The sequence below is a fragment of the Bradyrhizobium sp. Crot121 genome, from assembly GCF_059512385.1.
This window is the reverse complement of the sequence record NZ_JCAMOR010000008.1, coordinates 115,344-171,253: the sequence shown is the minus strand read 5'-3', so window position 1 is coordinate 171,253 and position 55,910 is coordinate 115,344. Positions and strand designations below refer to the sequence as shown.

The 55,910-nt window shown below is 63.7% G+C and carries 52 protein-coding genes and 2 pseudogenes (2 of these 54 cut by a window edge); 32 read left to right on the top strand and 22 right to left on the bottom strand.

Features of this window, described 5'->3' with window-relative positions; translation table 11 throughout:
* A protein-coding gene (locus AC5ZGW_RS10860) for a porin (RefSeq protein ID WP_130229506.1) crosses the window boundary here: on the bottom strand, positions 1-511 show its 5' end (the start). It extends 1,073 nt beyond the left edge of the window; 511 of the gene's 1,584 nt are visible here — the first part of the coding sequence; its start codon is at positions 509-511; the stop codon falls past the left edge of the window.
* Positions 466-723, bottom strand: a complete 258-nt coding sequence (locus AC5ZGW_RS10855) for a hypothetical protein (protein WP_130229507.1) — start codon at positions 721-723, stop codon at positions 466-468. The genes AC5ZGW_RS10860 and AC5ZGW_RS10855 overlap by 46 nt, the downstream gene beginning before the upstream one ends.
* A 138-nt stretch (positions 724-861) precedes the next feature.
* Here AC5ZGW_RS10855 and AC5ZGW_RS10850 point away from each other — a divergent pair.
* Positions 862-2,505, top strand: a pseudogene (locus AC5ZGW_RS10850) (thiamine pyrophosphate-requiring protein); the annotation flags it as partial.
* 130 nt (positions 2,506-2,635) lie between these two features.
* Positions 2,636-3,553 (top strand): PaaI family thioesterase, encoded by a 918-nt coding sequence (locus AC5ZGW_RS10845; protein WP_130229509.1) that lies wholly within the window; start codon positions 2,636-2,638, stop codon positions 3,551-3,553.
* 8 nt (positions 3,554-3,561) lie between these two features.
* On the opposite strand, the gene AC5ZGW_RS10840 is transcribed toward AC5ZGW_RS10845, so the two are convergent.
* The 3 genes from AC5ZGW_RS10840 to AC5ZGW_RS10830 are packed head-to-tail and all read right to left on the bottom strand — an operon-like array spanning position 3,562 to position 6,763.
* A complete protein-coding gene (locus AC5ZGW_RS10840; RefSeq protein ID WP_130229510.1) occupies positions 3,562-4,467 on the bottom strand; it encodes an efflux RND transporter periplasmic adaptor subunit in 906 nt (301 codons plus the stop codon).
* A 20-nt stretch (positions 4,468-4,487) separates the two neighbouring features.
* Positions 4,488-4,685 carry a DUF1656 domain-containing protein gene (locus tag AC5ZGW_RS10835; protein WP_130229511.1) on the bottom strand — a complete coding sequence of 66 codons (198 nt, stop codon included), beginning with the start codon at positions 4,683-4,685 and terminating at the stop codon, positions 4,488-4,490.
* On the bottom strand, positions 4,682-6,763 hold the full coding sequence (locus AC5ZGW_RS10830) for an FUSC family protein (RefSeq protein ID WP_130229512.1): 2,082 nt from the start codon (positions 6,761-6,763) through the stop codon (positions 4,682-4,684). Before AC5ZGW_RS10830 ends, AC5ZGW_RS10835 begins: the two co-directional genes overlap by 4 nt.
* A 264-nt stretch (positions 6,764-7,027) precedes the next feature.
* Between AC5ZGW_RS10830 and AC5ZGW_RS10825 the strand changes: the two genes are divergently transcribed.
* Positions 7,028-7,279 (top strand): hypothetical protein, encoded by a 252-nt coding sequence (locus AC5ZGW_RS10825; RefSeq protein ID WP_165435537.1) that lies wholly within the window; start codon positions 7,028-7,030, stop codon positions 7,277-7,279.
* Between the two features lie 390 nt (positions 7,280-7,669).
* Here the strand turns inward: AC5ZGW_RS10825 and AC5ZGW_RS10820 are convergent, their stop codons facing one another.
* The gene (locus tag AC5ZGW_RS10820) at positions 7,670-8,281 is read right to left on the bottom strand and encodes a hypothetical protein (protein ID WP_349645125.1); all 612 of its coding nucleotides are present in this window, start codon (positions 8,279-8,281) and stop codon (positions 7,670-7,672) included.
* Positions 8,282-8,785: 504 nt separating this feature from the next.
* Here AC5ZGW_RS10820 and AC5ZGW_RS10815 point away from each other — a divergent pair.
* Positions 8,786-9,343 (top strand): hypothetical protein, encoded by a 558-nt coding sequence (locus AC5ZGW_RS10815; protein WP_496113912.1) that lies wholly within the window; start codon positions 8,786-8,788, stop codon positions 9,341-9,343.
* 463 nt (positions 9,344-9,806) lie between these two features.
* On the opposite strand, the gene AC5ZGW_RS10810 is transcribed toward AC5ZGW_RS10815, so the two are convergent.
* Complete coding sequence (locus AC5ZGW_RS10810; RefSeq protein WP_130227216.1) at positions 9,807-11,387, bottom strand: MDR family MFS transporter; 1,581 nt, start codon at positions 11,385-11,387, stop codon at positions 9,807-9,809.
* Between the two features lie 159 nt (positions 11,388-11,546).
* On the bottom strand, positions 11,547-12,062 hold the full coding sequence (locus tag AC5ZGW_RS10805; RefSeq protein ID WP_028166150.1) for a YcgN family cysteine cluster protein: 516 nt from the start codon (positions 12,060-12,062) through the stop codon (positions 11,547-11,549).
* 295 nt (positions 12,063-12,357) lie between these two features.
* Between AC5ZGW_RS10805 and AC5ZGW_RS10800 the strand changes: the two genes are divergently transcribed.
* From AC5ZGW_RS10800 to AC5ZGW_RS10790, 3 genes are read left to right on the top strand one after another with little or no spacing between them, the layout of a single operon-like run.
* Positions 12,358-14,628, top strand: coding sequence for a transglycosylase domain-containing protein (locus AC5ZGW_RS10800; protein ID WP_130227217.1), 2,271 nt, complete (start codon positions 12,358-12,360; stop codon positions 14,626-14,628).
* Between the two features lie 40 nt (positions 14,629-14,668).
* The gene (locus AC5ZGW_RS10795) at positions 14,669-15,247 is read left to right on the top strand and encodes a DUF1214 domain-containing protein (RefSeq protein ID WP_028166152.1); all 579 of its coding nucleotides are present in this window, start codon (positions 14,669-14,671) and stop codon (positions 15,245-15,247) included.
* Positions 15,244-15,864, top strand: coding sequence for a DUF1254 domain-containing protein (locus tag AC5ZGW_RS10790; RefSeq protein WP_130227218.1), 621 nt, complete (start codon positions 15,244-15,246; stop codon positions 15,862-15,864). The genes AC5ZGW_RS10795 and AC5ZGW_RS10790 overlap by 4 nt, the downstream gene beginning before the upstream one ends.
* Positions 15,865-15,990: 126 nt before the next feature.
* Here the strand turns inward: AC5ZGW_RS10790 and AC5ZGW_RS10785 are convergent, their stop codons facing one another.
* Together AC5ZGW_RS10785 and AC5ZGW_RS10780 are read right to left on the bottom strand one after the other, a co-directional pair.
* Entirely contained in the window at positions 15,991-16,770 is a 780-nt protein-coding gene (locus AC5ZGW_RS10785; RefSeq protein WP_130227219.1) for a hypothetical protein, read from the bottom strand.
* A 16-nt stretch (positions 16,771-16,786) separates the two neighbouring features.
* Positions 16,787-16,987, bottom strand: a complete 201-nt coding sequence (locus AC5ZGW_RS10780) for a hypothetical protein (RefSeq protein WP_084799927.1) — start codon at positions 16,985-16,987, stop codon at positions 16,787-16,789.
* Positions 16,988-17,294: 307 nt separating this feature from the next.
* On the opposite strand from AC5ZGW_RS10780, the gene AC5ZGW_RS10775 reads away from it, so the two are divergent.
* A complete protein-coding gene (locus AC5ZGW_RS10775) occupies positions 17,295-18,227 on the top strand; it encodes a DUF2336 domain-containing protein (protein ID WP_130227220.1) in 933 nt (310 codons plus the stop codon).
* Between the two features lie 98 nt (positions 18,228-18,325).
* Here the strand turns inward: AC5ZGW_RS10775 and AC5ZGW_RS10770 are convergent, their stop codons facing one another.
* Entirely contained in the window at positions 18,326-18,670 is a 345-nt protein-coding gene (locus AC5ZGW_RS10770) for a DUF1491 family protein (RefSeq protein WP_130227221.1), read from the bottom strand.
* A 317-nt stretch (positions 18,671-18,987) separates the two neighbouring features.
* On the opposite strand from AC5ZGW_RS10770, the pseudogene AC5ZGW_RS10765 reads away from it, so the two are divergent.
* From AC5ZGW_RS10765 to AC5ZGW_RS10750, 4 genes and pseudogenes are all read left to right on the top strand, one after another.
* A pseudogene (locus AC5ZGW_RS10765) lies at positions 18,988-19,230 on the top strand (calcium-binding protein); the annotation flags it as partial.
* A 69-nt stretch (positions 19,231-19,299) separates the two neighbouring features.
* Positions 19,300-20,895, top strand: coding sequence for a phytase (locus AC5ZGW_RS10760; protein ID WP_245474813.1), 1,596 nt, complete (start codon positions 19,300-19,302; stop codon positions 20,893-20,895).
* A 149-nt stretch (positions 20,896-21,044) separates the two neighbouring features.
* Positions 21,045-22,799: a type I secretion system permease/ATPase gene (locus tag AC5ZGW_RS10755; RefSeq protein WP_130227223.1), complete on the top strand. Its 1,755-nt coding sequence runs from the start codon at positions 21,045-21,047 to the stop codon at positions 22,797-22,799.
* Positions 22,796-24,103, top strand: coding sequence for an HlyD family type I secretion periplasmic adaptor subunit (locus tag AC5ZGW_RS10750; protein ID WP_130227224.1), 1,308 nt, complete (start codon positions 22,796-22,798; stop codon positions 24,101-24,103). The genes AC5ZGW_RS10755 and AC5ZGW_RS10750 overlap by 4 nt, the downstream gene beginning before the upstream one ends.
* Before the next feature lie 74 nt (positions 24,104-24,177).
* On the opposite strand, the gene AC5ZGW_RS10745 is transcribed toward AC5ZGW_RS10750, so the two are convergent.
* Both AC5ZGW_RS10745 and AC5ZGW_RS10740 read right to left on the bottom strand, forming a co-directional pair.
* On the bottom strand, positions 24,178-24,936 hold the full coding sequence (locus AC5ZGW_RS10745; protein ID WP_165435309.1) for a peptidoglycan-binding domain-containing protein: 759 nt from the start codon (positions 24,934-24,936) through the stop codon (positions 24,178-24,180).
* Complete coding sequence (locus AC5ZGW_RS10740) at positions 24,929-26,746, bottom strand: sensor histidine kinase (RefSeq protein WP_165435310.1); 1,818 nt, start codon at positions 26,744-26,746, stop codon at positions 24,929-24,931. Before AC5ZGW_RS10740 ends, AC5ZGW_RS10745 begins: the two co-directional genes overlap by 8 nt.
* A 416-nt stretch (positions 26,747-27,162) precedes the next feature.
* On the opposite strand from AC5ZGW_RS10740, the gene AC5ZGW_RS10735 reads away from it, so the two are divergent.
* The gene (locus AC5ZGW_RS10735) at positions 27,163-27,549 is read left to right on the top strand and encodes a DUF5330 domain-containing protein (RefSeq protein WP_130227226.1); all 387 of its coding nucleotides are present in this window, start codon (positions 27,163-27,165) and stop codon (positions 27,547-27,549) included.
* A 91-nt stretch (positions 27,550-27,640) separates the two neighbouring features.
* Entirely contained in the window at positions 27,641-28,072 is a 432-nt protein-coding gene (locus tag AC5ZGW_RS10730; RefSeq protein WP_130227227.1) for a SufE family protein, read from the top strand.
* A gap of 41 nt (positions 28,073-28,113) precedes the next feature.
* On the opposite strand, the gene AC5ZGW_RS10725 is transcribed toward AC5ZGW_RS10730, so the two are convergent.
* Together AC5ZGW_RS10725 and AC5ZGW_RS10720 are read right to left on the bottom strand one after the other, a co-directional pair.
* Positions 28,114-28,527, bottom strand: coding sequence for a Ros/MucR family transcriptional regulator (locus AC5ZGW_RS10725; protein ID WP_028166163.1), 414 nt, complete (start codon positions 28,525-28,527; stop codon positions 28,114-28,116).
* A gap of 182 nt (positions 28,528-28,709) precedes the next feature.
* Positions 28,710-29,645: a DUF308 domain-containing protein gene (locus tag AC5ZGW_RS10720; RefSeq protein ID WP_130227243.1), complete on the bottom strand. Its 936-nt coding sequence runs from the start codon at positions 29,643-29,645 to the stop codon at positions 28,710-28,712.
* A gap of 334 nt (positions 29,646-29,979) precedes the next feature.
* Between AC5ZGW_RS10720 and AC5ZGW_RS10715 the strand changes: the two genes are divergently transcribed.
* Complete coding sequence (locus AC5ZGW_RS10715) at positions 29,980-31,629, top strand: glycosyltransferase family 39 protein (protein ID WP_130227228.1); 1,650 nt, start codon at positions 29,980-29,982, stop codon at positions 31,627-31,629.
* A gap of 105 nt (positions 31,630-31,734) precedes the next feature.
* Positions 31,735-32,514 (top strand): class II aldolase/adducin family protein, encoded by a 780-nt coding sequence (locus AC5ZGW_RS10710; RefSeq protein ID WP_130227229.1) that lies wholly within the window; start codon positions 31,735-31,737, stop codon positions 32,512-32,514.
* A 193-nt stretch (positions 32,515-32,707) separates the two neighbouring features.
* On the opposite strand, the gene AC5ZGW_RS10705 is transcribed toward AC5ZGW_RS10710, so the two are convergent.
* The 3 genes from AC5ZGW_RS10705 to AC5ZGW_RS10695 all read right to left on the bottom strand — a co-directional run bounded on the left by AC5ZGW_RS10705 (position 32,708) and on the right by AC5ZGW_RS10695 (position 37,251).
* Positions 32,708-34,111: a M20/M25/M40 family metallo-hydrolase gene (locus AC5ZGW_RS10705; RefSeq protein WP_130227230.1), complete on the bottom strand. Its 1,404-nt coding sequence runs from the start codon at positions 34,109-34,111 to the stop codon at positions 32,708-32,710.
* Positions 34,112-34,122: 11 nt separating this feature from the next.
* Positions 34,123-35,448, bottom strand: coding sequence for a glycosyltransferase family 87 protein (locus AC5ZGW_RS10700; protein WP_245474810.1), 1,326 nt, complete (start codon positions 35,446-35,448; stop codon positions 34,123-34,125).
* A gap of 180 nt (positions 35,449-35,628) precedes the next feature.
* Positions 35,629-37,251: a helicase HerA-like domain-containing protein gene (locus AC5ZGW_RS10695; protein ID WP_130227231.1), complete on the bottom strand. Its 1,623-nt coding sequence runs from the start codon at positions 37,249-37,251 to the stop codon at positions 35,629-35,631.
* A gap of 345 nt (positions 37,252-37,596) precedes the next feature.
* Between AC5ZGW_RS10695 and AC5ZGW_RS10690 the strand changes: the two genes are divergently transcribed.
* The 14 genes from AC5ZGW_RS10690 (at position 37,597) to AC5ZGW_RS10625 (ending at position 49,574) form a co-directional block, all read left to right on the top strand.
* Complete coding sequence (locus AC5ZGW_RS10690) at positions 37,597-37,962, top strand: DUF2267 domain-containing protein (RefSeq protein WP_130227232.1); 366 nt, start codon at positions 37,597-37,599, stop codon at positions 37,960-37,962.
* 37 nt (positions 37,963-37,999) lie between these two features.
* Positions 38,000-38,407 (top strand): DUF4332 domain-containing protein, encoded by a 408-nt coding sequence (locus AC5ZGW_RS10685; RefSeq protein ID WP_130227233.1) that lies wholly within the window; start codon positions 38,000-38,002, stop codon positions 38,405-38,407.
* Positions 38,408-38,475: 68 nt separating this feature from the next.
* The gene (gene folP, locus AC5ZGW_RS10680) at positions 38,476-39,312 is read left to right on the top strand and encodes a dihydropteroate synthase (RefSeq protein ID WP_245474811.1); all 837 of its coding nucleotides are present in this window, start codon (positions 38,476-38,478) and stop codon (positions 39,310-39,312) included.
* Complete coding sequence (gene folB / locus AC5ZGW_RS10675; protein ID WP_130227235.1) at positions 39,309-39,689, top strand: dihydroneopterin aldolase; 381 nt, start codon at positions 39,309-39,311, stop codon at positions 39,687-39,689. Before folP ends, folB begins: the two co-directional genes overlap by 4 nt.
* Positions 39,682-40,170: a 2-amino-4-hydroxy-6-hydroxymethyldihydropteridine diphosphokinase gene (gene folK / locus AC5ZGW_RS10670; RefSeq protein WP_028166174.1), complete on the top strand. Its 489-nt coding sequence runs from the start codon at positions 39,682-39,684 to the stop codon at positions 40,168-40,170. Before folB ends, folK begins: the two co-directional genes overlap by 8 nt.
* A gap of 151 nt (positions 40,171-40,321) precedes the next feature.
* Positions 40,322-42,187, top strand: a complete 1,866-nt coding sequence (locus AC5ZGW_RS10665) for a methylmalonyl-CoA mutase subunit beta (RefSeq protein WP_130227236.1) — start codon at positions 40,322-40,324, stop codon at positions 42,185-42,187.
* A gap of 2 nt (positions 42,188-42,189) precedes the next feature.
* A complete protein-coding gene (locus tag AC5ZGW_RS10660; RefSeq protein ID WP_130227237.1) occupies positions 42,190-42,654 on the top strand; it encodes a GFA family protein in 465 nt (154 codons plus the stop codon).
* A 203-nt stretch (positions 42,655-42,857) separates the two neighbouring features.
* Positions 42,858-45,014 carry a methylmalonyl-CoA mutase gene (gene scpA, locus AC5ZGW_RS10655; RefSeq protein WP_130227238.1) on the top strand — a complete coding sequence of 719 codons (2,157 nt, stop codon included), beginning with the start codon at positions 42,858-42,860 and terminating at the stop codon, positions 45,012-45,014.
* A gap of 36 nt (positions 45,015-45,050) precedes the next feature.
* Positions 45,051-45,347, top strand: a complete 297-nt coding sequence (locus AC5ZGW_RS10650; RefSeq protein ID WP_130227239.1) for a nucleotidyltransferase family protein — start codon at positions 45,051-45,053, stop codon at positions 45,345-45,347.
* Between the two features lie 43 nt (positions 45,348-45,390).
* Positions 45,391-45,687 (top strand): HepT-like ribonuclease domain-containing protein, encoded by a 297-nt coding sequence (locus tag AC5ZGW_RS10645; RefSeq protein WP_245474812.1) that lies wholly within the window; start codon positions 45,391-45,393, stop codon positions 45,685-45,687.
* Positions 45,684-46,466: a DUF3298 and DUF4163 domain-containing protein gene (locus AC5ZGW_RS10640; protein WP_496113911.1), complete on the top strand. Its 783-nt coding sequence runs from the start codon at positions 45,684-45,686 to the stop codon at positions 46,464-46,466. Before AC5ZGW_RS10645 ends, AC5ZGW_RS10640 begins: the two co-directional genes overlap by 4 nt.
* Positions 46,463-47,449 (top strand): methylmalonyl Co-A mutase-associated GTPase MeaB, encoded by a 987-nt coding sequence (gene meaB, locus AC5ZGW_RS10635; RefSeq protein ID WP_130227240.1) that lies wholly within the window; start codon positions 46,463-46,465, stop codon positions 47,447-47,449. Before AC5ZGW_RS10640 ends, meaB begins: the two co-directional genes overlap by 4 nt.
* A complete protein-coding gene (locus tag AC5ZGW_RS10630; protein ID WP_130227241.1) occupies positions 47,446-48,108 on the top strand; it encodes a pyroglutamyl-peptidase I in 663 nt (220 codons plus the stop codon). The genes meaB and AC5ZGW_RS10630 overlap by 4 nt, the downstream gene beginning before the upstream one ends.
* Before the next feature lie 95 nt (positions 48,109-48,203).
* Positions 48,204-49,574: a TIGR03808 family TAT-translocated repetitive protein gene (locus AC5ZGW_RS10625; RefSeq protein ID WP_474419179.1), complete on the top strand. Its 1,371-nt coding sequence runs from the start codon at positions 48,204-48,206 to the stop codon at positions 49,572-49,574.
* Positions 49,575-49,577: 3 nt separating this feature from the next.
* On the opposite strand, the gene AC5ZGW_RS10620 is transcribed toward AC5ZGW_RS10625, so the two are convergent.
* From AC5ZGW_RS10620 to AC5ZGW_RS10605, 4 genes are all read right to left on the bottom strand, one after another.
* The gene (locus AC5ZGW_RS10620) at positions 49,578-50,036 is read right to left on the bottom strand and encodes a TIGR03809 family protein (RefSeq protein WP_130229375.1); all 459 of its coding nucleotides are present in this window, start codon (positions 50,034-50,036) and stop codon (positions 49,578-49,580) included.
* A 447-nt stretch (positions 50,037-50,483) separates the two neighbouring features.
* Positions 50,484-52,124 carry a S8 family serine peptidase gene (locus AC5ZGW_RS10615; protein WP_245475033.1) on the bottom strand — a complete coding sequence of 547 codons (1,641 nt, stop codon included), beginning with the start codon at positions 52,122-52,124 and terminating at the stop codon, positions 50,484-50,486.
* Positions 52,125-52,205: 81 nt separating this feature from the next.
* Positions 52,206-52,931 (bottom strand): hypothetical protein, encoded by a 726-nt coding sequence (locus AC5ZGW_RS10610; RefSeq protein WP_130229377.1) that lies wholly within the window; start codon positions 52,929-52,931, stop codon positions 52,206-52,208.
* Positions 52,928-53,497, bottom strand: coding sequence for a sigma-70 family RNA polymerase sigma factor (locus tag AC5ZGW_RS10605; RefSeq protein WP_028166186.1), 570 nt, complete (start codon positions 53,495-53,497; stop codon positions 52,928-52,930). The genes AC5ZGW_RS10610 and AC5ZGW_RS10605 overlap by 4 nt, the downstream gene beginning before the upstream one ends.
* Before the next feature lie 423 nt (positions 53,498-53,920).
* On the opposite strand from AC5ZGW_RS10605, the gene AC5ZGW_RS10600 reads away from it, so the two are divergent.
* Both AC5ZGW_RS10600 and AC5ZGW_RS10595 read left to right on the top strand, forming a co-directional pair.
* Positions 53,921-55,069, top strand: a complete 1,149-nt coding sequence (locus tag AC5ZGW_RS10600) for a GGDEF domain-containing protein (RefSeq protein ID WP_130229378.1) — start codon at positions 53,921-53,923, stop codon at positions 55,067-55,069.
* Between the two features lie 75 nt (positions 55,070-55,144).
* Positions 55,145-55,910, top strand: the 5' portion of a protein-coding gene (locus tag AC5ZGW_RS10595; RefSeq protein ID WP_130229379.1) for a DUF2336 domain-containing protein. 341 nt of this gene lie beyond the right edge of the window; only the first 766 of its 1,107 coding nucleotides appear in the window; its start codon is at positions 55,145-55,147; the stop codon falls past the right edge of the window.

The window sequence follows — 55,910 nt, the reverse complement described above, 5'->3', positions numbered from 1 at the left end:
CGAAGGTGAAACCGGCAAACTGAATGAAGATATACTCGACCGCGACATAGCCGCCGCCGGGCGTGTCGAGGAGCTGCGCGCCGGCAACCGGCAGCGAGCCGTTGACCGAGTTCGGATTGTTGGTGCTGCCGCCGAGCGTGGAGAACTGGAAGTCGGCCTGCATGAAGGTGCGGACCGTGCCGTACTCGGTGGAGGTGCGCGTGTCGAACGTCAGCGCCATGCGCGCGCGGGTCGCGAAGTCATCGCGATAGCGGTTGCCCTGGCCGAGATCGCCGTTCCAGGCCGGCTGGCCCTGCGGACCGCCATTGAATGTCGTGTCGACGCGCAGATAGCCGCCGATCTTCATGCAGGTGTCGGTGCCCGGGACGTACCAGAAGCCGGCGCCGTACAGCGAACAGACCTTCACATATTCAACGGCCTTCGCCTTGACTGGAAGATCGGCTGCTTGTGCGCCGCTTATGGCCATCAGGCCGGCGGCTGTGCCGAGAATGAGTGTTCGCGCCCGTAACATCTGATCAAATCTCCTGCTCCCTCAACATGCACACGCATGTTTGAGGCGTTACCTAATGCAAAAACTTCCGGCGCGAATAACAACGCGGTGAGGTCGATGCTGTCGGCGCCGCGCTGTGACGTTTCCGCCACGATTACGCTTCGAAGCTCATCGAATGATGGGTTGTTGTCGAACGCCGCGTCATCGACCGCGTGTATTTTCGCAAGTGCCATTCGTGCATCGCGCCCCTCCGCATCGCCAAACGCATAACTGCAGCCCCGAGGTGCGCGCGACGCATGCTTTACGCGCCCACGGAATCCTGATCCTCTGTTGCAAAGCGGTCGGATGAACCGGCCGCGACCCAAGGGAGAGACACGGCCATGAAGCTCGGCACGGCGATTGCGGAAATCATGAAGCGCGAGGGAATCGAGATTCTCTGCGGCTATCCCGTCAATCATCTGATTGAGCACGCGGCCAACGCCGATATCCGCCCTATCATGGTGCGGCAGGAGCGCATCGGTGTGCACATGGCGGACGCGATCTCCCGCGTCACGTCCGGCCGCAGCATCGGCGCGTTCTGCATGCAGCACGGCCCCGGCTCGGAGAATGCGATGGGCGGCGTGGCGCAATGCTTCGGCGAGTCGGTGCCCGTGCTGGTGCTGCCGATGGGCTATCCGCGCCGGCTGGCGAACGTCGAGCCGAACTTCAATTCCAGCCAGGCGATGAAGGCGTTCACGAAATCGTCAGAGCCGATCATTCTCGCCTCCGAGGTCTGCAACATCTTCCGCCGCGCCTTCACCAGATTGAAGAACGGTCGCGGCGGACCGGTCATCGTCGAAATCCCCGCCGACATGTGGAACGAGGAGGTGCCGGAGCCCTTGAACTACACGCCGGTGCTGCGCACCCGCTACGGCGCCGACCCCGTGCATGTGAAGGAAGCGGCCGAACTCCTGATCAACGCCAAGCGCCCCGTGATCTATGCCGGACAGGGTGTGCATTACGCCCGCGCCTGGCCGCAACTGAAGCGCCTTGCCGAGCTACTCGCCATTCCCGTCACCACGAGCCTCGGCGGCAAATCGTCATTTCCGGAGACGCATCCGCTCTCGCTCGGCTCGGGCGGGCTGGCGGTGCCGCGCGCGGTGCCGAAATTCCTCGCTGATGCCGACGTGATCTTCGGCATCGGCTGCTCGTTCACGGAAACAAACTTCGGCATCGCGATGCCGAAGGGCAAGACCATCATCCATTCGACGCTCGACCCCAATCACCTGAACAAGGATGTCGAGGCCAAGGTCGGCCTGGTCGGCGATGCGGCGCTCGTACTCGATGCGCTGCTCGACGACATCGGCAAGACCGTCACGTCGGATCGCGATGCCAGTGCGGTCGCCGCCGAGATCGCCGCCATCAACAACGAGTGGCTCGCGAAGTGGATGCCGAAGCTCACGCATAATGAGGCGCCGCTCAATCCATATCGCGTGCTGTGGGACCTGCAGCACACCGTCGATGTCAGCAACACCATCATCACCCATGATGCCGGCAGCCCGCGCGACCAACTCTCGCCGTTCTGGAAGTCGGTCGAGCCCCTCTCCTATCTCGGCTGGGGCAAGACCACGCAGCTCGGCTATGGGCTCGGGCTCGCGATGGGCGCAAAGCTGGCGATGCCGGACAAGCTCTGCATCAACGTCTGGGGCGATGCGGCCATCGGCTTCACCGGCATGGATTTCGAGACCGCGGTGCGCGAGCGCATCCCGATCATGTCGATCCTGCTCAACAATTTCTCGATGGCGATCGAATTGAAGGTGATGCCGATCTCGACCGAGAAATACCGCTCGACCGACATTTCCGGCGACTACGCCGCCATGGCGCGCGCCTTCGGCGGCTATGGCGAGCGCGTGACCAGGCCTGAGGACATCGTGCCGGCGATCAAGCGCGGCATCCAGAAGACCAAGGAAGGCGTGCCGGTTCTGCTCGAATTCATCACCAGCAAGGAGACCGAGGTCTCGAGGCCGGGCACGTAGATCCCGTAGGGTGGGCAAAGCGCAGCGTGCCCACCATCCACGGTCGGTGCAAGAGAAGGTGGGCACGCTGCGCTTTGCCCACCCTACGATTCTGATCGCAAGCTGAGCTACGGTGGTTTAAGACGTCGGCATGTCCGAGACATCGACGTTCAACACGCCACTACCGTTCGACGAACTGGCGGAAGCCATCAAACGGCGCCGCTCCACCTACGGACGGATCAGCGGCCTGCAGCTCGATCGCGCCGCGCCCGGCGAAGCCTGGTCATGCCTGCCCTATCGGCCGGTCTTCGTCGGCGACACGCAGACGGGCGTTCTGCATGGCGGCGCGGTCACCGCCATGCTCGACGAGACCTGCGGCATGGCCGTGCAGCTCGCGCTGGACGGCACGCGCGCGATCGCCACGCTCGACCTGCGCATCGATTACCAGAAGCCCGCGACACCTGGGCTCGATATCAATGCACATTCGATCTGCTATCGCGTCGCCCGCTCCATTGCCTTCGTGCGCGCGACCGCCTACCAGGAGTCCGAAGACGATCCGGTCGCCACCGCGACCGCCTGCTTCATGGTCGGCGCCAACCGCACCAACATGCTGTTCGACAAGGCGCGCCATGATGGCGAGCTGCCCGTGCTCGAAGCACCTGACGATCCCACCGGCCCGTTCGCAAACAGCCCGTTCGCGCGCTGTCTCGGCATCCGCCTCAGTGAGGATGGCACGCTGGCGATGCCTTTCTCGCCGAAGATCATCGGCAACCCACTGCTGCCCGCCATCCATGGCGGCATGACCGGCGCATTCCTCGAGACCGCCGCGGTCGTGGGCGTGACGCGCGAGCTCGGCGTTTCGGCACCGCCGAAGCCGATTGGCCTGACCATCAACTATCTCCGCTCCGGCCGCGCACTCGACAGCCACGCCAAGGTTTCCATCGTCAAGCAGGGCCGGCGTGTCGTCGCTTTCGAGGCGCAGGCCTGGCAGGATGACCCGACCAAGCCGATCGCCTCGGCGTTTGGTCATTTCATGCTGCGGCGATCACCTGGCCTGGATGAGGAATAGCCCCCCAACTATTTGCTCGAAACCGAAACCGCGGCATCGGGTTGAGGGCCCGGCGCCGTGACCTGCAGCGTCGCGGTCATTCCGGCACTCAACGTGATGCCTTCCGGCACGTAATCGATCGCGATGCGAACGGGAATCCGCTGGGCCAGGCGGACCCAACTGAAGGTCGGGTTGACGTTGGCGATCAGATCCGTGCCGATGACGTTTTCCCGATCCGTGATGGCACGAGCGACGCTTTCGACATGACCCTTCAGTGGCGCGTCGTACCCGAGCAATCGGATCGAAACGGCGTCTCCCAGGTTGATGAAGCGCAGCTTCGTTTCTTCGAAATAGCCGGCGATGTAGAAGGAATCCTGGTCCACGACGGCAAGGACCGGTTTTCCGGCCGTGACATAGTCGCCGCGGTTGAGAAGCAGATTGGTGACATGGCCGTTAACGGGCGACCGCACGTTGGTTCGTGCGAGGTTGAGCTTGGCGACGCCGACCTGCGCCACCGCCTGATCGGAAGCGGCGCGGGCCTCCAGCGTGGCGCTTCGCGCCTGATTGAGCGCTTCGACGGAGATCGCGGCGGCACTGAGCTTCTCGCGGCGATCTTGTTCCTCCTGCCGCTCGTCAAGCGTCGCCTTGGCTCCCGCGGCTGTGGCCTCCGCCTCCTCGAGCGCGAGCTGATAGCGCGCCGGGTCGACGACGAAAAGAATGTCTCCGATCTTGACTTGCTGGTTGTCCTTGACGCGCAGGTCGATGACGGCACCCGCGACATCGGGCGCGACGTTGACGACGTTCGCCCGCACCCGACCATCGCGCGTCCACGGCGTGTCCTCGTACAGCCGCCACAACCACCATCCTGCAAGGATCGCCGCCGCGACGGCCGCGATCGTAACCGCATATTGTGCGAAACGCCCGAGACTCGGCATGCCAACAGCTCACCAATGGCTCACATGCTCACGCCGACGACCAATGTGAGCAGAATGAGGTAGAGCGCCGTATTGAACAGCGCCGGATGCCAGACGATACGATAAAGGCCAATCCGGTCGAATACGAGCCGCATCAGCACCCAGATGACCGCGGCCGCTGCCATATAGGCAAGGAACGGAGAGACGTAGACGCCGCCGAGATTGATCTCCTTGATCATGCGGTTGCCGCCTCGCCAATGGACCGGGACGCAAGGCGTCGGTCGCCAAGGAAGAAGCCCTCATGCTGCTCGATGGTGGTCTGGATTCCATAGAGCGCATCGGCAACGACCAACAGGTCGCCCTCGGCCGAGAGCGCACGATGACGCGCCTGTTCGAGCAGAGGTGCGGGAGACGCCGAGGCATGTCCGGACAGGGTTGCCCGAAATGCGGCGGACAGGCCGCTCAACGCGCCCTCGATCGCATCAGCCACATCGCCCGGCACGTGCGGCAGTTCCCGTCGCAGGACAAGGATGTTCAGCCCGACGCGAAGCGCGGCAAAGCCGCTCTGCACCGATTGGCCATAGCGCGGCGATTCAGGGTCGAGCTGCGCCAACAGCGCATTGATGCGATCGAACGTCCGGCTCTCATACGCAGCACGCGTCTGCGGCGTTGCAGCTGTGGCAACGCGGGCCAGATCGCGCAACAAGCCGTGGATCAGACGGGTGGCCGCCACTTCTCGACCGAACGGACGGAACAACGCCAGCGAGACCGCGCCGAAGCCGATGCCGACCAAATAGCCTAGCGCGTTGTTGGCGAACGCCTCGAAGTCATAGGTCATCTGGTTGGAAATGCCGATCAGGCCGCCCGCGCCGAAGATCACGGGCATCACCATCGGAACGGCCTGAGGTATCGTGAGCAGCAACCCACAGACAAGGTAGAACGGCGCAAGCGCGACTACCAGCGCGGCAAACGTATTGAGCGTCGGCAACAGCACAAACAGGTAGGCCGCCGCGATGACGGCGCCGACAACCGTCATCCGAAAAAACATCGCCGCGCCCGCGGCCGGGTTGTCACGCGCACCCATGATCGCGCACATGATGCCGGCGAAGGTGACGGCGGTCGCACCATTGGGCCATGCCGAATAGATCCAGAACAGACTGGACAAGACGATCGTCAACGCAGCGACAACGCCGCCGGTCAACGCGAGCGCTGGCTCGCGATAGGGCTGAAAGGACGGCGCGGCTTCGCGCTCCGGGGGCAGCACTCCCAAGCCAATATGAGTCCGGATCCAGACCGCATCGCGCCAGATATCGATGATGTCCTGCAACCGCAGCAAGATGTTGCGCACCAGGAAGGCGTTCGGTGTACTTTCAAGCTCCCGCCGCGACGGCTGTGCGGCGTCGATCTCGGCCTGGATTCTCGCCCCATGACCTGCTTCCCGCCGCGATTCATCCGGCGTCGCGGATCCGGTCCAGGCGGCGATATGCGCCGTCGTCGCCTGCAGAAGCGGCCGCAGCCGCTCGACTCGCTGCGGGTCGCGTTGCCGCAGCAGCAATATCCGGTCATGAACCGAGACAAGATGCGCCAGCAGCGATAGCAGCTTCGCTTCGAACAGGCGGACCAGACTGTCCATCGCCCTGACCGCCGGCGTATCCAGATTGGCGAACACCCGTAACTGCTCCAGACCTACGACGGCAGCGACCATGCGGCGCCGGTCCATCTGAATTTCGGCCTCGACCGGTTCAGCCGACAGCCTGTCTCCCGCCCAGCGCGCCATCGTCGGCAGCGTCGATGACAGCGCATCAACCAGCGCGGCGCCTGCTCGTTGCGGAAACACGAGGTGGTGGACCACCGTTGCGCAGGCGATTCCGAGGATGATTTCCAGGCAACGCGCCACGGCAAAGTCAAAGGCGGTCTCCGGAGCGAGCGCTGCCGGCAGGCCGATGATGGCGGCCGAATAGCCGGAGAGCATGCCGACATAGGCCTGCGGCGCGTCGCGCAGATAAATGGAAACGGCTGTGCCCGCACCGATCCAGAGCGCGAGCGCAAGGCAAAATAGCTCTGGCGCATTGGAGAAGAGCGCGACCAGGACCAGCGATACGACCGCACCGATCACCGTCCCGAGCACCCTGTAGAGCGATTTGGCGAGCACCATTCCCGCGAGCGGCTGGGATACAACGTAGACCGTGGTGACGCTCCAGCTCGGTTGCGACAAGTCCAATTGAAATGCGATGTACAGCGCCAGCACGGCAGCGGCGAAGGACTTGAGCGAGAACAGCCAGTCCCGCCAGGAAAATCCGCGGATGATCGCGATCATGCTCCCCACCCGTGAGGCGGCCTTCGACACGGCCGTGCGACCTCGCATTCTCAAAGCAGATCAGGCGGCCAAGTTCCCGCTGTTCGCGTTGATCGTGACGCATTCAGCGCCCGGGTGCTCGCATGTCCGACCGCTCCAATCAGTTTGGCAATGCATCTGACCCCGCCGCGAGCCCCCAAAGGCCAATGCGCATCCATGTCAAATTGCCTAGAGATTTCAACGTGGCTCGCGGTCACATATTCGCGGCCCGCCTCAGCGGCCCAATTGAACAGGCCCGAGGCCGCGCGGCGCATGTGGCGGGCATTGGCGACCGACGCCTTGCTGCCGGGATACCGGCCAGCGACGATATCATCCGAGAGTGTGGCGATATCGCGCTTGGTGACCGTGCTCGCGGCCATCTTGCCGAGGCGCGGGCTGATAAACCGCCGCAGTGGCATCGCGGCCGAGCTGCGGCGCATCATTGGCGAGCCTGCAATGAAGGCCGTTGATCACGACGAGCTGCGGCGCGCGGCTTGATCAGCGGAAATGGGCGGTGACCGCCCATTTTAGCAGCGCCCGGTCAGTACATCCGCTGGCCGGGCTTTTTCTTTTGAAACACGCTGAAACGCGCCATCTGCCCGCTGGTGCATTAACGCGGCAGGGAGACAGCTCTCCCGTCAGGTTTTTCCGTCAAGGACTTCGGTTAGCACGGACCTGTTTGGTTGTATCTCGCCATCCAACCTTCTTGCTCCTTGGCTAACGCCAGTCCATGCGTTTAAAGCGCTTATACGCCGCTTTATCTTTCGCCCGCTCCGCCATCTCGGCGCAGTTCTGCGCGTTATCCCTAAATACATCGGACTGCTTCAGTTCATTATCGCACCTATCAACAGACGAAAAAAAATGGCCCCGGCTAGGGGCCATTTTCCGTTAGTCGTCCCAGTAGTGGTGACGCCTGATGATTACGTCGCGGTCGCCATAGCGATGATACCATCCGCGATGCCAGCCACGGTCATACCCATAGAACCCAGCACGGGGTCCGTAATAATCATGGTCGCGATAGTAGTCTCGGTCGCTGCCGATCCGAACACTAAAACCCTGAGCGCTTGCGACTGTAGGGGCCGCAACAGCGATGGTTGCTAACGCGGCGAGAACGTAAGAAAGCTTTCTCATGGTTCGTCTCCTCTCGTTAGTTACAACTGACAAGAAAACGAACGGCTGGCCGTGGAGTTTCGGGAACTGTGTCGGAACTTTTTTGAATGGATGTTCAGCAACATTGCGCAACCAGCCGCCAACTGCGGCCTTACTCGTTTGCAGGACGTCCCGATAATTCAATCGGAGCGCGCCCCGACGTGCTGCGGCGGCACCCTCAGGATTTCGAGCGGCGGAGATGGTTGCGGCGGCCCCGGCGCCGGCCATGATTTCGTTCTGCCACCCGATCTCGAACCAGACGCGCCGGTTCGGAGAGATGTAGGTCGGTCTCGGAAACCGGCCTGCCTTTTCCATTCGGATCACGTCGGCAGGTTCATCGGAGCGCGGCATGGCCGGAGTCTCTAGAACGGTACATAAATTTAGAGCGATTTGAAAAACTGCAAATACGCTCGCAGGGCGCGGTCGCGCGGACCCCGCGGCTTCGGCACCCTCCAAAGGACCCTGACGACCGATTGCGGACCTGCTAACTGAAGCGTAAGGCGCGCGCCCCCTTCCGCAAGGCGTAGGCCGTCAGTGCCTGCGCATTACGTCGAGCACCGAGCACGTCTTCAGAGATGCTCTACTTGCATTGCAGGTCAGCCGCAGCATCCATTCTTCGAGGGGTCGTTGTAGCTTGGAGTGTCATGGTAGTGCATCAATGGCTGAGGCCCTGCGTAGGCCCGCGCTGGAAGGCTGATGTGCTGCGGCGCTGTGCGGACGTGGTGATGCTCCGTGGCGAAGGCCATCGGGGTTGTCGCTAACACCGACAGAAAAGTTGCCGCTGCGAAAACTGAAAGACGAGACATTTGGACACTCCTTTGTTTGCGTTGAGCAACGATTGCGGAGTGAACTGAAGTGGAACTTAAGGGCTTGAGTTCAGCCCCTGAATACCAGACAGTCCTTATTACCGTCCGGCATCCGTTTTTATTCCCGCTGCTTGCAAGTTTGGGGGCGAAGAGGGTCTCGGACGAACTACTTCTTCTATCGCCATCAAGCGCCTTGGCGTTTTCAGACAGCCAAGACCGTAAGCGGCCGACGTTTCGCAATCCCATAGACATTCGTAGCAAGGACGCGCGCACGGTGCGTCCTTGGGCTTTCAGGACGAAGCGCGCCAGCGCACAGGGTGTGAAACTAGGGCCTATCGGGGCCCAGCCGGTTTCGGCGGCCCTTTCGTCGGCCCAGCAGAGATCAGAAAATGCCTTTATTTTCCGGCGCTTCCGCCGTTCTCAACAGGCCGAAAAAGCCACTAGACTTCAAGTCGTGTGGTCCTGGCGCCCCGACGCTGGCGCTAAGTTTTTTTGCGCGAAGAAATCCGCGCGAGAGGCGATGGTGGCAAGAAAGCCCGGTCACCAAGGAGAGCACGAAGGAAACCGTAACACCATCGCGCAGGGAAAGCCGGAATGCTTCGGTTGAACCTGTGGTCCTACCCCCGTGCCTTTTGTTGCATGGGACCCATGGGTGCAACCAGCACCCGGCTTTCCCTGCGCCCTCTGTTCAATGAGAGGGTGAAAGTAAGCAAAACTCGGGCGGATTACGCCGCGAGAATGCGGACGCATATCCACTCACTCCACCGTCGTGCCCGCCAACGGGTCGACGCGTACGCGGCCCGATGACAGGCTCCGGCGGGCATCCAGTATCCCGCGGCTTCTCGGCTCAAGCACTACCGCCTCTGGAATACTGGATCGTCCGGTCAAGCCGGACGATGACCGCGCAAAGCTGTTTGAAATTTGAATCGGAACTCACCTCGTCATTGCGAGCGCAGCAAAGCAATCCATCGCGCCGCGTGTTGAGGCATGCGTTGCTTCGCTGCGCTCGCAATGAGGGAATACGTCGTCCACGAAAGCACGGGCGGGCCGCGACGTAAGGCCCGATCCGCCTACTCCGCCACTTCCACCTGGCGCGTGGTCGGGCCTGCGAGCGGCCGCTCTTCCATGATGGTGATGCACAGCGCAGCCGTTGCGAGCAGCACGGCGGCGGCGCCGAAGACGAAGCGGAAGGCGTTGGTCATGTCGGCGACCGGGATCGAGCTCACCTCGCCATGATGTTCGCCGGCAAGCGAGATGTCGGCGCCGAGCGCCATCAGCAGGATCGCGGCGAACGCCGCCACCGCGAACGAGGCCATCAGCGCGCGGAAGAAATTCATCGCACCGGTCACGGTGCCGACCTGCGAGCGCGCCACCGCATTCTGCAGCGAGACCACGCTGACCGGAAACGTCGTGCCGAGGCCGAGCGCGAACACCGACATCAGCGTGAGCAGCCCCCACAGCGGCAGCGTGGTCATCGCCATCGCCACGCCGCAGAGGGCGGCGACCGAGGTGCCGACGATCGCGACGCGCTTGTAATGCTTGGCACGCGCCATGGTCCGGCCGGCAATCGCCGCGCCGCAGGTCGAGACCGCGGCAAGCGGGATCAGCGCCAGCCCGGCCTCGCTGGCGCTGAGGTGATAGACCACCTCATAGTAGAGCGGCAGGTGCACCGTCAGCCCGACGATCGCGCCGAGCGCGCAACTGCCCGCGACGATCGCGAAAGGAACGACTGTTCCGCTCAGGAGCGACAGCGGCAGGAACGGCTCGTCCGCCCTGCCCGCGTGCCACACGAAGGTGGCGGCGAGCGCAAACGACGCGCCGATCATCGCCATGATCACCGGCGACAGCCAGGCAAAATGGTTGCCACCCCAGGTCAACACCAGCATGAATACGACAGCGGAGGCCATCAACAGGATGCCGCCAAGCCAGTCGACCTTGCGCCTGCGGTGGAACACCGGGATCTTGCCCATCTTCGGCAACAGCAGCGCCAGTGCGGCAAACGACAGCGGCAGGTTGATCCAGAAGATCATCGACCAGTGCAGGTGCTCGGCGAACACGCCGCCGATCACCGGCCCCGCGATGCCGCCGGCCATCCAGACGCTGCTGAAATAGGCCTGGTATTGGCCGCGCTCGCGCGGGCTGACCACGTCGGAGATCACGGTCTGCACGACCGGCATGATGCCGCCGCCGCCGAGCCCCTGCAGCCCGCGCGCCAGGATCAATATGGGCATGTTGGGCGCGACCGCACACAGGATCGAGCCGACGACGAACAGGCTGAGCGAGGTGATGATCATGGCGCGGCGGCCATAGATGTCACTCAGCGTGCCGAATACCGGCGCGACCGCGGTCGACGCCAAGAGGTAGGCCGTGATTACCCAGGACAGGTTGGAGACGTCGCCGAACTGGCGGCCGATGGTCGGCAGCGCCGTCGCGACGATGGTCTGGTCGAGCGCCGCCAGGAACATCGTGAGCATCAGGCTGATCACGATGGTGCGGACTTCGTCCGGGGCAAGCGGAGCCGGCGGCGCCAAGGGTGGCGCGTCGGCGAGGTCGATCACCTCGGTCGGCAGGCGGGACAGCTCTTCGGCTACGTCTGCAGGCAATGTCTGTCGGTCGGCAGGTTCACGGCTCTGCCGTTCGAACTTGTTCATCTCGGGCGCAATTTCTCGCTGCAGCGCAACGCCGCAATGGAATCGTTCTATGAATTTCAATCTAGGCAGCAAATTCCTGTTGAGGCAGGCGGCTCAGCGCATGGGCGCATTCCAAGGCCGCGTCATCCCAATGACGTGAGTTGCGCCTTGGACGAGACGCTACGATTTCGGCCGGTTTTTCAGTCGCGCCCGTTTCGGAAGCAGCGCCGGCCACCGCACGATGTGGTCCTCGAGCTCGGCATCTGGGATCTCGTCCTCGGTTCCCTGCACCCGGCCGCGCACGGAGACGCCGGCCTCGTGCACGGTGTTCGGGTCGCCGGAAATCAGCGGGTGCCACCAATAGAGATCGCGCCCTTCCGCCACCAGTTTGTAGCCGCAGCTCGGCGGCAGCCAATTGAGGCTACGGACATTCTCCGGCGTCAGCCGGACGCAGTCCGGAACCTTGTCGGACCGGTTCGGATAGTCCTTGCAGGCGCAGCGCCCCGCATCCAGGAGTTTGCAGGAGACGTGGGTGAAGTAGATTTTCCCGGTGTCCTCGTCCTCGAGCTTCTCCAGGCAGCAGCGCCCGCAGCCGTCGCACAGGCTTTCCCATTCGACATTGGACATTTGCTCCAACGTCTTGGTTTTCCAGAAAAATCCCTCCTGGTTCGAGGCGCGCTTGGGTGGTGCGGTCATGGACATCGAAGAATTTGGTTTAACTCGGCTCGCACCCCATCTAGGGGCGGCAGTGGCAGGCGCGCAAGCGGGCTCATCTAAAGGCGGCCGAACGAGTTCACAAACAGGTTCAGCCTGACATTAAAATCGCAAGCAACACCATTGGTTTATAGCCTCCGCTCAGATAGAAACAACAACCGAGTCTCCCAGGTGACGCGAACAGCGCCTTGGGTTTGCCGCAACATGGAATCAAGACGCTCGACCGGTGCCCAAATGGATGGGCACGTGAGCGGTTTCTAAACGAGCAAGGGCCCCGGTGCGCCAGATCCTACCGCCGCAGTGGACGACCAAGCTCCGGAACTTCTTTCTGGACCTGGATGCGCGCATCGACTCCACGCTGTTCTCCTCCGCCAGGGGACTGCGTGAGCTTTATGAGCGCTATTCCACCTTCATGGACCGCTTCTATGTCGGCCGCTGGAAGCGCTGGGTGTTCATCGAGCCGCTGTCGGAAGCCGCCACCATGGGGCTCGGCGGCATGGTCGTGCTGCTGGCGCTGGCGATCCCGGCGTTCCGCGAAACCGCCGATGACGACTGGCTGAAGAAGTCCGATCTCGCGGTGAGCTTCCTCGACCGTTACGGCAATCCGATCGGCAGCCGCGGTATCAAGCATAACGACTCGATCCCGCTGGAAGACTTTCCGGACGTTCTGATCAAGGCCACCCTCGCCACCGAGGACCGCCGCTTTTACGACCATTTCGGCATCGACATCGCCGGCACCGCCCGCGCGCTTGTCACCAACGCGCAGGCCGGCGGCGTGCGCCAGGGCGGCTCCTCGATCACGCAGCAGCTTGCCAAGAACCTGTTCCTGAACAACGAGCGCACCATCGAGCGCAAGATCAAGGAAGCATTCCTGGCGATCTGGCTCGAGCACCGCCTCAGCAAGAACGAGATCCTGAAGCTCTATCTCGACCGCGCCTATATGGGCGGCGGCACCTTCGGCGTCGACGGCGCGGCGCATTTCTACTTCAACAAGTCGGCGCGCGACGTCAATCTGGCGGAAGCCGCGATGCTCGCCGGCCTGTTCAAGGCACCGACCAAATACGCACCGCATATCAACCTGCCGGCGGCGCGCGCCCGCGCCAACGTCGTGCTCGATAACCTCGTCGATGCCGGCTTCATGACCGAGGGCCAGGTGTTCGGCGCCCGCCGCAATCCCGCTGTGGCGGTCGACCGGCGCGACGAGAATTCGCCGAACTACTATCTCGACTGGGCATTCGACGAGATGCGCAGGCTCGTGGACACCTTCCCGAAATCCTACACCGAGCGCGTGTTCGTGGTCCGTACCGCCATCGACATGAACGTACAGCGCGCCGCTGAGGAAGCGATCGAGAACCAGCTTCGCCAGTTCGGCCGCGATTATCACGCGACCCAAGCGGCGACCGTTGTCGCCGATCTCGACGGCGGCGTGCGCGCGATGGTCGGCGGCCGCGACTATGGCGCCAGTCAGTTCAACCGCGCCACGGACGCCTACCGGCAGCCCGGCTCGTCGTTCAAACCCTATGTCTACACCACGGCGCTCCTGAACGGGTTCACGCCGAACTCGAAGATCGTCGACGGCCCCGTGTGCATCGGCAATTGGTGCCCGCAGAACTATGGCCACTCCTATTCCGGCTCGGTGACGCTGACGCAGGCGATCACGCGCTCGATCAACGTCGTGCCGGTGAAACTCTCGATCGCGCTCGGTGGCAAGGAAGGCCCGAAGGCCGGCCGCGCCAAGATCGTCGAAGTGGCCCGTCGTTTCGGCCTCAAGGCGCCGCTGCCGGATACGCCGTCGCTGCCGATCGGCTCCGACGAGGTCACCGTGGTCGAGCATGCGGTCGCCTACGCGACGTTCCCGAACAGGGGCCGGTCCGTCACGCCGCATTCGGTGCTGGAAGTCCGCACCGGCGCCGGCGACCTCGTCTGGCGCTGGGACCGCGACGGTCCGCAGCCGCGGCAGGCGATCCCGGCCTCCGTTGCCGCCGACATGGCGGGGATGATGAGCCACGTGGTGAGCGAAGGCACCGCCCGCCGCGCCGCGCTCGACGGCATTCCGACCGCCGGCAAAACCGGCACCACCAACGCCTATCGTGACGCCTGGTTCGTCGGCTACACCGGCAACTTCACCTGCGCGGTCTGGTACGGCAATGACGACTACTCGCCGACCAATCGCATGACCGGCGGCTCGCTGCCGGCACAGACCTGGCACGACATCATGGTCGCCGCGCATCAGGGCGTCGAGGTCCGGGAAATTCCCGGCATCGGCATGGGCCAGAAACTGCCGAAGGAGCCGGCGGCGCAGGCGAATGCCGCGCCCAAGATACTCGAGACCAAGCCCGGGCCGCCGCCAGTGCTGACCAAGCGCGGCGCCGATATCCTGGTGCGGGTCGAGAAAATGCTCGACGATGCGGCCAGGACGTTGGGCAAGACGTCGTCCAACGCGCCGGCGCAACCGGATAAGCCGTCGTCCAGCGCACTGGCGTTCCCCGAGAATTACATCACGGCGGCCGGCGACCAGGCGGCGCCACCGACGCCGCGCAAGAACTAGAGCATGATCCGGCCAGTGATCGCTTCGGAGCTGTAAGGCCGTGCGGCTGATCCTCATCACCTTGCTCGCGCTGATCGTTGCCGCCGGGATCGGGCTCGGCTCGACTTACGTCGCCGCGACGCGCGGCACCAATATCGGCACGCTGAAGATCGGCGCATGGACCGCGCGGCCGCGGAACGGCACATCCGACATCGACCCCTACAACCGCGCGATCATCGCCCGCTCGGGCGAATTGCCTGTTGGCACCGGCGACGGCATCGGCTTCACCGCCACCACCGATGACAACAAGAAACCGCTCGACGGACGCTGCGACGTCGTCGTCAGCGGCGTCACCCCGCCGGCGCGGTTCTGGACGCTGACGCTGTTCGACAACAAGGGCCGTCTGGTGGCGAATTCGCTGCAGCGCTACGGCTTCACCAGCCAGGAGATCATCCGCGCATCCGATGGCACCTTCGAGATCCGCATCGCCTCGCGCTCGCGCGCCGGCAACTGGCTGCCGACGGGCGGCATCGAGCGTTACGCGCTGATGCTGCGGCTCTACGATACGCCGGTCGGGGTGGCGACGCGGACCCAGCGCGACGCGCCGATGCCGACGATTTCGACGGTGGGCTGCCCATGATCCGCCTCGCCTTCACGATCATCGCAGGCGTGCTGCTGGGCGGCGTGGTGCACCTCGTCAGCGTGCTGGCCCTGCCGCGGATCGCCTCACAGGATGCCTATTCGCGGCTGACGCCGATCACAAAGCTCAACGCGGTCACGCCACTGCCATCAGCGGATCCCGGCAATTCGCTGATGCCGTTTATGGACCCGGCATTCGCGATGGCGATCTGCCGCTACGATCTCTCGACCGGGCCGATCAAGCTGACGGTGCCGGTGAGCCAGGCCTATACCTCGGTGTCGTTCTACACTCGCAACGAGCTCGCCTATTACGCCATCAACGACCGCTCCGCCGGCAAGAAGGTGATCGAGCTCGATTTGATGACCGAGGCGCAGCACAACGAGCTGCCGGAGGATGAGGACGTCACCGCCGCCGACCGACTGATCATCGATTCCCCGACCACGACCGGCCTGATCCTCCTGAAGGCGCTGGCGGCCGAGCCAGGCCTGATGCCGCAGGCCCAGGCCTCGCTCGCGGCCGCAAGCTGCAAGGTGCAGGCCTGGCCGCCGGCACCGAAGCAGGCCGAAATCCCGCTCCCCGCCCCTGCGCCCGCGGCACGGCCTTCCGGCAAGCGCTAGACTGCCAGCCCTCATGGTGAGGAGGCGCGCAGCGCCGTCTCGAACCATGAGGCCCGTGGCCCATCCTTCGAGACGCGGGCTTACGCCCGCTCCCCAGGATGAGGTCTGTGCGCGGTGGCGCGGTCGTTAGCCCTTCACGACCCTTGCGTGCCCGATCACCGGCGGCTGTGCGGCGACTGGCGGATTGGCGGTCAGCACGGCAAGCTCGCCGATCAGGCGGTCGGCATCGGCCGCGACGTTGTCGGGCGCCTGGATCACCAACCGCTCCAGCGCCCAGCGATAGGACGAGATCCGCCGCTCCAGGCATTGCTGGACCCACTGCACGATCAGCGTGTTCTCCTCCATCCGCGCGATCGCATCAGCCCGCTCCCGCGGCGACAGGTCCGACACCATGCCGAGGCTGGCATTGCGCTTACGGTCGAGCTCGATGACGCGCCACGCCGTCGCAAAGAAAGGGTCGAAACGTGTGATGTCGTCGCGCACGTCGTCGATCAGCTGCATGTAGCGGGAAGTGTGCGCGCGGTGGGGCTCATCGATCAGCGCCCGCCCGTAAGCGGTGCGGTCGAACACCACCTTCTGTCGCCATGGCGATGGCAGCGGCTGATAGTCGCCGAACACGCTCTTCCAGGCCGGCCGCGAATGCGGCGGCTCGATCAGGGGATAGGCGAGATCGCGGAGCTGGCGCTCGTTCTCGGTAAGCTGGAACTGCGAGGGCCTCATGCCGATGCTGCCGGTCGCTTCCGCGCCGAGCCAGCGGTGCATGTCGTCGTTGCGGAAGTCGGCGCGGGTGCGACCGAAATCACCGCCGCTGCAGCCGCCGAGCGCCGTGCCGATCAGCAGCAGCGCCACTACCGGGCGTGCGCGACGGCGTCCCGTGCTCCGGCTCGGAAGACCCCCCTTCCACATCTCAAACGTCCAATCGTCAGGTGCGCCGCCGACGACGGCGACGAGGCGCTGCACCTTCTGCCGGCCCGCGTCCACCGTCGCTCTGCTCGGTTACGCGCTCAATCCGGATAACGGGAAGGATCAGAACAGTCCCCATGCCATCGCTCGCAGCGCCACCCATGACTGCGCCCGGCCGCCGCGAAGCCGCATCCGCCGGAAACTCAATGATGGTGCCCATTTCTGTTCTCTCTGCCTGCCGCGCGGCGATGATTTGCGAGGCGACGTCCGGATTAAGAACCGCACGTGGTTAACGACCTCTTAATCGGAGCCGCCGGTCGATTACCGATGTGGCGAGTGTGCCTTATTCGCCAGATCGCTTCCGTCAGATAGTTCACATTTTAACGGATGCCTTCACGGCTCGTTTTCCTTAACCGGCTCTTAAAGCCGCCGACATAGGCTGGCGTCAGAACGTTTTGCGCATTCTCGAAAGTCGCGTACGCCTTCCCATGAGCGCAGCTCCAGTCATTCCAGGCCTCGACGGGCTGATGACCCTCTCTCGTCGCGAGGGCGTCGACATCCGTCCGACGCTGCTGCGCGTGCTCACCGACCTCTATGTGCAGGCCAAGGCTCATTCGGCTGATGAAGAGCGGCAGTTCGTCGAACTTGCCTCGCGCCTGATCGACCAGGTGGACGATGCGACGCGCGCGGCGGTGCGGGCGCGGCTCTCGGTCTATCCGGCGACGCCGGAGGAGCTTCTCGGCAAGCTTAGCCTGCGGCGCACCGATCCGGACCAGCCGTTGCCGGTCGCCGCTGAAATCGCTGGGCCGCCGTCTCCACCATTGCCGGTCCAACCCCCGACCGAAGCGCAGCTTCGGATGGCAGCGAGCCTCGCAATGCGGCCCAACGATGCCGCAGAGATCACCGACATGTTCTTCGCAGCGACGGCCAGCGAACGGGTCCAGATCCTGCAGAACATCGTGCAGACGCCGCTGAAGGCATCAGCCCGGATTCCTGCAGCGCGCGCCGCGCGCGCCATCGAAATCCTGGAAATGGCGGCCTTCGCCGAAGACATCGAGAATTTCGCGCGCGAGGTCGGCGAAGCCCTGATCCTGCCGTCGCGCATCGCCGAGCAGGTGGTGAATGATCCCGGCGGCGAGCCGCTGGCCTGCGCGGCGAGAGCGCTGAACATGCCGAGCCCGGCGTTCCAGCGGGTGCTGATGTTCCTCAATCCGGCGTTGGGTTCATCGGTGCACTACGTATTCCGCTTGTCGCGAATGTACGATCGGCTGAGCGAGCGCACGGCGCTCATCATGCTCGCTGCATGGCGCGGCTCGACCATGGCGGTCGCGCGCGCCAAATATCGCCCCTCGCTCTACGACGACGAGCGCCATCGCGCGCGCTCCACATCTGCCGATAGGCGCCCGGCGGGTCAGCCGGGCGATGCGCCCGCGATCCGCTCGCAGAGCTCCGGACGCTAGAGCATTTCGGTTCTGATTGAATCAGAACCGAAGCTCCAGATTCTTGTTTTGACGCGTTTTCTTCACGCGAACCGGTCTCCACTTCGCTCGAAAACGCTCTAACCCTTCGCCAGGTCGAGAAAGTGCCGTCCGGCCTTGTCCTCGGTCTCGACGACCCAGACATCGGGATCGAACCGGATTTCCTTGGCGAGCCGTTGCTCCACCGATGATTCCGGTACCGGCTCCTTCGTCATCGGCACGAAGATGCGGTCGAACGGCCGGCTGTCTTCATAGGCTGTCTGCGGCGCAGGCGTGTAAAGCATGGCGTTGCCGTCGAGCAGCGCCACCTTGACGAACACCGCCCCCGCCTCCTCCGCGCCGCGCCGGCGCACCGCACCGAACACGCCTTCCTTCTGGCAGCGCCGCAGATATGCGGACACCCAAATGCTTGATTTCAATCGCATTGCACAACGATAAGCCGGTCGCGAGATCAGCGCCAGTGCCTCTCCGCTCGTTTTGTGCGAGGCGCTCAACCGAACCGGGCGAGCCCGTGGCCTCGCAAGAGCCGCCCGATTTGCCAATTTTTCCACAAGGCACCAACACACCGCGACTCTTTGTCACGCAACTAAAACAAGCCGAATTTCCCGAGAAAATCGACATCATTTGCCGCAGATGGGCGAGCTTCCGCCTCTAGCGATTGCAACTTCATCCCGATGTCGCGCGACCGTCATGACCGATTGGTTAACGGACCGGGCTACGATCCATTTTCCAGGGGAAAGCAATGTCAGGACGTCATCAACACCATCACGCGCATCACCACGGCGGGAAGAAGCTGTTCGGAACGAAAAGCGACGACGATCTTTTCGGGTCGGACCGCAATGACATCATCTTCGGCCTTCGGGGCGACGATCTGATCGACGGAGGCAAAGGCAACGACACGCTGTTCGGTGGAAAGGGCAACGATGCCCTGATTGGCGGCGAAGGTAATGACCGCCTGTTCGGCGGCCCCGGACGGGATCTGCTGCTTGGCGGCGCCGGCAAAGACGAACTCAGCGGCGGTGACGGCGACGACAAATTCCTGTTCCGCAAGGGCATGGGCGCCGACACGATCGAGCATCTCGATCTCGGCGACCGCATCGATATCCGCGACTTCCATGTCGCCTCCTTTCGGGCGCTGATCGACTCAGCCCGACAGGTCGGCCACGACGTTCAGATCAGCTTCGGCAATGGCGACAAGCTCGTCATCGAGGATACGCGGATCGCGAACCTTCATGCCGAACAATTTATCATCGCAGATGAGGTCAAGGGTCCGTCAAGCTCGCAGACGCCCTACCTCCTCAGCAGCGATTCCTATGTCTACACCCAATCATTGCTGACGACGGGCGACAGTGTCGGTGGCTATAAGATGGCCGGTATTCCCGACGGCCTTGGCGCATTCGACAATGGCGATGGGACCTTCACCGTGCTGATGAACCACGAGATCGGCGCAAACCTGGGCGTTGCGCGCGCTCATGGCGGCACCGGCGCGTTCATCTCGGAATGGGTGTTCGACAAGACCACGCTGCAGGCGGTGTCGGGCAAGGACCTCATCCACGATGTCTGGCTCTACGACGCGACGACCAAGAGCTATGTCGATCACAACGCCGGCAACAGCCCGGTGTCGCTCAACCGCTTGTGCTCGGCCGATCTTGCCGATCAGGGCGCGTTCTACAACGCGGAAACCGGCCTCGGCTTCAACGGCAGGCTCTATCTCAACGGTGAAGAGTCAGGCGTCGAAGGGCGGGCATTCGCCCATATCGTGGGCGGTGCGCAGGGCGGCAATAGCTATGAGCTCGCCTGGCTCGGCAACATGTCCTTCGAGAACGTAGTCGCCAATGCGCATACCGGTGACAAGACTGTGGTCGCGGCGCTCGACGATGGCCAGAACGGCCAGGTCTACTTCTACGTCGGCGACAAGAAGGCGACCGGTAACGCCGTCGAGAAGGCCGGCCTGACCGGCGGCCATTTCTTCGGCATTCACGTCAGCGAGTTGGAAGGCGCGTTGAACAACAACGAGCCGAACACCGCCTCCCCGCTCGGGACGGACGAGAAGTCGACCTTCTCGATGATCGATCTCGGCGACGTCAGCGGCATGACCGGCGCTCAGATCGATGCGGCAAGCGAGGCCGCCGGCGTCACCAGCTTCCTTCGTCCGGAAGACGGCGCCTGGGACACGCTCAATCCGAACCGCTTCTACTTCGTGACGACGGACGCCTTCAATGCTCCGAGCCGGCTGTGGGCATTGGACTTCAACGATGCCAGCAACCCGGCCGCGGGCGGCACCATCAAGCTGCTGCTCAACGGCACCGAAGGGCAGCAGATGTTCGATAACATGACCGTCGATGCCAACGGCAAGATTGTTCTCTGCGAGGACGTCGGCAACAATGCGCATCTCGGCAAGGTCTGGCAGTACGATCCAGCAACCGACAAGCTGACGCAGCTCGCCGAGCACGATCCGAGCCGCTTCACTTCGGGCGGCGCGAACTTCCTCACCCAGGACGAGGAATCGTCCGGCGTTATCGACGTCTCGCACATCCTCGGCAACGCCGGTGAGAACGTCTACCTGATCGATACCCAGGCCCACTTCAACGTCGGCGGCGAACAGGTCGAGGGTGGTCAGCTACAACTGATCCACCAGTATCTGGTCTGATGGCGATCATGACGGACGGGCCATTCCCCGTCCGTCACCAAGCCGTGGACTTGCCCTTGGACTTGCGGAGGCGCGGGTTCTTCCCCGCCTCCGCATCCATGCTTTCAAACCGCGCCCCTCACCTGCAATCTGCGGAGCAATTCCCCGTGATGCCAATCGCGCAAGCAAACCGTCCTGCCGCGGAATCGGAATTGCATATAGCGCTAGCATCCTGCCGCGCCGCGCTGATCGCAATCGCGATGTTCAGCGGACTAATCAACCTGCTGAGCCTGACCGGCTCGCTGTTCATGCTGGAAGTCTATGATCGCGTGCTGCCGAGCCGCAGCGTGCCCACGCTTGTCGGTCTCAGCGTCATTGCAGCCATGCTGTTCGTCTTCCAGGGTATCCTGGAGCTGACGCGTGGACGCATGCTGCTTCGGATCGGAAACCAGATCGACTGGCGTGTCAGCGACCGCGTCTATGATCTGGTGATACGTCTGCCGCTCCGCACCCGCGGCGGCGGCGACGGGCTGCAGCCGGTCCGGGACCTCGACACCATCAGGTCGGTGCTATCAGGGGCTGGCCTGCCGGCGCTGTTCGATTTGCCATGGCTGCCGATCTATCTCGTGATCTGCTTTGCGTTCCACCCGTTGATCGGCAGCACCGTGCTCGGCGGCGCGCTCGTGCTGGTGATCCTGACGCTGCTCACCGATCGCTTGTCCCGCCGCTCGGTGCAAAGGGCGTCAATCCATGCCGCCGCGCGTAACCGGCTCGCTGAGGCGAGCCGGCGCAATGCGGAAGTCTTGGCTGCGATGGGGATGTCCGCGCGTTTGCTCGCGCGCTGGCGCGAGCTCGGCGATGCCTATCGCCGGCAGCAGAAAATCGCCGGCGACATCTCGGGCGGTTTCGGCGTCGTCGGACGCATGCTGCGCATGATGCTGCAATCAGCCGTCCTTGCGGTGGGCGCCTACCTCGTCATCCACCAGGAGGCATCCGGCGGAATCATCATTGCCAGCTCGATCCTGACAGGCCGCGCGCTCGCGCCCGTCGACCTCGCGATCGCCAACTGGAGGAGTTTCGTTGCGGCGCGCCAGAGCTGGCGGCGGCTGGCGAAACTGCTGGCAGCCATCCCCGCGCCCGCGGCGCAGGTGCCCCTGCCCGCGCCGAGCCGCACGCTGCTTGCGGAAAAACTCTCCGTCACCGCTCCGGAATCCGAAAAGCTGCTGGCCACCGACGTCAATTTCGTCCTCAAGGCGGGCAGCGCGGTCGGGATCATTGGCGCCAGCGGATCGGGAAAATCCTCGTTGGTCCGAGCGCTTGTCGGCGCATGGCGGCCGTCGCGCGGTGTCGTCCGACTGGACGGCGCGGCGCTGGAGCAATGGTCCTCCGAGACGCTCGGAAATCACATCGGATATCTGCCGCAGGACGTCGAGCTGTTCGAAGGCACCATCGCCGAGAACATCGCGAGATTTGTCCCGAACCCGCCGATGGAAATGGTGCTCGCGGCCGCAAACGCAGCCGGCATCCATCAGCTCATCGTCGGCTTGCCGGAGGGATACAACACCCAGATCGGCGAACAGGGCGCGCGCCTCTCCGCCGGCCAAAGGCAGCGCGTCGCACTCGCCCGCGCGCTGTATGCGGATCCCTTCCTGGTCGTGCTGGATGAACCCAACTCGAACCTGGACGCCGAAGGCGAAGAGGCGTTGACCCGCGCGATCCTGGCGGTTCGGGCTCGGGGCGGCATCGTCGTGATCGTCGCGCACCGATCGAGCGCGCTCGCCGCCGTCGACTTCGTAATGACGATGGCCAACGGCAGGCAGCAAACCTTTGGCCCCAAGGACGAAGTGTTGTCGATGCTGACCCGACGAGAACCACCCCCCGCAGGGCCATTCAAGGTCGTTCCTCAAACCGCGACATCGACATGACCGAGAGCACATTTCGCGGCGAAGACCGCAGCCTGCGCCACCATCTGATCGGCGGAATGGTTATCGCGCTCGTGCTGACCGGCGGCATCGGCGGCTGGGCCGCCACCACGGAATTGTCAGGCGCAGTTACTGCATCCGGATCGGTTGTCGTCGATTCCAATGTGAAGAAAGTCCAACATCTGACCGGCGGCATCGTTGGAGAATTGCTGGTCCGCGAAGGCGATCATGTTCGCGCCGGAGATACCCTGGTGCGACTCGATGAGACCGCGCTGCGGGCCGGCCTTGCCATCTACGCCAAAGGCTTGGATGAGATGCGCGCCCGCAAGGCCCGCCTCAGCAGCGAGCGCGATGGCGCCGACCGGGTCGTGGTCCCGCCCGAGCTGCTCGATCGCCCCTCGCCGGAGTTCGTCACGGCGCTCGATAGCGAACGCCGATTGTTGGAGCTGAGAGCCACAGCGCGCCGGGGGCAGAAGTCGCAGCTTCGCCAGCGCATCGCGCAGCTCGAAGATGAAATCCGTGGCTACGCCGCCCTGCAGGAGGCCAAGGCGGAGGAGATCGAGCTGATCCAGCGCGAGCTTACGGGCGTACGGACACTCTGGGAGAAGAACCTGATCCAGATGAGCCGGCTGACGGTTCTCGAGCGCGAAGCCGCGCGCCTCAAGGGCGAACTGGCGCAGTCGATGGCCGCGACGGCGCAGGTGCGCGGCAAAGTCACCGAAATCGAATTGCAGATCATCCAGATCGATCAGGACCTCAGCAGCGAGGTCGCCAAGGAGCTGCGCGAGATCGACGGCAAGATCGGAGAATTCATCGAACGCAAGGTCGCAGCGGAGGATCAGCTCAAGCGGGTCGACATCCGCGCCCCTCAGAACGGGATCGTGCACCAGCTCAGTGTCCACACGGTCGGCGGCGTGGTCAGCCCGGCCGAGCCGGTCATGCTGATCGTGCCGGAGGCCGATCTTCTGACCGTGGACGCCAAGATCTCGCCTGGAGATATCGATCAGCTCCATGTCGGACAGGCGGCGAACCTGCGGTTCTCCGCTTTCAACCAGCGCACCACGCCGGAAATCCAGGGCACGATCAGCCGCATCTCGGCAGACGTGACATCGGACCAGCGCACCGGCCAGAGTTTCTACACCGCACGGGTGGCGATCACGCCCGAGGAGCTGGCGCGATTGGGAGACGCGAGACTTCTGCCGGGAATGCCGACCGAAATCTTTGCCAAGACCCATGATCGCAGCGTGCTGTCCTATTTCATCAAGCCGCTGTCCGACCAGATTGTCCGGGCTTTCCGCGAGCGCTGAACAACCTTGCTGATCGGTTCAGCGGAGTAGAGGGTCCGGGGGCGATCCGCGAGGCATCGAGCCGTTGCGCAGGCCTACTCGACCGGGTGTCCGATCATTGCCGAGAGTTCGCGCACGACTCGGTCCGACATCTGGCCGGTCACCGGCAGCTTGCGGTCGCGCTCGAATTTGGCGATTGCGGCCTGGGTGTCGGAACCGATGGTGCCGGTCGGCTTGAGCTGGCCGTAGCCATATTCGGTGAGCGCCCGCTGCACCGCTGCGATACGCTTCGATGTCGCACTCTGGGTGGTCTCGCCGCGCGAGGGGATCGGCGCAGGCGGCCGGATGACATTTGCCGGAGCCGGCGGGGCTGAAGTCGACTTCAGCACGAGATTGGTCATCGGGTCGGAAGTCTTGGGATCGGGAGTCTTGGAATCGGAAGTCTTGGAAACAGAAGCCTTGGAGTCGGAGGCCCGCGGTTCCGCCCTTGGTTCGGCAGGCTTCGCAGGCTCGGCGGGTTTTGCTTCCACCGGCTGAGATTCAACCGGACGCGCAGCTGCCTCGACAGGCCGCGAACGCGGCAGCGGGCTGGTGACGGCGGGCGCCGGCGGCGGCAGCGTCACGACCGAACCGAACATCGGCGATGGATGACGGCCGGCCTGCAGGAACAGCGCGTTGGTGACGATGGCAATGACGGCGCCGGCCGCGAGCACGGCGGCGACCGTGTCCTTCGGACTGTGCAGCAGCACGCGCACCACGAGGCCGCGCTCTTCCTCGGCTTCGATCGCAACCGCCTGCGCGCCACGACGGCGGCGGCGCGGCATCTCGTCATCGTCGGCGACTTTTCTAGGCACTCTTCTTCACCTGCTGGGCTTGTTCTTGTAATCCCGATCGCAACGCGGGCTTCAGCGTCGCGATCTTGCCGGAAGGCTCCTGCACTGGCGGCGGCGCAAACGAGAGCGGCAGCGTCACCGTCACGGTGGTGCCTTCGCCAAGCTTGCTCTCTACACTCATCTCGCCCTGGTGCAAGCCGACCAGGCCCTTCACGATCGACAGCCCAAGTCCCGTACCCTCATGGCGGCGCTGATAGGTCTTGCCGGCCTGGAAGAAGGGATTGCCGATCCGTTTGAGATCGTCAGCATCGATGCCGACGCCGGTATCGGTGATGCGGAGCATCAGCCGCGATCCCTCGACCGCAGCCGACACCGTGACGCTGCCACCGCGCTCGGTGAACTTGATGGCGTTGGATACGAGATTGAGCGTGATCTGCTTGAAGGCGCGCGGATCTCCGTTCATCATGGGCAGATCCTCCGGCGCGCGGGTGATCAGATCGACGCCGTTCTCCCGCGCCTTCAGCGCCAGCAGGTTGCAGCAGTTGAGCAGCGCCGGGCGCGGCGCGAAAGGCTCGGGCGCAATCTCGAAGGTGCCCGTTTCCATCTTGGACATGTCGAGGATGCCGTTCACCACCGACAACAAATGCTGGCCGGAATCACGGATGAGCTGCGCATATTCCTTGCGGCGCGCCGCATCGAGCATCAGCACGTCTTCCTGGGCGATCATGTCGGAGAAGCCGATGATGGCATTCAGCGGCGTGCGCAATTCGTGGCTCATGGTGGCGAGGAACCGCGTCTTCGACGCGTCCGCCTGCTCGGCAGCGTTGCGCGCCTGCTCCAGCGCCTCCTGCTGCATCTTGCGATCGGTGACGTCGCGAATCACGGCAACGACTTCGCCCTCGCCGGCGGCCTGATCGAGCGGGCGGCAGCGCATCTCGACCCAGATGAAATCCGCCGACTGCATCAAACCGCGCGGCGCCTCCCGCCGCAGGCGGAATTCGACGCTGCGTCCCTCGCCGCCCCGTGCTGCATCCGACAACGCAGTGAGATAGGCCGGACGATCGGCGACATGGACGCGATCGAACAGGCCGTGCCCCATCAGCCGCGGCGCCGCCACGCCGAGCATCGCTTCCGCCGCCGGCGAGATGAATTGCACCGCGCCGTTACGGCTGTGGCGCGACAGCACGTCGCACATGTTGTGCGCCAGGAGACGGTAGCGTTCTTCCTCGCGATAGAGCAGCGCCACGCTGGTACGCGCGAGCGACTCGGCGCCGAAAGCAAGACCCGCGGCATAGAGCGTCGCTGAAACGACACCGAACCCGATCAAGGCGCCCTGCAACGGCGCGCTCAGATTTGACGGCGGCAGCAGGTGGAAATGGCCGAGCACGATCAAGGCCGCCGCACATGACATCGCAAGCGCAAAAGCGAACGCCACCACGCGGCGCGAGGCCGACAGCGCCGCCTCGATCGGAACGACGATGAGCCAGACCGCGGCAAAGGATGCGATCCCGCCGGTGGCCGCCGCCACAATCATGACGAAGCCGGCAAGCGCCAGCGACGACAGCACATGCGCGCCTTCATAGCGGCCGGTGCGCGACAGGAACCAGGACAACAGGATCGGGGCGATCAGCCACGCGAAAGCGGCAACCTCGATCGCGGTCGGCGCGCCGCGCAGCGCGAGATAGACCGGAAACGCAGCGAACGCCGCCAGGCTGCCGAGCAGACGCGGCGCCATGAAGGCGCGATGCCGCGCCCGCGTCAACGCATCATATCTCGCCGACGGATGCAGCAGGGCATCGAGACAATCGCGGATAATACTCAAAACACTCACGGCTTTCGCGCTTTCCGATCCTGCGTCAAAGACGAGTCGGAACGCCCCCTTCATCTTGGACTCACCGTGTCAGAGTGAACTTAAGCGAACGCTAAGGCACAGCGCCCAGCCGCCAGACTCCGTGCATTCGCACGGCTTTTGCACATCACAGCGGGCGCATTTGGCGCGGATGGTGAACGCAAGGTTTCCGCGATCGATAACCTTATGGTTTCGAAATGGTGGATAGACCGGGCTCGTGCTGCTCGCCGGCATCAATCGAAAATTTACAGCGAATCAACGCGCCCGCGCATTTCGGCACGCATTTTCCGCGAATTTTCGACGATTTAACTTCAAGGCAAACACTTGCGTTTTATTGACCGCTGCTAGTCACGTGCGAATTGCGGATCAACCGCAAACGAAGATGACGGGGTCGCGAGATGTTTTTCCTGCTGCGCATGGCATTCTGGCTCGGGCTCGTGCTCGTGCTGCTGCCAAGGGACAAAACACCTGAATCGGAAAAGCTGCCGCAGATCGGCGCCGCCGAAGCCGTGCAGGCGGCGACCGCTGCTGTCAGCGACATGGGCCAGTTCTGCAAGCGCCAGCCTGCGGCTTGCGAGGTCGGCGGCCAGGCTGCGACCGTGATCGGTCAGCGCGCCACCGACGGTGCAAGGAAAATCTATCAGATCATCATCGACAAGAAGTCGCCGGACCACACCGGCTCGATCGGCTCGCCTGAGGATGCCGAGGTCTCCCTGGTTGCGTCCCGTGACACCCTGACGGCCGACGACCAGGCCATCGAATGGCGGCCGCCGCCCGCGCCGTGACCGCAAAATAAGCCGGAACCGGCTGCATTTTCATCGCATTCGGCCGCCCGCGACCCTATATAACGGTTGGAGTGATGGGACGCGGGTGACGATGACGATCGACGAAATCAGGGAGAATTTCTCGCTGCTCGACGAGTGGGACGACCGGTACCGGTACGTCATCGAACTCGGCCGCACCCTTGCGCCGATGCCGGAAGAAGAGCATTCGGCGGCCAACAAGGTGCAGGGTTGCGCGAGCCAGGTCTGGCTCTCCAGGAAGATCGATCACGCCGCCAACGGCGAGCCGCGGCTGCATTATCTCGGTGACAGCGATGCGCATATCGTGCGCGGCCTGATCGCGATCCTGCTCACGCTGTATTCGGACCGCACGCCCAAGGAAATCCTGGCGACGGATGCGGCCGCGATCTTCGATGAGTTCGGGTTCCGCGATCACCTGACGCCGCAGCGCTCCAACGGATTTCGCTCGATGATCGAGCGTATCCGCTCGGACGCACGCGAGACGCTCGCGACCGCCGCTTCCTAACCCTTCATTTTTGACAGGCTTTCTTCACGCGAATCGGAACGTTACTTCCGCTTCCGCTGCTGCTGACCGAGACCCATCTTCTTGGCAAGTTGTGAGCGCGCCACCGCGTAGTTCGGCGCGACCATCGGATAGTCGGCCGGCAGTCCCCATTTCTCCCGGTATTGTTCCGGCGTCATGTTGTACTGCGTGCGCAGGTGACGCTTCAGCGACTTGAATCGCTTGCCGTCTTCCAGGCAGACCAAATATTCTGATGTAACCGATTTCTTCACGGACACCGCGGGCTTGGCCGGCTCGAGCGGCGCCTCGGTCCGTCCACTGGCAACCCGCATCAGCGCGGCATGCACCTGGCTGATCAGGTTGGGAATCTCCGAGGCCTGGGTCGGATTGTTGCTGAGATAGGCCGATACGATGTTGGCGGTCAGTTCGACAGGGCTTTTGCCGGTGGCATCGGTCATCGCGCAACCTTCTCTTGAGGCTTGGACGTTGGCAAAGGGGCAGGACCGCAGACAATATCGGGCTACGCCAATACATCAGCGGAGCCCCGCATTACTTGCCAAATATGAGCGGATTACCGGGAATCTAGCAAGAACGACGCGGCTTTATTTTTCAAGACGCGCGATTGCAAGTATTTCCCGATCTATGACGAACGCTGCTCGAGATGCGACCGCAGCTCGTCGATGGAGGCGAAGCGCATCATGCCTTCCGGCATCTGCGCCTCGATCGAACCGTCGGAATAGAGCGAATAGGCCATGCCGTCGACGACGCCCGATTTCAGCACCGTCACCGGCGGCTGCTCCTGCGGCTGCGGCGGACGACGGTCGGCCAACGGCGCGCTGGAGCTCTCGCCTGGGGTCGAGGGCATGCGGGGCGCGCGGCGCGGCGGAAGGTCGGACGGTCGTTGCCGCTCCGGTCTCGGCCAGTTGTCATCGAAGTTCACCTGCTGCGACTCGCCCGATTCGGCGGCCGGCGCCAGTGGATTCGAACGCGGCTCCGGCGAGAGCATGTCGGGCGTCAAAGGCTCGCCTGTGCGTGGCTGGGCCCGTTCACGCTCCTTGCGCGTGGAGGAGAACATCAGGTTGCGCCGCTTGGGACCTGCCGGGCCAACCTCCGACGGTTCCGCACCTGGCGGAGCGACGGGCGGCAACTCGTTGCGGGCACGATCGCGCGCGGCAGCCTCGTGATACCAGGGCGGCGGGGTCGCACCGGCCGCCGCGGGTCCCTCCGGCTCACCGTCCCCAGAACCGTCTGCCGCTGGTTGACCGCGCCTGAACGGGAAGCCCCCCTCGGGCGCAGCCGCAGCACGCGGCGCAACGGGTGGCAGCGGGAATTCGTGGTGCGGCTCTTCGCCGAACGCCTCTTCAGGCACCCCCGTGCCCAGGCGCCGGGCGAGATTCCGCAGCTCCCGGACATTGAGCCAGAGGCCGAACATGATCAGGCCGGTGCAGAACCCGAACACACCGGAGAGAATCAGCGTGCTGCCGACGCTGAATTCCTTGTATTGAATGCCATAGCCGATCGCCAGCAGGCCCGCCAAAAGCAGGCCAAAACCCGCGACCAACATCCCGACCATCATCAAACTCACCCCCGAAAACCGCGCTAAATCTACGCGCCGGCCCCCTATTCCACGATACCGTCATATTATGTGCATCGCCAACCAACAATTCCGGAGACGGTTCCTATCCGGATCTTGAACAGGATTACCGCTCTGTTCGCCTCTCAGGACAGTCGGCCGGCAACGCGCCCCCCGTAGATTTACCGGCTACGAATTGATGCCAAATTGCTGCGACGCATCAGTAAATTACGCCACAATTCCCAATTACTCGTTAGTGGAACTGCGCTATATGGATGCCGGGGAATGAGGCCCTAAAGCGCCACCAGGGCCGAGGGACGCCGGGTCACCAATAGCCATGTCATCCATTACGACTTCTGCCATCGAAACGCCCACGCGGCGCTCGGTGGAAAAGACTTGCGATGATCTTGCGATCATCGTGCTGAGCGCGGTCGCGCTGATCGCGGGCCTCACGTTCCGTGATTACGGGCTGGGTTGGGACGATTACACCCACGCCGAATACGCCGACCTCCTGCTGCGCATGTATGGTTCCGGCTTCAAGGACACCGGCGCGCTGTCATTCGCCAATCTGTACATGTATGGCGGCGGTTTCGACATGGCGGCGGCGCTGCTCCACAAGGTCATCCCGCTCGAACTGTTCGAAACCCGCCGGCTGCTCGGCGCCGTCGTCGGCGTGATCGGGCTCGCGGTCACCTGGCGGCTCGGCCGCCGCGTGGGCGGTCCCCTGGCCGGCCTTGCCGCGCTCCTGTTGCTCGCGCTGTGCCCGACCTTCTACGGCCACATGTTCATGAACCCGAAGGATGCGCCATTCGCGGTGGCGATGATGATCCTGCTGATGGGCCTTGTGCGTCTTGCCGAGGAGTATCCGGCGCCCTCGCCGCGCACCATCCTGATCGTCGGGTTTGGCGCCGGGCTTTCGCTCGGCTGCCGGGTTCTCGGCGGTCTGGCATTGATCTACGCCGCGGTGGGTTTCGTGCCGCTGTTGCTTGAAGAAGTTCGCAAGCAAGGCCCGCGCGAGGCGGCGCATCGCTTCGGCCATGTGGTCTACGTGCTGCTGCCCGGGTTGATCTTCGGCTATCTGGTGATGGGCCTGATCTGGCCGTGGTCGATCATGGAACCGGGCCACCCGCTCGAGGCCGTGACCTATTTCTCGCACTTCTTCGAGAAACCCTGGAAGGAGATGTTCGACGGCGCGCTGGTCTCGGTGCCGGATATGCCATGGTCCTATCTGCCGACGCTGTTCGCGCTGCAGCTTCCCGAGGTGCTGCTGGGCCTCCTGGTCGCAGCTGTTGTCATGAGCCTGATGTCGCTGTCGCGCGCCGACGTTACCGCGCGGCGCAAGACCATCCTCTTGATGCTGACGCTGGCGGCAACGCTGCCACTGGTCATCGCAATGGTGAAGCGGCCGGCGCTCTATAACGGCATCCGCCATTTCATCTTCGTGATCCCGCCGATGGCGGTGCTGGCGGGCTTTGCCTTCGCCCGCACCATGGACTGGCTCGGCGAAAAGCGTCGGAGCTGGCAGCCGGTGGCGCTCGCCGTCTTCACCTTCGGCCTGCTGCTGCCGCTCAGCGAGATGATCCGGCTCCATCCTTACCAATATACCCACTTCAACCATATCGCCGGCACGGTCCGCGGTGCCGACGACCTGTTCATGCTGGACTACTGGGGTCTAGCCCTGAAGCAGGCCTCCGATGGCCTGCGCGAGCAGTTGATCGAGCGACAGGAAATTCCGCCGCTTAACGGCAAATGGAAGGTCGCCGTCTGCGGCCCGCAACGCCCGGCGCAGGTTGCGCTCGGCCCGGACTTCACCATCGGCTGGGACAGCCAATCCGCCGATTTCGCCATGACCCTCGGCGAGTTCTACTGCAAGGGCCTGACCGCGCCCGTGCTGGTCGAGATCAAGCGCGATGATGTCGTATTCGCCCGCGTCTACGATATCCGCGGCCGAAGCATTTCGAGCCTGCTCGCGATTCCTGCGCCGTAGGGCCCGCGCACAAGGGCATATCAGTCACGCCGAACCTGCCTTGCTGCCGGCCGGCGGCAAGGCTACGCTTCCCATTGACAAATCAACACATGGGAGAAGCCGGTCATGTCGCCAGCGGAAGCTCGCCTGAAGGAAGTGTCCTCGGATATGACGGATGCCGAGTGGCAACAGCGCGTCAACCTCGCCGCCTGCTACCGCCTCGTGGCGCTGTATGGCTGGGACGATCTGGTCGACACCCACATCTCCGCGCGCGTGCCGGGGCCGGAGCATCATTTCCTGATCAATCCGTATGGCCTGATGTTCGAGGAGATCACGGCCTCCAGCCTGGTCAAGGTCGATCTGGGCGGCAATCTGCTGTCGAAGACCGACTACAACATCAACCCCGCCGGCTTCACCATCCATTCCGCCATCCACGAGGTGCGCGAGGACGCCGGCTGCGTGCTTCATCTGCACACGCCTGACGGCACCGCCGTCTCGAGCGATCCGGAAGGGCTGCTGCCGCTGAACCAGACCGCCCAGCTCGTCACCCACGATCTCGCCTATCACGACTATGAGGGCATCGCGCTCGATCATGACGAGCGCCCGCGGCTGCAGCGCGATCTCGGCAGCAAGAACCATATGCTGTTGCGCAATCACGGCACGCTGACGGTCGGCCGCTCCGTCGCCTCCGCCTTCGAGCGCATGTACCATCTGGAGCGGGCCTGCACTATGCAGGTGCGCACCCGCATGCTGGGCCCGACCGTCTACCCGGTCGAGCAGTCCGTGATCGACAAGAACACCGCGCTGCTCTCCAATCCCGACCGCGCCGAACTGCGCTCGACAACGCTGGTCTGGCCGCCGCTCTTGCGCAAGCTCGACCGCATCGACCCGAGCTACAGGAATTGAATTTTCGGGATTTTGGTGTAAGGTTGAGTTCAACAACCTCTGCACGACCGAATAAAAACGCCGCCCAATTCCGGGCGGCGTTTTCGCTTTGTGGACGCTGTCATTGCCGGGCTTGCCCCGGCAATCCATCAACCTCGCGAAGACTCTGTTTCGATGGATGCGCGGGCCAAGCCCGCGCGTGACGACAACGCCGCTATCTCGGCGCCTCCGCGAGCGCGGCCAAAATCCGGGCCCAGGAGCGGATGCCCTTGTGGAAGCTCTTGAGGTCGTACTTCTCGTTCGGCGAATGGATGTTGTCGTCGTCGAGCCCGAAGCCGACCAGAAGCGAATCGAGGCCGAGCGTGCGCTTGAAATCGGCGACGATCGGGATCGATGCGCCGGAACCCATGAGAACCGCTTCCTTGCCCCATTCTTCCGTCAATGCGCGCTTGGCGGCGGCGAGCGGCTTCATGTTCCAGTCGAGCGCAATAGCGGGCGCGCTGGAATGGTCGCCGAACTCAACCGAACAATCGTCCGGGATCCGCGCCGTCACGTAATCGCGGAACGCCTTTCGGATCTTGGCAGGATCCTGCCCTTCGACCAGGCGGAACGAAACCTTGGCCGAGGCGAGCGACGGGATCACCGTCTTCGAGCCTTCGCCGATATAGCCGCCCACGATGCCATTGATGTCGCAGGTCGGGCGCGAGGAAATCTGCTCAATCAGAAGACGATCCTTCTCGCCGGCCGGCACGGAGAGCCCAATCGGCTTCAGGAAAGTCTCGGGCGTCAGGTTGAGCTTCTTCCACTGCTCCAGTACATCCGCCGGCAGGTCCTTCACCCCGTCGTAAAAGCCGGGAATGGTGATGCGACCATTGTCGTCGAACAAGCCGCCGAGAATGCGGGTCAGCACGCGGATCGGATTCTGCGCCCCGCCGCCGAACACGCCGGAATGCAAGTCGCGGTTGGCGGCCTTGATCTTGACCTCGTCATAGACGAGGCCGCGCAACGACGTGGTGATCGCCGGCGTGTTCGGATCCCACATGCCGGTATCGCAGACCAGCGCGAAATCGGCCTTGAACTCCGACTTGTTGGCTTCCAGGAACGGCACGAAGTTCTTCGAGCCAACCTCCTCCTCGCCCTCGATCAGGATGGTGATGTCGACCGGCAGCGAACCCGCGACCTGCTTCCAGGCGCGGCAGGCTTCGATGAAGGTCATCAACTGCCCCTTGTCGTCCTCCGCGCCGCGCGCAACGATGATCTTGCGGCCATCGGCATGATCGGTGACCACGGGCTCGAACGGCGGACGGTGCCACAGATCAAGTGGATCGACCGGCTGCACGTCGTAATGGCCGTAGAACAGAACGTGCGGCCGGCCATCCGTGCCGCCATTGGCCTTGGCGACGATGGCGGGATGGCCCGCGGTCGGCCTGACCTCAGCCGCAAAGCCGAGCGTGGCGATGTCCTTGGCGAGGTGCTCTGCCGCCGCCTTGCAGTCAGCCGCGAAGGCCGGATCGGCCGAGATCGATTTGATCCGCAGCAGCGAGAACAGCCGCTCCAGGCTGTTGTCGAAATCGGCGTCGATGCGGTCGAGGACCGCCTGAAGCTTTGGATTGGACATCGCTGAATTTCCTAGCTGTGGGCGCTGTTGTCACCGAGTTTTAGCGCGCCTGCCGCCGCAGGCAAAGCGTCGGCGGCATCGGCCGCAGGCGAATGCCGCATATGCCAGACCAATCCCCCCGCGAGCACGATGGTCGCCACGAGATTGTTACCATAGGCCTGCACATCGATCGGAAACAGCGGCAGCGACAACAAAAGCAGGCAGCCTGCAACGCCGAGCAGGATCCATGTCCCGGTCCTGACCGCCGGCCGCGGATCATAGGCGGCGCGATGCATCAGGACCGTCATCGGGAAGAACAGCCACAGGAAATAGTATTGCCGCGCCAGCGGCGAGGCCACCGTCATCAGGCAGAACAGGATGCCGATCTCCTCCGCATCGGATTTCTCGGTCCGGCGCGATGCGGGCGGCATTACCGCGATATAGCCAAGACCAAGCGCGAGCGAGATCGCAAGCACGATCAGGTTCGCGGTCTTGAAGTCGAGATCGACGATGTTCATGTACCGCGCTGGCTTCGCCTTGAATGGATCGTCCTGGTTGTAGTTCACCGGACGCGTCAGCCGATGCGTCATCGCGATGATCGACTGGTTGACCCAGGACCAGTTCTGCTCGTCGCGCTGACCAAAGCCTTTTTCCGAGCTCGAGCCGACCATGCCCTGATACCAGGTCTTCAATTCCGTGACGTTGTGCTGGAAGCCGCGGAACGGCGCCGGCAGCAGGAACAGGAACACGATAAGAAACACCAGCGTACTCGCAACCGCCGTCCAATGCCTGCGCCAGATCAGATAGGGCAATACCGCTACCGGAAACACCTTGATGGCGGTCGCCAGCGCAAACATGCTTCCCGCGAACCACGGCCGCTTCTGCCGCAACAGCCAGAATCCATACAGCATCATCGCCAGCAGGATCAGGTTCGGCTGGCCGAGATCGAACATATCGAAGACAAATGTGAGCGTAACGAGGCCGGGCAACGCCTCCAACAGCCAGCCCGGCTTGCGGCCCGAGCCCGCCATCGCATGCGACAACTGCGCCGTCATCCACCAGGCGACGATGTTGAGCAGGGAGAGCGCGAGATAGAGCGCAACCTTGCCGAAATAGCTGGGCGCTGCGAGCAGCACCGCCGGCAGCGGCGGGTAGATGAAATCAAAATAGGTATGGGGATCGGCGGGATAGAGATCCTTTCCCTGCAGCACCTGCTGCCCGGCCCAGTACCACAACGGATAATCCTTGGTCTTGCCGTGTCCGAAAATCTCGGGAACGAGCACATCGGCGGTCAGCGCGATGCAGCCGAGGAAGAACAGGATGTCGAGCGGTGCCCGAAGTGACGGATATCTCAGCACAAGCTCGTTCCAGACATCAGCAAGCCGTTGATCCTTTTCATTTCGTGATAACGCAGGGATTGCTTCGCTTCGATTGCAATCACGGTGGTTGGAGCGGAGAGCAGTCCCCGTTCGTCATTGCGAGGAGCGGAGCGACAAAGCAATCCGTCCCTCGTCACAATCTGGTGTCGCAGCCAGACCCTACCGCCGCAACAGCCCGCCGAGTGCGCCGCGCACCAGTGCACGTCCGATCGAGCCGCCGACCTGACCGCCGACCGATTTGCCGACGTCGGCCACGATGCCGCCGATCACCTTGTTGGTGACCGAACGGGTGACGTTGCGCGCGATGACCTGGCCGGTCGACAGCCTGCCGCGCCTGACATTGGTGCCAAAGATCGTGGCGGCAATATCGCCGATCTGCCCGAGAATGCCACCGCCTCCACCGGCTTCCGAACCGTCCGCCGGCGCCGCCGTGCCCTCGATCCGCTTCTGGAGTATCTCGTAAGCGGATTCGGAATCGATCGCGGTATCGTATTTGCCCTTGAATGGGCTTGCGTCGATGATCTTCTTGCGCTCTTCCGGCGTAACCGGCCCGATCCGCGCTGACGGCGGCCGGATCATCACGCGCTCGACCATCGACGGCGTACCGCTTCCTTCGAGGAAGGACACCAGCGCCTCGCCCTTGCCGAGTTCCATGATCACGCGGGCGGTATCGAGCTTCGGATTGGGCCGGAACGTCTGCGCGGCGGCGGCGACCGCCTTCTGGTCGCGCGGCGTGAAGGCGCGCAAGGCGTGCTGCACGCGGTTGCCCAATTGCGCGAGCACCTTGTCCGGCACATCGATCGGATTCTGGGTGACGAAGTAGACGCCGACGCCTTTCGAGCGGATCAGCCGCACCACCTGCTCGATCTTGTCCAGCAGCGCTTTCGGCGCATCGTTGAACAAGAGATGCGCCTCGTCGAAGAAGAACACCAGCTTCGGCTTCGGCAGGTCGCCGGCCTCCGGCAGTTCTTCGAACAATTCTGAAAGCATCCACAACAGGAAGGTTGCATAGAGCCGCGGGCTCTGCATCAACTTGTCGGCAGCGAGGATATTGACGATGCCGCGGCCATCGCTGTCGGTCTTCATGAAATCCTTCAGCGTCAACGCCGGCTCGCCGAAGAATTTCGCGCCGCCCTGATTTTCCAGCACCAGGAGCTGGCGCTGGATGGTCCCGACGGTCGCCTTGCTGACATTGCCGAAGCTCTGCGCCGCTTTGCGGAGCGGCTCCAGCGGATCGTCCTCATCATCGGCGGATTTCTTGCCGCCAGACGGCACAATCGCATCCAGAAGCGCGCGCAGATCCTTCATGTCGATCAGTGCAAGCCCGTTCTCGTCGGCGACGCGGAACGCGACGTTGAGAACACCTTCCTGGACGTCGTTCAGATCGAGCATTCGTGACAGCAACAGTGGTCCCATCTCGGTGACGGTCGCTCGCACCGGATGCCCCTGCTCGCCGAACACATCCCAGAACACCGTCGAGAACTGGTCCGGCTGGAATTTCAGCCCCATCTCGCTGGCGCGTTTGACAACGAAGTCCTTGGCCTCGCCGACTTCAGCGATCCCGGACAGATCTCCCTTGATATCGGCGGCAAAGACCGGAACGCCGGCGCGCGCAAATCCTTCCGCCATCACCTGCAGTGTGACGGTCTTGCCAGTTCCCGTTGCACCGGTAACAAGTCCGTGGCGATTGGCGAGCGCTAGCGTCAACCACGCCGCTTGTTCGCCCTTACCGATAAAAATCTTCTCGTCCGTATCGGCAATCTTGTTGTCGGAAATCGCCATCGCATCGCCTCTTCGCGCGTATCGGGAAGGTATCTTCCCCGAACGCAACCATCATATTGCATCTTGCCCGTCGATTAAAACTGTCAAGCGCCGCCAGCGCTTTTTTTGCCACCCGGACGCGACATTCTCATCTTCTCTTTCGCTTGCGAGCCGTAAAAAACCGATGACGCAACGCGATAGAACAGCGCGATTAGCATACGTACTCTTGCATTACTGCAACACTTCGCCTGTGATGAGGACGAAAAGTGGGATCATCTGCGCTCGTCGCTTGTAATTCATGGCACAGGCGCTCAAGATCAATTCCCAAGCAAGGTCCGGCGGCAAGCCGGCTGAGGGCGGGGCAAGATGGACGAACTGGTTGGACGGCTGGCCGCCGAGGCCGGCATCGATAGCGCTGTCGCCGAAAAGACTGTCGGCATCGTTCTGGGTTTCCTCCGTCGGGAGGGGCCATCCAGCCAGGTTGAAGCGCTGATCGGCCAGATTCCGGGCGCGGAAGCGGCGATCGCGGCCGCGGACAGCAGTGCAGGTCTCGTGCGATTGATGGGCGGCGGATTGATGGCTGTCGGCACCAGGCTGATGGCGCTCGGCCTCAGCATGAATGAGGTTCAGCAGATTGCGCGTGAACTTTTCCGGTTCGGGCGCGACAAACTCGGAGCGGATCAGATGGGCGAGATCATCGCGGGGACACCAGGACTCAGCCAATTTGCTTGAACGCACCCTCAGGTTGAGTCATTCAATACCAGACATCATGACATACCCACTTTCCGAGATCGACGGTCTGAGCGCCTATTGCGCCTCGAAATTGAAGGCTCAGGGCATTCGCACCACGGACGCGCTGCTTGAGGCCGCCCGCACCGTCAAGGGACGCAAGACGCTCGCGGCCAAGACCGGCATCAGCGAACAACAATTGCTCGAATGGGCCAACGTTTCCGACTACATGCGCATTCCCGGGATGGGCAAGGCAAAGGTCGGGTTGGTCCGCGCCGCCGGCGTCACCACTGTTCGCGAACTCGCGCTGCGCAATCCGGCGCGCCTTGCGCAGAACATGAAGGACGTGAACACCAAGCGTAAGCTCGTCCGCGTGCTGCCCTCGGAGAAATCCGTCGAGCTCTTGATCGAGCGCGCACGCAAATTGCCGCCCAAGATCACTTACTAAACCTGTTCGCTATTCCCGGCTTGACTCGCCGGTGCGGGACGCGCAAATCGACCGGCATGATTGCTGCGATGCAAAGGGACGCCCATTCCGGCGGGACTGCGGTGCTGCCGGCGCTGCTATCCCGGCCCTACCCGGCCGTGATGGGCGTGCTCAACATCACTCCGGATTCCTTTTCCGACGGCGGCCGGTTTGCCGCGCCCGAACAGGCGCTGGCGCAGGCGCGCAAGATGGTCGCCGATGGCGCTGATATCATCGACCTCGGCGCCGAATCCACCCGCCCCTATGGTTCCCAGCCGGTCTCGGCCGAAGACGAGTTGCGGCGGCTTAAACCCGTGCTGGCGGATGTCGTCGCGCTCGGCGTGCCCGTATCGATCGACAGCATGAAATCGGACGTCGTGGCCTGGGCGCTCGATCACGGCGCGCTCATCGCCAACGATGTCTGGGGCCTGCAGCGCGATGCCGGCATGGCGCCCCTGGTCGCGGCGCGGCATGTGCCCGTCATCATCATGCATAACCGCGACAACGCCGATCCCTCGATCGACATCATGAAGGATGTTTCGGCCTTCTTCGCCCGTTCGCTCGACATCGCCGCCAAGACTGGCATTTCGACGGACCAGATCGTGCTCGATCCCGGCATCGGCTTCGGCAAGACGCCGCAGCAGAGCATGATGGTGCTGGCGCGGCTTGCAGAGCTTTCCGCGTTCGGCCTGCCGCTTCTCGTCGGCGCCTCGCGCAAGCGCTTCATCAGCACCGTGACGCCGTCGGAGCCCGACCGGCGCATCGGCGGCTCGATCGCGGCGCATCTCATCGCCGCGCAAGGCGGCGCGCAGATCATCCGCGCCCACGACGTTGCGGAAACGGTGCAGGCATTACGGGTGGCGGCAGCGATCAGGGGGCAGCAATGACCGATACGATCTTCATCACCGGCATCTTCATCCATGCCCGTCACGGCGTGATGGAACACGAGAGCGAAGTCGGGCAGCGCTTCGTCATCGATCTCGAACTCTCCGTGGACCTCTCCGAATCCTCGCGCACCGACAAGCTTGCCGACACTGTGTCCTATTCAAACGTGGTGGCGACCGCAACCGAGGCATTCAAGGATACCAATTACAAGCTCCTGGAGCGGGCCGCGGGCGCGGTGGCGGAGGCGGTGCTGTCGACCTTCCCTCGCATCAGCGCAGTCAAGGTCACCGTGCACAAGCCGCACGCGCCGATCGCCGCGATCTTCGAGGATGTCGGCGTGGTGCTGACGCGCACGCGGCAATCAGCCGCGCATGGCTAGCGCGCTGATCGCATTGGGCGGCAATCTCGGCGACGTCCGCACGACGTTCAACAAGGCTATTCCCCAAATCTGCGGCATGACGCAGGCCGCGCTGGTGGCCCGCTCGGCGGATTATGCCACGCGCCCCTGGGGCGACGAGCAACAGCCAGACTTCGTCAATGCCTGCATCGAGATTGAAACCAGCCTCGATCCCCACGCGCTATTATTCTGTCTGCAGAAGGTCGAGACCAAGTTCGGCCGCGACCGCTCTCCCGAACGCCGCTTCGGCCCGCGCACGCTCGATCTCGACCTGATCGCCTATGACGATGTCAGGATCGACCGGCCGGAGTTGACGCTGCCGCACCCTCGTCTGTTCGAGCGCGCCTTCGTGCTGGTGCCGCTGGCGGAGATCGCGCCCGACCGTGTCATTGCGGGACGGACGATCAAAGATGCGCTGGCGGCGGTTTCGACCGACGGTATTGTACGGCTCCCGGAGCCGTAGTCCCGGTAGGGTGGAACACGCAACCCGGGTGGGCGTCTGCGCTTCACCCGGGCTACGGGATTGCGGTACTGAAAACAGCGTTTGGCTTGGCGGCTTCGGCGTGGCAATTTCCGGCCAAACGGCGAGGACGACTTGAGGAACGATAGGGCGGATGACGACCACGACTGACGATCTGCGATTGGCGGCCGATTTCGCGCCGGCGACTTACGAGGACTGGCGCAAGCTGGTGGACGGCGTCCTGAAGGGCGCGCCGTTCGAGAAGCTGGTCGGCAAGACCTATGACGGGATCAAAATCGAGCCGATCTATCGCCGCGCCACCAATGCCGGCCCGATCGCCGGCCGCGGTCAGGCTGCGCCCTGGCAGATCATGCAGCGGATCGATGATCCCGACCCGCGCCGCGCCAATGCGCAGGCGCTGCATGATCTCGAGAATGGCGCCACCGGCCTCGCGCTGGTCTTCGCCGGCGGCAGCGGCGCCCATGGCTTCGGACTCGAGCCGACGGCGGAAGCCGTCGACAAGGTGCTTGACGGCATCTATCTCGACGCCGGCATTGCCCTTGATCTTCAGATCGGCCCGCAATCGCGGATGGCCGCAATCCATGTCGCGGAATATGTGAAGCGCAGGGGATTTGATCCCGCGAACTGCGACATCCGTTTCGGGCTCGATCCGCTGGCGGCCTGTGCGGTCTGGGGCTTTAGCCCCTATGACTGGGGCGAGATCGTGCCGGCGGTGACCGGCGCCGTCAAAGGCCTGGTGGCGCTCGGCTTCAAGGGGCCTTTCGCCGCCGCCGACGGGCGCGTGATCCATGATGCCGGCGGATCGGAGGTGCAGGAACTCGCCTTCGTGCTGGCAAGCGGGGTCGCCTATCTGCGCGCCCTCGAACAAGCCGGTGTCGCGCTCGAGGATGCCCAAGGCATGGTCTATGCGCGGCTCAGCGCCGATGCCGACCAGTTCCTGACGCTGGCGAAATTCCGCGCGCTGCGGCTCCTGTGGGCGCGGATCGAGCAAGCCTGCGGACTGACGCCACGGCCATTGTTCATCGCCGCCGACAGCGCCTGGCGGATGCTCACGAAGCGCGATGCCTATGTGAACATGCTGCGCGCCACCATGGCCACGTTCGCCGCGGGGCTTGGCGGTGCCAACGCCGTCACCGTGCTGCCGCACACGCTGGCGCTCGGCCTGCCCGACGACTTTGCCCGGCGCGTTGCGCGCAACACGCAACTCATTCTTTTAGAAGAGTCCAATCTCGCAAAAGTATCCGATCCGGCAGCGGGCTCCGGCGGCATCGAGACGCTGACGAAGGAACTTTGCGAAGCGACCTGGTTGTTGTTCCAGGAGATCGAAAGCGCCGGCGGCATCTTTGCCGCGCTTCAGCAGAACCTGATCCAGCGCAAGGTCGCCGCGACGCGTGCCGCGCGCGAGGCCAACATCGCCAAGCGTCGCGACGTGCTGACCGGCGCCAGCGAGTTTCCGAACCTGCACGAGGCCGATGCAACGGTGCTGGAAGCAAAACCGGTTGTGCTACCAGCTTATGGTGAGGCCAAGTTCAAGTTCGACGCGCTGTCACCGATGCGGCTCGCTGACCCCTTCGAGGCACTGCGCGACAAATCGGACGCAAAGTTGAAGTCGAGCGGGGCCCGTCCAAAAATCTTCCTCGCCGATCTCGGCACGCCCGCCGACTTCACCGCGCGCGCTACCTTTGCGAAGAGCTTCTTCGAGACCGGCGGCATCGAGGCGCTCGACAGCGAGGGATTTTCCGATCCCGCGGCGCTCGCGGCCGCCTTCAAGGCGTCGGGGACCGCAATCGCCTGTCTGTGTTCCTCGGATAAGGTCTACGCGGAACAGGCCGCTGCGGCTGCCAAGGCCCTTCAAGCCGCCGGCGCAAGGCATATCTATCTGGCTGGACGGCCGGGGGAGCTGGAAGCCGCGCTGCGCGCGACCGGCGTGACCGATTTTGTCTTCGCCGGCTGCGACGCGCCGGCGACGCTGCAGGAAGCCTATCGGCGGATGGAGTGAGCATGACGTCGAGCCAAAAACCCGTTCTGACCGGCGGCTGCCAATGCGGCGCCATCCGTTTTGCGGTGACGGCGGCACCTACGCGGATCAGCATCTGCCATTGCCGGATGTGCCAGAAGGCCTCCGGCGCGCCGTTTGCCTCCTTCGCCGATATCGAGCGGACCGATTTCACCTGGACCCGTGGTAGGCCGGCGTCGTTCCGTTCCTCTTCAATTGCCGAGCGCGACTTCTGCCCCGCCTGCGGCACCCCCTTGAGCTTCCACCTCATCGACGGTCCCCGGATCGAGATCATGACCGGCGCCTTCGACCGGCCCGACATGGTGGTGCCGACCCGGCAATACGGCACTGAATCAAGGCTTGGCTGGGTGGTCGGCATCGCCAACCTGCCGAGCCAGACCACGCAACAGAATTACGGGCCGGAGAAGATGGCGACCATCGTCAGCCATCAGCATCCGGACCATGATTGAGGGCGGCCTGTTGCTGAGCGAGATGCCGCGATGAAGCGAATTCTAGAATGGGCAGATTGGCTATTAAATCCCTTCGCATGGATCGCTTCCCTGGTAGGAAAGGGAGTGGACGGTCTCGCGAAAGATTATCGGGATGATCCCGTCTACAAAGAGAATGTACAGCGATTGATCGAACGGAATCGCAGGTTTGAGGGAACAAAGGAATGACGCGCATTCCCAATTTCGCTGATATCGCTTTCAAGCCAACCGCCAGCGCGCCTCCCACCGACGCGATCGAGGCCTGGCTGACGCCCGAAGGCATCCCGGTCAAGGCGAGCTATGGCGAAGCCGATCTCGCCGGCATCGACTTCCTCGAGACCTGGCCGGGCGTCGCACCGTATCTGCGCGGCCCCTACCCGACCATGTATGTCAACCAGCCCTGGACCATCAGGCAATATGCCGGCTTCTCCACGGCCGAGGACTCCAACGCGTTCTATCGCCGCAACCTCGCCGCCGGACAAAAGGGCCTTTCGGTCGCGTTCGATCTCGCCACCCACCGCGGCTACGACTCCGATCATCCGCGCGTCTCCGGCGACGTCGGCATGGCCGGCGTTGCGATCGACTCGATCTACGACATGCGCACGCTGTTCGCAGGCATTCCGCTCGACCAGATGAGCGTGTCGATGACCATGAACGGCGCGGTGCTGCCGATCCTCGCGCTGTTCGTGGTGGCCGCCGAGGAACAGGGCGTGCCGCCGGAGAAACTGTCGGGCACCATTCAGAACGACATTCTGAAAGAGTTCATGGTGCGCAACACCTACATCTACCCGCCGTCGCCCTCGATGCGGATCATCTCCGACATCTTCGCTTTCACCTCGCAGCGGATGCCGAAGTTCAACTCGATCTCGATCTCCGGCTATCACATGCAGGAGGCCGGCGCTACGCAGGACCTCGAACTCGCCTATACGCTCGCCGACGGTGTCGAATATCTGCGCGCCGGACTTGCCGCCGGCCTCGATGTCGACCGGTTCGCGCCGCGGCTGTCTTTCTTCTGGGCGATCGGCATGAACTTCTTCATGGAAGTCGCCAAGATGCGCGCCGCGCGCCTGCTGTGGGCCAAGCTGCTCAAGCCGTTCAACCCGAAGGACCCGCGCTCGCTCTCGCTGCGTACGCACTGCCAGACCTCGGGCTGGTCGCTGACCGCGCAGGATGTCTTCAACAACGTGATGCGCACGACCATCGAGGCGATGGCGGCGACGCAGGGACACACCCAGTCGCTGCACACCAATGCGCTCGATGAAGCGCTGGCGCTGCCGACCGACTTCTCCGCCCGCATTGCGCGCAACACCCAGCTCTTCCTGCAGCAGGAAAGCGGCACCAACCGGATCATCGATCCCTGGGGCGGCTCCTACTATGTCGAGCGGCTGACCCGCGATCTCGCCGCCAAGGCCTGGGGCCATATCCAGGAAGTCGAAGAGCTCGGCGGCATGGCCAAGGCGATCGAAGCCGGCGTGCCGAAGCTGCGGATCGAGGAGGCTTCGGCCAAGACGCAGGCGCGGATCGACGCTGGTAAGCAGGCAGTGATCGGCGTCAACAAGTACAAGCCGGAGAACGAGGCGCCGATCGACGTCTTGAAGGTCGACAACACCAACGTGCGGCGGCTGCAGATCGACAAGCTGAAGCGGCTGCGGCAGGAGCGCAATCAGCAGGACGTCGAGCAGGCACTGGCGGCGCTGAGCCGTTCGGCCTCCGAAGGCAACGGCAATCTGCTGGCGCTCGCCATCGACGCGGCGCGCGCCAAGGCGACCGTCGGCGAGATTTCGGACGCCATGGAAAAAGTGTTCGGCCGCCACCGCGCCGAGATCAAGTCCATCACCGGCGTCTACAAGCGGGAGGCAGCCGCCATGTCCAACCGGGTCGAGAAGGTGCAGGCGCTGATCGATGCCTTCGAGGAGGCCGAAGGCCGCCGGCCCCGCATCCTGGTGGCGAAGATCGGCCAGGACGGCCACGATCGCGGCCAGAAGGTGATCGCATCGGCCTTTGCCGATATCGGCTTCGACGTCGATATCGGGCCGCTGTTTGCCACCGCTGACGAAGCGGCCCGGCAGGCGGTGGAAAACGACGTCCACATCCTCGGCGTCTCCTCGCTCGCCGCCGCGCATCTGACGGCGGTGCCGGAACTGAAGGCGGCGCTGAAGAAATACGGCCGCGAGGACATCATGATCATCATCGGCGGCGTGGTGCCACCACAAGATTACGAGGCGCTGTACCAGGCGGGCGCGGAAGCGATCTTCCCGCCCGGCACTGTGATCTCCGACGCCGCCGAAGAGCTGATCCACAAGCTCAACGCCCGGCTCGGCCATAGCGAGGCGGCGGAGTAGCTGATAGACTGGCTGAACTGCGCAACAGGTTGTGCCATGACGCGTGACGAGGTTATTGCTGCGATACGAAAGAACGCCGATGCCATCAAGGCAACGGGCGTGTCGAAGCTCGCCATTTTTGGCTCGCGCGTACGCGGCGACAATCGTCCTGACAGCGACATCGACGTGCTTGTCGAGATCGAGCCGGACGCTTCGTTTTCACTTCTCAATTTGATTGGTGTCGAGCACATCATTGAGGATGCGACCGGGCTGCAGGCGCAGGCTACCACGCGGCGGTCGCTCGACCCCCGCTTCGCGCAGCACATTGCAGACGACATCGTCGAAGTGTTTTGACGTGCGGCCGACGTCAGCCGACCGAATCGATCATATCCTCATAGTGATCGATGACATTCGACGTATCGTCGCTGGGCATACACGCGAAAGCTTTGCCAACGATCTGGTGATACGGCTGGCTGTGGAACGATTGCTCATCAGCGAGGCGTCCCGGTTCATTCGAATAGATCTGAAGGCGCAAGAGCCTCGCATCAATTGGAGGGCTTTAGCCGATCTTGGAAACTGGTTACGGCATGCCTATCACCGAACCGACGCGGACTTGCTTTGGAGCATGGTCGAGGACGATCTCGAACCTCTCAAGAACTTTGCAGAACAAATTGCCAAGGAAGCGAAGCCTTGAACTTGCTGAACAAATTGAGCATTGCGCTGGCATTGAGCGTTATATGCATCCAGCCGGCTCTCGCCGCAGATCCCAAACCCGACGCTTTGGTCAAGAACAGGAGCATCGAAGCCACCGTCTATCTCGACGACAAGATCAAGGCCGATCCCGCGCTGGCGGCGGACTGCCTTGCCGAAGGCAAGAAGTGGGTCGACAAGAGCGCTGCGGAGGCGGCATCCACGCGGAAGCAGGATCCGCAACTGTTCGACCGTGGCGGCTGGACCTTCGAGCGCAAGTACAACATCCGCTCGGTTGTCGGTGGCCGTTACGTGAGCATTGTCCGCAACGACTACATCAATACTCGCGGCGCGCATCCGAATTCAGACGTCAACACGATCCTGTGGGATTCCACCGACAAGAAGCGCATCAGCATCCGCCCGTTCTTCACGGAGACCGCCGACGACGGACCGACCATGAAGGCGATGCTGGAGGCAGTCATCGCCTCATTGAACGCCGAGAAGAAGAAGCGCGGCGCCGATGAGACCGCGACCGCCGAGTGGTACAAAGAACTGAAGCCGACGCTGCTCAAGATCGGCGCGGTGACGCTGGCGCCTTCGACCGAGACGGGCAAGAGCTCCGGCCTGACCTTCCACTATCCGCCCTATGCCGTCGGCCCCTACGCCGAGGGCCAATACGTCGCGTTCGTGCCGTGGGAGACGCTGAAGCCATATCTGTCGCCGGACGGTGCAAAGGTTTTTAGCGGATCGCGGCCCAAAGCGGATGAAGACGATCAGCAATGAGCGGCACCAAAGCGCTCGACATCAACGCCCTCGCTCATGAACTGCGCGCCGGCAACCGCGCGGCGCTGGCGCGTGCGATCACGCTGATCGAAAGCCGTCGCGCCGACCACCAGGCGGCGGCGCGCGATCTGGTGCAGGCGCTGCTCGCGGACACCGGCAAGGCTTTCCGTGTCGGCATCACCGGCTCGCCCGGGGTCGGCAAGTCGACCACGATCGATGCGCTCGGCATGTACCTGATCGAGCACGGGCACAAGGTCGCGGTGCTGGCGGTTGATCCGTCCTCAGCGCGCAGCGGCGGTTCGATCCTTGGCGACAAGACGCGGATGGCGCGGCTCTCGGCGTCCGAGCAGGCCTATATCCGCCCCTCGCCTTCCTCCGGCACGCTCGGCGGCGTCGCGGCGAAAACGCGCGAGGCGATGTTGCTCTGCGAGGCGGCCGGCTTTGACGTGGTGCTGGTAGAAACCGTCGGCATTGGCCAGTCCGAGACGGCGGTCTCCGACATGACCGATTTCTTCCTCGCGCTGATGCTGCCCGGCGCCGGCGACGAATTGCAGGGCATCAAGAAGGGCCTGGTCGAGCTCGCCGACATGATCGCGATCAACAAGGCCGACGGCGACAATCTCAAGCGCGCCAATGTCGCGGCAGCCGACTATCGCAGCGCGCTGCATATCTTGGCACCGCGTTCGCAACACTGGCACCCGCCGGTCGAAACCTATTCGGCCTTGACCGGCGCGGGCATCGACAAGCTCTGGCAGAAGATCGTCGAGCATCGCACCGCGATGAACGCCTCCAGCGAGTTCGCGGCGCGACGGCGCGAGCAGCAGGTGAAATGGATGTGGTCAATGCTGGAGCAGCGGATCATGGCGCGCCTGCGCTCCGACCCCGCGATCCGCGCCAAGGTGAAGAAGACGGAGGCCGAGGTTGCTGACGGCCGCATCTCGCCGGCCGTGGCGGCCGAGCAGATCGCGGAACTGTTGCGATGAGCGAAAAGCTCTCCGTACTTATCACCGGCTTCGGTCCGTTTCCCGGGGCGCCGTTCAATCCGACCATGCCGCTGGTGAAGCGGCTGACGCAGCTTCGCCGTCCCGCCTTCGATGATGTCAGGCTGACGAGCCACATCTTCCACGTCGCCTACGACACCGTCGATCGCGAATTGCCCGAACTGATCGCGCGCGTCCGTCCGCGGGCGCTTCTGATGTTCGGGCTTGCCAGCCGCACCGCGCACTTACGGATCGAGACCCGCGTCCGCAATGCCGTCACCACGCTGGTCGCCGATGCCGGCCGCCGCCGTGCGCGCAAGAGCTCGATCGTTGGCGGCGCCGACGCGACAATGTTCGGACCGCATACCGCAAGACTGCTGCGCGCCGCGCTCGCGACCGGCATCGACGCGCGCGCCTCTCGCGACGCCGGCAGCTATCTCTGCAACTACCTAAGCTGGCGTGCGATCGAAGCCGTGGAGAAGACCGACCGCCTGCGGCTCGCCGCATTCGTGCATGTGCCGCTGATCCCGCGCCACGGCACATCGCTGCGCAAGGGAACCGAGCGCATCACGCTGGAAGATCTCGTCGATGCCGGCGAGGCGCTGCTGACGGAAATGGTGAAGCTGGCGCGGCGCCCAGCGCATATCTCCACCCGCGATTAACCCTACCCCCAACAATCACCCGCGCGCGCCCTCGCGTCCGCCACGCGCGACTGCCGATCTGCGCTACGATTTGCGGCGTCGCGGGGCCACGCATCATGAACGTCAATCGCCGCCATCTCATCGGAGCTTCCGCAGCGGGCGCCGCCGGCGCGCTGGCGCTGTCGGCGGACGCTGCGCGCGCGGCGCCGCTCACCTCCGCGCTCGGCCGCGACGCCACCCAGTATGGCGTCCGCCCCGGCAGTCCCGACGACCAGACCAAAGTCCTGCAGCGCGCGATCGATGAGGCCGCACGCGCGCAAGCACCGCTGGCGCTGCCGCCGGGCGTCTATCGCACCGGCCTGCTCCGCCTGCAGCGCGGTTCGCAGCTCATTGGCGTGCGCGGTGCGACCAAACTCGTCTTCAACGGCGGGCTGTCGATGTTTCTTGGTGAGGGCGCCGACGGCATCGGCCTCTCCGGCCTCACGCTGGACGGCGGCAGTGTGCCGCTGCCGACGCGGCGCGGCCTCGTGCATTGCCTCACGGCGCGCGATGTCCGCATCACCGGATGCGAGATCAAAGGCAGCGGCGGCAACGGCATCTGGTTCGAGCAGGTGTCGGGCGACGTCAGCGGCAACATCTTCACCGACATTGCGACCACCGCCATCGTCTCGTTCGACGCGCTGGGCCTGATGGTCTCGCGTAACACGATCTCAGGCACCAACGACAACGGCATCGAGATCCTGCGTACCGCCATCGGCGACGATGGCACCATCGTTGCAGACAACCGCATCGAGGACATCAAGGCTGGCCCCGGCGGCTCCGGCCAGTACGGCAACGCCATCAACGCCTTCCGGGCCGGCAATGTGATTGTGCGTGGCAACCGCATCAAGAACTGCGACTATTCCGCCGTGCGCGGCAATTCGGCGTCGAACATCCATATATCAGACAACAGCGTCAGCGATGTCCGCGAGGTCGCGCTCTACTCGGAGTTCTCCTTCGAGGGTGCCGTCATCGCCAACAACACGGTCGACGGCACGGCCGTTGGCGTCTCCGTGTGCAATTTCAACGAGGGCGGCCGCATCGCGGCGGTCCAGGGCAACGTCATCCGCAACCTGATCCCGAAGCGGCCGATCGGGACCGCGCCGGACGATGATGCCGGCATCGGCATCTATGTCGAGGCGGATACCGCGGTCACCGGCAATGTGATCGAGAACGCGCCCTCCTTCGGCATCGTTGCCGGCTGGGGCAAATATCTGCGCGACGTCGCCATTACCGGCAACGTGATCCGCAAGGCGTTCGCCGGTATCGGCGTCTCGGTGGTACCGGGCGCCGGGATCGCGCTGGTCCACAACAACATGATCTCGGAAACGCCGCGCGGCGCCGTAGTCGGGCTCGACCATGCGCGGGTCATCACGACCGATCTATCGCTTGCCGGCGCGCAGCAATATGCGCAGCTCGTGCTGGGCGGCAACGCGGTGCGGAGATAATTTCTAGAGCGTGTTGCGCAGCAGCGGATAGCGCGCCTGAATGGCGGCGAGGTCGAGCAGCGGCAGCGGCGCCTCTTCCGGCGCCGGCGCTTCCTCTTCCACAGCCTGCATGAGCGCGACAATCTCGATCGGCGGCTCCGGCGGCGCCACTGGTGCCGGCCGTTCGACCGGTCGCTGCTGCAACCGCACCGGGGTCGGCAGCGGCGTCACGTGGCCACGGCCGAGCCAGGAGATGTCGATCGGCGAATTGTCCAGCGAGGCCTCGCGCCGCAACAGCTCGCGCCAGGTCTCGACCGCCTGCTTGGCTTCCTGGACGTTCTCGAGGAAGGACACCTCGCTGTGATAGCGGCGCCAGCGCCCGGATTCGAACAGTTCGGTGAGGTGTTCCAGCCGTGCTTCCGCCAGCGCGCACCAGCGCGCCACGATCTCGCGGCCTCTGGCCGCGTCAGTTCGATTTGTCATTAAGACAGCCCGTAAGGAGAGAAACGGACGCAAGACGCAACCGAACCGAATCAAAACATGATTGGGATATTCTGTGGAAAAGGTAAAGAAAGTCTAACACCTTTTCGTAAACGACTCGGGGCACGCAGAGAAGTCCGCAGGAATACCGGATTATTGGGTTTGCGGCTCTTAGACGGTCGACGCGACGCCAGCATGACTGACGGCGCAACCAGAAAGCGTTGTCCACGCTGTCCACAAAAATGAAGACCCGTCCGGGGGGACAACCGGACGGGTCAAGCCATATGGGCGCTTGGGGTGGATGGGCGCTCGCGCCTGATATAGCTAATGGGGAGGAATGGATCGCTCCCACACTTTATTGGTCGCGACACCCTGCCCGACGTTCAAAATCCCGGTTCGATTTTTTTAACCTTCCGCGGCGACGGCCTGCGGCCAGAAGGCGGGGAAAACTCACTGCGCGGCCGGGCTTTTCACGTCATTTTCGGCCGATTTGTCCGCTGCCATGGCCGGTGCCGACTGTTCCATCGCCCGGCTCACAGAAGTGTTATCCTGCGCGGGCGCAGCCGGTGCGTGCTTGCCAGAGGCGAGCGGAACTGGCGCGACGGCGGACACCGCCGCGAACGCATCGGCCTGCCCTGCCCCAAACAGATCGTCACGTCCGGGGGCGCCGAGATCGCGCGCCGTGGCGGTCAGGATCGAGCGCACCTCGTTCGGTTTCAGCGCAGGATTGCGCTCCAGCACCAGTGCCGCAATGCCGCTGACGAAGGCGGCGGAAAACGACGTGCCCGAAGTGATCTGGTATTTGCCGTCCGGCGCCGGCAGGAAGATATCGGCGCCGGGCGCAGCGAGTGCGATGTAGTTGCCCCGGTTCGAGGCGGAGAACAGTTTCTCCTGCGCATCGGTGCCGCTGACCGCGATCACGTTCGGGTTCGCGGCGGGATAGAGCGGCGCCGATTTCGCCCCGGCATTGCCGGCGGCGGCGACCGGCACGATGCCGCGCGCCGCACTCGCGGCGACCGCCCGCTCGATCAGTGGATCCTTGGGGCCGGCAAAGCTCATATTGATGATCTGCGCGCCGTGCAGCACCGCATAATCCAGTCCCTTCAGGATCACATAGGACGAGCTCTGCGCCCCGTTCGCGGTCGCGCCGAACGCGCGGATCGCGAGAATGCGCACCTCCGGCGCGCTCCCCATCAGCCTGGCATGGGCGGCGATCACCCCCGCGAGGCCGGTACCGTGCGCATGCGGCCCTTCATTGCTGCCGATCGCATCGAACGTGTCGGCAATCGTATTCGCCAGTTCCGGATGGCCGGCATCGATGCCGGAATCGATCACGGCGATGGTCACGTTCATGCCGCGGACGAGTGTGTGCGCCTGCGGCAGGCGAAGCTGCGCCAGCGCGTATTGCGCCGGGTCGCCCTCGGTCGGTGCCGTCTTCTGGTCCTGCAACAGGTAGCGGAAGTTGAGCTGCACCGAGCGCACGCGGCCGTCGCCGGCCAGCGCCCGGCGCACCACGTCCACCGGGCGGCGATCGGTGATGCGGAACAGGCCGATGGTGGAGCCGAGCAGCGGGACGTTCCGTATCTCCGCCCGCGCCAGGCCATGACGCCGCGCCAGCTCCTCGATCTGCGCGTCGGTCAGCGCACCATCGATTTCGGCCACGAGTTCGTTGGGCACCGCGCGGAAATCAACCGCGGTTCGCGGCGCGTTGTTGCGCGATCCGCCCTTGGCCTTCCTGCCGGCCGCCTTGCCGCCACTGCCGCCATCCGCAGTGGAGACGACGGGACGGTCGAGGCACTCGCCGTCGCTACCGCGATAGGCAGCGTCGCAGGCGCGGTGGAGGTTGGGCGAATAGCGCGCGGAGGGCAGCGTCGACTGCACACCAATGCGGGGCATGGTGGTGACGCTGATCCGCGAGGGGGTCCGCGCAACCGCCGCCCCGCCGATATTGGTATTGACCCGCGGCCCGACATTCGTGCTGACGCTCGGCACCCGTGGGGCGACGCGGATTTCCGGCGTGCGCATGATGCTCTGCGCCGCGGCCGGACCTGTGGAACCGATGAACAGCGCCGAAATCAGCACCAACGCCATCTCGATCCGCCATTTCGAGCGTTCACGGGTCATGGCATCTCGCGCTAGCGCGTCGTGGGAAAATCTATGACCGCTTGCGCCTTACGGCGTCTCCACCGCGAGGCTGACGATCTTTTCCTTCTGCAGCCTGCCGAGCAGCGCGGCGACGTCGGTCTTGCTCATCGCGCTGTTGCCGAACTGGATCCGGAACATGCCGTCGCGGGCCCCGCCAATGATCGAGGCCTGGTAATTGTCGAGCAGCGCCGTGATGTCGGAAATGCGGGCGTCCGGCGCGAAACGAACTAGCGCGCGCGGCGGGCTCGTCACACCGAGGTTGCGGGTGATCGGAGCGGCGGACTCGAGCGCAGCCGCCCGCTGCTCCAGCGTGAGCGACGCCGTCTGGAACGAACTGCCCTGGCTCTTCATCATCAGCACCGCGCCAATCACGCCGGCCTGCAGCAGCAGCACGACCGCACCAACGCCCGCCGACCACGCCAGCGTCCGCGGCGACAGGCTTGCAAAGAACTGCGAGATTCGCCTGGAAAGGCTCACCGAAGTCGGCCGTGTGCGCACCGGCTCCTGGTCGATCTCGGCGAACAGTTTCTGCATGGCGCGCATCGACGGCGCGCCCAAACTCTCGTTGAGGCGGATGGTCTCGGCAAATTCCTCGCGGATCACGGCATATTGCCCGGCGAGTTCCGCATCGCTGGCCAGCGCCTCCTCGACACGTCGCGCATCGCGCGCGTTCAACGTGCCCGTGGCATGCCAAGGCAGCAGCAATTCGACGTCGCTGGGCTCTTCCAGCATCTTCCTTCTCGCCGCCATCATGGCCAACCTCGCTCTATGCCGGCTGCCTTGAGCAGTTCGGCCAATTTCTTCCGCGCATAGAACAGGCGCGTCTTCACGGTGTTCTCCGGAATACCAACGATCTCGGCGACTTCCTCCACGGACTTCTCGTGGTAGTAGACCAGATCGACAATCTCCCGGTGCTCCAGCGAAAGTGCCGTTAGACACTTGCGCAACGCTTCACCCGTATCCTTCTTCTGCACCGCCACTTCCGGATCGTCGGACGCATCCTCGATCGCGTTCGCGGCGTCTTCATCCAGTTCAGCGTCCTTCCTGCGCCGCAGCGCAGACAGGGCCTTGAACCGGGTGATCGCCAACAGCCAGGTTGAGACGGCAGATCGTCCTTCGAATTTGCCGGCCTGGCGCCAGACATCGAGAAACACCTCGCTGATGAGGTCTTCCGCGACCTGTTCGTCCCGCACAAGCCGGAGTCCGAAACGGTACACTCTGACGTGGTGCCGCCCGTACAGCACCTGCATGGCGAGCCGGTCGCCTTGAGCGATCCGGGCGATCAGAACCTCGTCTGAAGCCGCCTGTGTCGCGCTCAATGGCCGTCTCGCAAGATTGGTCGAGAGCGGGTGGGGGCTGGTTCGATGGAGAGAGCAGAATTCTTCACATTACCGCAATGTGCGGAACGCATGTGTGAACTATCCCACAAACCCCGAATTCCGCGTGAATTCCGCACTCCCTCGCCCCCATATAGGTATCATGGTAGGGCAAAGCCTCCCCAAGACCATGTCGACTGCTCGACCTTAGCAAGAGTCGGCAGATTAGGCAGTCTTCCCGCCAATTCCCACCCGTCGAGCCCAGCACTCGTCCGCCGCGATTGCCTAGTCAAGGTTCCCCCGATTTTCACCTGCGAAAACAAGGGAGATGGCGGGACTCTACGGACCGGATTCGGGGTCGAAAGATACCAAACCTAAAGGCTTTTCCCCGTAGATTTTGCGAGTTTTCCTCTCGATGGCGAGCGCATGGGCATCGCAGCGTCCTCATTTCTGAACCCGGTTGCGGGCGGATTGAATGGCCGCGGCTCACGGCTGGCTGCCACGAAGCTGTTGCGCCGCGCCAGACGTCGGCGTCAGATCCAGGCGATGGTCGGCGTCTGCTATGTTTTCGACGCCCTCGTGCTCCTGGTCTATGCGAGCGCCGGCACGATCCCGATGGTGTTGGGCATGGCCTACGCGCTTTGCGGCTTGGGCTTGTGCGCCGTCTACGTGCTGCTTTCCGAACTCGGCTTCCACGACCGCTTCAAGGATCACTATCTGGTCGCGCCGCAGTCGGCCCTCCACATGGCGAACCAGCTCGGATTCACCTACATCGCGCCGCAAGTCGGCGTGCTGTTCCTGTGCAACTTGTTCGTGGTGTTCGGCTTCGGCGCGCTCAGGACCTCGGCGCGACAGACCGCCCTGATCTGGACCGTGACGGTGCTCGGCCTCGCCGCGCTGTTCCTTCTGACCGACAAGCCGATCTCGATGCCGCATGGCAGCACCCTGGAGCGGCTCGCCACCGTGCTGGTCTTTGCGCTCACCATCGGGCGCTGCATGTTCTTAGGCATCCTCTCCAGCTCGATGCAGCAATCGCTGTACCAGAACGGGCAGAAGCTGAAAGAAGCCTACAAGCGCATCGAGGAGCTCGCCGAGCTTGACGAGCTGACCGGCGCATTCAACCGGCGCAGCATCATGCGGACGCTGGACGAGGAGATCGTCCGCTCCGAGCGCACCGGCGCACCCTGCTCTGTCGCACTGATCGACCTCGACTGGTTCAAGCGCGTCAACGACGTCTATGGCCATCCGACCGGCGACGAAGTGTTGAGAACCTTCGCGATCTCCATGTTCGCCAACATCCGCAGCATCGACCGCTTCGGCCGCTACGGCGGCGAAGAGTTCCTGCTGATACTGCCCGAGTTGAACGAAGATGGCGCCTCGCGCGCGCTGGAGCGGCTGCGGGTCATCATCGCCGAGCTCGACTGGAGCGCGTTCTCGCCGGGCATGCAGGTGACGATTTCCGCCGGCATTGCAACGCTGCGGCCCAACGAGGGCCCGGACACATTTCTCGCGCGCGCCGACAGCGCGCTTTACGCGGCCAAGGCACGAGGACGCAATCGCATCGCCAGTGCATGACCAAACGAATTCGCTTCCACCGTCGGAGAATCCGACGCGGTGGCATCGCCAATACTCCAGGACAGAGTCACAGTCATGAATTTGAAACCCGCAATCGCCCCCGAGAACTTGCTTGACGAGTTGCAGGCAACGCTCGCGCATGGAACGGTGGCGCGCCGGGTCGAGACCCTGCGCCGCGTGACCGATCTCTTCGTCAACGGCGCGGTGGACTATTCGGACCAGCAGATCGCGCTGTTCGACGATGTGTTCCAGTGCCTGCTGCTTCACATCGAAACCTCGGCGAAGGCGTTATTGTCCAACCGGCTGGCGCCGATCGATACTGCCCCGCCGTTGACCGTCCGGACGCTTGCCTTCGACGACATGATCGAGGTCGCCGGTCCCGTGCTGACGCAATCGAGCCGGCTCGACGATAACACCCTGATCGAAACCGCGCGCAACAAGAGCCAGGCGCATCTGCTGGCGATCGCGGCGCGCAAGACGCTGAGCGGTGCCGTCACTGACGTGCTGGTGTTGCGCGGTAACGACGAGGTGATCCAGAGCACCGTCAACAATCCCGGTGCCGAATTCACCGAACGCGGCTTCACGCGGCTGATCAGCCGCGCCGAAGGCGATGACGACCTTGCGACCTGCATCGGGCTCCGCCCGAGCATGCCGCGGCATCTCTATCTGAAACTGCTGGCGAAGGCATCGGACACGGTGCGGCACCGGCTCGAAGCCGCCAACCCGCAGCAGGCCAAGGAGGTGCCGAGCGCGGTGCGCGAGGCGACGCGGCGCGCTCGCTCCGCGCCCGCGGCGGTCACGCGCGACACGGCGATCGCCCATGCGCTGGTGAAGTCGCTGT

What these genes read in the sequence shown, in the direction of transcription:
- scpA (WP_130227238.1), top strand. Translation starts at nt 42,858, where the DNA reads ATGACGCGCATTCCCAATTTCGCTGATATCGCTTTCAAGCCAACCGCC.
- AC5ZGW_RS10620 (WP_130229375.1), bottom strand. Translation starts at nt 50,036, where the DNA reads ATGACAAATCGAACTGACGCGGCCAGAGGCCGCGAGATCGTGGCGCGC.
- AC5ZGW_RS10840 (WP_130229510.1), bottom strand. Translation starts at nt 4,467, where the DNA reads ATGCCGAGTCTCGGGCGTTTCGCACAATATGCGGTTACGATCGCGGCC.
- AC5ZGW_RS10810 (WP_130227216.1), bottom strand. Translation starts at nt 11,387, where the DNA reads ATGAACAAGTTCGAACGGCAGAGCCGTGAACCTGCCGACCGACAGACA.
- AC5ZGW_RS10770 (WP_130227221.1), bottom strand. Translation starts at nt 18,670, where the DNA reads ATGCGATTGAAATCAAGCATTTGGGTGTCCGCATATCTGCGGCGCTGC.
- AC5ZGW_RS10855 (WP_130229507.1), bottom strand. Translation starts at nt 723, where the DNA reads ATGGCACTTGCGAAAATACACGCGGTCGATGACGCGGCGTTCGACAAC.
- AC5ZGW_RS10725 (WP_028166163.1), bottom strand. Translation starts at nt 28,527, where the DNA reads ATGACCGATGCCACCGGCAAAAGCCCTGTCGAACTGACCGCCAACATC.
- AC5ZGW_RS10805 (WP_028166150.1), bottom strand. Translation starts at nt 12,062, where the DNA reads ATGACCGCACCACCCAAGCGCGCCTCGAACCAGGAGGGATTTTTCTGG.
- AC5ZGW_RS10755 (WP_130227223.1), top strand. Translation starts at nt 21,045, where the DNA reads ATGCCAATCGCGCAAGCAAACCGTCCTGCCGCGGAATCGGAATTGCAT.
- AC5ZGW_RS10690 (WP_130227232.1), top strand. Translation starts at nt 37,597, where the DNA reads ATGGACGAACTGGTTGGACGGCTGGCCGCCGAGGCCGGCATCGATAGC.
- AC5ZGW_RS10665 (WP_130227236.1), top strand. Translation starts at nt 40,322, where the DNA reads ATGACGACCACGACTGACGATCTGCGATTGGCGGCCGATTTCGCGCCG.
- AC5ZGW_RS10710 (WP_130227229.1), top strand. Translation starts at nt 31,735, where the DNA reads ATGTCGCCAGCGGAAGCTCGCCTGAAGGAAGTGTCCTCGGATATGACG.
- AC5ZGW_RS10600 (WP_130229378.1), top strand. Translation starts at nt 53,921, where the DNA reads ATGGGCATCGCAGCGTCCTCATTTCTGAACCCGGTTGCGGGCGGATTG.
- AC5ZGW_RS10750 (WP_130227224.1), top strand. Translation starts at nt 22,796, where the DNA reads ATGACCGAGAGCACATTTCGCGGCGAAGACCGCAGCCTGCGCCACCAT.
- AC5ZGW_RS10780 (WP_084799927.1), bottom strand. Translation starts at nt 16,987, where the DNA reads ATGGGCACCATCATTGAGTTTCCGGCGGATGCGGCTTCGCGGCGGCCG.
- AC5ZGW_RS10730 (WP_130227227.1), top strand. Translation starts at nt 27,641, where the DNA reads ATGACGATCGACGAAATCAGGGAGAATTTCTCGCTGCTCGACGAGTGG.
- AC5ZGW_RS10630 (WP_130227241.1), top strand. Translation starts at nt 47,446, where the DNA reads ATGAGCGAAAAGCTCTCCGTACTTATCACCGGCTTCGGTCCGTTTCCC.
- AC5ZGW_RS10720 (WP_130227243.1), bottom strand. Translation starts at nt 29,645, where the DNA reads ATGATGGTCGGGATGTTGGTCGCGGGTTTTGGCCTGCTTTTGGCGGGC.
- AC5ZGW_RS10715 (WP_130227228.1), top strand. Translation starts at nt 29,980, where the DNA reads ATGTCATCCATTACGACTTCTGCCATCGAAACGCCCACGCGGCGCTCG.
- folP (WP_245474811.1), top strand. Translation starts at nt 38,476, where the DNA reads ATGCAAAGGGACGCCCATTCCGGCGGGACTGCGGTGCTGCCGGCGCTG.
- AC5ZGW_RS10615 (WP_245475033.1), bottom strand. Translation starts at nt 52,124, where the DNA reads ATGGCGTTGGTGCTGATTTCGGCGCTGTTCATCGGTTCCACAGGTCCG.
- folK (WP_028166174.1), top strand. Translation starts at nt 39,682, where the DNA reads ATGGCTAGCGCGCTGATCGCATTGGGCGGCAATCTCGGCGACGTCCGC.
- AC5ZGW_RS10835 (WP_130229511.1), bottom strand. Translation starts at nt 4,685, where the DNA reads ATGATCAAGGAGATCAATCTCGGCGGCGTCTACGTCTCTCCGTTCCTT.
- AC5ZGW_RS10660 (WP_130227237.1), top strand. Translation starts at nt 42,190, where the DNA reads ATGACGTCGAGCCAAAAACCCGTTCTGACCGGCGGCTGCCAATGCGGC.
- AC5ZGW_RS10695 (WP_130227231.1), bottom strand. Translation starts at nt 37,251, where the DNA reads ATGGCGATTTCCGACAACAAGATTGCCGATACGGACGAGAAGATTTTT.
- AC5ZGW_RS10820 (WP_349645125.1), bottom strand. Translation starts at nt 8,281, where the DNA reads ATGCCGCGCTCCGATGAACCTGCCGACGTGATCCGAATGGAAAAGGCA.
- AC5ZGW_RS10610 (WP_130229377.1), bottom strand. Translation starts at nt 52,931, where the DNA reads ATGATGGCGGCGAGAAGGAAGATGCTGGAAGAGCCCAGCGACGTCGAA.
- AC5ZGW_RS10760 (WP_245474813.1), top strand. Translation starts at nt 19,300, where the DNA reads ATGGGCGCCGACACGATCGAGCATCTCGATCTCGGCGACCGCATCGAT.
- AC5ZGW_RS10785 (WP_130227219.1), bottom strand. Translation starts at nt 16,770, where the DNA reads ATGTGGAAGGGGGGTCTTCCGAGCCGGAGCACGGGACGCCGTCGCGCA.
- AC5ZGW_RS10625 (WP_474419179.1), top strand. Translation starts at nt 48,204, where the DNA reads ATGAACGTCAATCGCCGCCATCTCATCGGAGCTTCCGCAGCGGGCGCC.
- AC5ZGW_RS10685 (WP_130227233.1), top strand. Translation starts at nt 38,000, where the DNA reads ATGACATACCCACTTTCCGAGATCGACGGTCTGAGCGCCTATTGCGCC.
- AC5ZGW_RS10650 (WP_130227239.1), top strand. Translation starts at nt 45,051, where the DNA reads ATGACGCGTGACGAGGTTATTGCTGCGATACGAAAGAACGCCGATGCC.
- AC5ZGW_RS10790 (WP_130227218.1), top strand. Translation starts at nt 15,244, where the DNA reads ATGATCCGCCTCGCCTTCACGATCATCGCAGGCGTGCTGCTGGGCGGC.
- AC5ZGW_RS10775 (WP_130227220.1), top strand. Translation starts at nt 17,295, where the DNA reads ATGACCCTCTCTCGTCGCGAGGGCGTCGACATCCGTCCGACGCTGCTG.
- folB (WP_130227235.1), top strand. Translation starts at nt 39,309, where the DNA reads ATGACCGATACGATCTTCATCACCGGCATCTTCATCCATGCCCGTCAC.
- AC5ZGW_RS10830 (WP_130229512.1), bottom strand. Translation starts at nt 6,763, where the DNA reads ATGATCGCGATCATCCGCGGATTTTCCTGGCGGGACTGGCTGTTCTCG.
- meaB (WP_130227240.1), top strand. Translation starts at nt 46,463, where the DNA reads ATGAGCGGCACCAAAGCGCTCGACATCAACGCCCTCGCTCATGAACTG.
- AC5ZGW_RS10705 (WP_130227230.1), bottom strand. Translation starts at nt 34,111, where the DNA reads ATGTCCAATCCAAAGCTTCAGGCGGTCCTCGACCGCATCGACGCCGAT.
- AC5ZGW_RS10845 (WP_130229509.1), top strand. Translation starts at nt 2,636, where the DNA reads ATGTCCGAGACATCGACGTTCAACACGCCACTACCGTTCGACGAACTG.
- AC5ZGW_RS10735 (WP_130227226.1), top strand. Translation starts at nt 27,163, where the DNA reads ATGTTTTTCCTGCTGCGCATGGCATTCTGGCTCGGGCTCGTGCTCGTG.